This window comes from Bradyrhizobium sp. CCBAU 11430 (assembly GCF_028128855.1).
GTDB lineage: Bacteria > Pseudomonadota > Alphaproteobacteria > Rhizobiales > Xanthobacteraceae > Bradyrhizobium > Bradyrhizobium ottawaense.
The window spans coordinates 113,483-170,196 of sequence record NZ_LBJV01000067.1 but is presented as its reverse complement, the minus strand read 5'-3'; the positions used below and the strand labels follow the sequence as shown (position 1 = coordinate 170,196).

At 64.1% G+C, this 56,714-nt stretch carries 51 protein-coding genes (2 of these 51 running past the window's edge); 18 read left to right on the top strand and 33 right to left on the bottom strand.

Annotated elements, in window-relative coordinates; all coding sequences use genetic code 11:
* Both XI04_RS26965 and XI04_RS26960 read left to right on the top strand, forming a co-directional pair.
* Nucleotides 1–434 carry the 3' portion of a metallophosphoesterase family protein gene (locus XI04_RS26965; RefSeq protein WP_271623806.1) on the top strand. The gene continues 304 nt to the left of window position 1, outside the view, so only the last 434 of its 738 coding nucleotides appear in the window; its start codon lies off the left edge, out of view; it ends in the stop codon at nt 432–434.
* 62 nt (nt 435–496) lie between these two features.
* The gene (locus tag XI04_RS26960; RefSeq protein ID WP_038973343.1) at nt 497–1,159 is read left to right on the top strand and encodes a hypothetical protein; all 663 of its coding nucleotides are present in this window, start codon (nt 497–499) and stop codon (nt 1,157–1,159) included.
* A gap of 3 nt (nt 1,160–1,162) precedes the next feature.
* Here XI04_RS26960 and XI04_RS26955 read toward each other — a convergent pair whose 3' ends face one another.
* Entirely contained in the window at nt 1,163–1,609 is a 447-nt protein-coding gene (locus XI04_RS26955) for a hypothetical protein (protein ID WP_244439147.1), read from the bottom strand.
* Between the two features lie 405 nt (nt 1,610–2,014).
* On the opposite strand from XI04_RS26955, the gene XI04_RS26950 reads away from it, so the two are divergent.
* Nucleotides 2,015–2,341, top strand: a complete 327-nt coding sequence (locus tag XI04_RS26950) for an Ig-like domain-containing protein (RefSeq protein WP_244625840.1) — start codon at nt 2,015–2,017, stop codon at nt 2,339–2,341.
* A gap of 774 nt (nt 2,342–3,115) precedes the next feature.
* Entirely contained in the window at nt 3,116–4,315 is a 1,200-nt protein-coding gene (locus XI04_RS26945; RefSeq protein WP_028142316.1) for a hypothetical protein, read from the top strand.
* Between the two features lie 11 nt (nt 4,316–4,326).
* Here XI04_RS26945 and XI04_RS26940 read toward each other — a convergent pair whose 3' ends face one another.
* The 3 genes from XI04_RS26940 to XI04_RS26930 all read right to left on the bottom strand — a co-directional run bounded on the left by XI04_RS26940 (nt 4,327) and on the right by XI04_RS26930 (nt 5,502).
* Nucleotides 4,327–4,563 carry a hypothetical protein gene (locus tag XI04_RS26940; protein WP_240536527.1) on the bottom strand — a complete coding sequence of 79 codons (237 nt, stop codon included), beginning with the start codon at nt 4,561–4,563 and terminating at the stop codon, nt 4,327–4,329.
* A 189-nt stretch (nt 4,564–4,752) separates the two neighbouring features.
* Nucleotides 4,753–5,169: a hypothetical protein gene (locus tag XI04_RS26935; protein WP_028142314.1), complete on the bottom strand. Its 417-nt coding sequence runs from the start codon at nt 5,167–5,169 to the stop codon at nt 4,753–4,755.
* A gap of 42 nt (nt 5,170–5,211) precedes the next feature.
* On the bottom strand, nt 5,212–5,502 hold the full coding sequence (locus XI04_RS26930) for a hypothetical protein (protein WP_271608438.1): 291 nt from the start codon (nt 5,500–5,502) through the stop codon (nt 5,212–5,214).
* 972 nt (nt 5,503–6,474) lie between these two features.
* Between XI04_RS26930 and XI04_RS26925 the strand changes: the two genes are divergently transcribed.
* From XI04_RS26925 to XI04_RS26915, 3 genes are all read left to right on the top strand, one after another.
* Nucleotides 6,475–6,648: a hypothetical protein gene (locus XI04_RS26925; protein WP_162832246.1), complete on the top strand. Its 174-nt coding sequence runs from the start codon at nt 6,475–6,477 to the stop codon at nt 6,646–6,648.
* A gap of 702 nt (nt 6,649–7,350) precedes the next feature.
* Nucleotides 7,351–8,937, top strand: a complete 1,587-nt coding sequence (locus XI04_RS26920) for an EAL domain-containing protein (protein ID WP_038973353.1) — start codon at nt 7,351–7,353, stop codon at nt 8,935–8,937.
* Between the two features lie 138 nt (nt 8,938–9,075).
* On the top strand, nt 9,076–9,441 hold the full coding sequence (locus XI04_RS26915; protein WP_018317055.1) for an antibiotic resistance protein VanZ: 366 nt from the start codon (nt 9,076–9,078) through the stop codon (nt 9,439–9,441).
* 145 nt (nt 9,442–9,586) lie between these two features.
* On the opposite strand, the gene XI04_RS26910 is transcribed toward XI04_RS26915, so the two are convergent.
* The 13 genes from XI04_RS26910 to XI04_RS26850 all read right to left on the bottom strand — a co-directional run bounded on the left by XI04_RS26910 (nt 9,587) and on the right by XI04_RS26850 (nt 22,367).
* Complete coding sequence (locus XI04_RS26910) at nt 9,587–10,033, bottom strand: CHRD domain-containing protein (protein WP_038949582.1); 447 nt, start codon at nt 10,031–10,033, stop codon at nt 9,587–9,589.
* Between the two features lie 155 nt (nt 10,034–10,188).
* On the bottom strand, nt 10,189–10,470 hold the full coding sequence (locus tag XI04_RS26905) for a hypothetical protein (RefSeq protein ID WP_028142309.1): 282 nt from the start codon (nt 10,468–10,470) through the stop codon (nt 10,189–10,191).
* Between the two features lie 108 nt (nt 10,471–10,578).
* The gene (locus tag XI04_RS26900; protein WP_028142308.1) at nt 10,579–11,025 is read right to left on the bottom strand and encodes a hypothetical protein; all 447 of its coding nucleotides are present in this window, start codon (nt 11,023–11,025) and stop codon (nt 10,579–10,581) included.
* Nucleotides 11,026–11,166: 141 nt separating this feature from the next.
* Nucleotides 11,167–12,888, bottom strand: a complete 1,722-nt coding sequence (locus XI04_RS26895; RefSeq protein WP_271623805.1) for a chemotaxis protein — start codon at nt 12,886–12,888, stop codon at nt 11,167–11,169.
* 5 nt (nt 12,889–12,893) lie between these two features.
* The gene (locus XI04_RS26890) at nt 12,894–13,985 is read right to left on the bottom strand and encodes a protein-glutamate methylesterase/protein-glutamine glutaminase (protein ID WP_038973733.1); all 1,092 of its coding nucleotides are present in this window, start codon (nt 13,983–13,985) and stop codon (nt 12,894–12,896) included.
* Between the two features lie 16 nt (nt 13,986–14,001).
* Entirely contained in the window at nt 14,002–14,856 is an 855-nt protein-coding gene (locus XI04_RS26885) for a CheR family methyltransferase (protein ID WP_028142306.1), read from the bottom strand.
* A 136-nt stretch (nt 14,857–14,992) separates the two neighbouring features.
* Entirely contained in the window at nt 14,993–16,798 is a 1,806-nt protein-coding gene (locus XI04_RS26880; protein WP_212476424.1) for a methyl-accepting chemotaxis protein, read from the bottom strand.
* A gap of 61 nt (nt 16,799–16,859) precedes the next feature.
* Nucleotides 16,860–17,348, bottom strand: a complete 489-nt coding sequence (locus tag XI04_RS26875; RefSeq protein WP_038949575.1) for a chemotaxis protein CheW — start codon at nt 17,346–17,348, stop codon at nt 16,860–16,862.
* A 62-nt stretch (nt 17,349–17,410) separates the two neighbouring features.
* Nucleotides 17,411–19,108 (bottom strand): methyl-accepting chemotaxis protein, encoded by a 1,698-nt coding sequence (locus tag XI04_RS26870; protein ID WP_271608440.1) that lies wholly within the window; start codon nt 19,106–19,108, stop codon nt 17,411–17,413.
* A gap of 37 nt (nt 19,109–19,145) precedes the next feature.
* Nucleotides 19,146–19,607, bottom strand: a complete 462-nt coding sequence (locus XI04_RS26865; RefSeq protein ID WP_038949573.1) for a chemotaxis protein CheW — start codon at nt 19,605–19,607, stop codon at nt 19,146–19,148.
* Nucleotides 19,607–21,682, bottom strand: coding sequence for a chemotaxis protein CheA (locus tag XI04_RS26860; RefSeq protein WP_271623804.1), 2,076 nt, complete (start codon nt 21,680–21,682; stop codon nt 19,607–19,609). Before XI04_RS26860 ends, XI04_RS26865 begins: the two co-directional genes overlap by 1 nt.
* On the bottom strand, nt 21,679–22,044 hold the full coding sequence (locus XI04_RS26855) for a response regulator (RefSeq protein ID WP_018317043.1): 366 nt from the start codon (nt 22,042–22,044) through the stop codon (nt 21,679–21,681). Before XI04_RS26855 ends, XI04_RS26860 begins: the two co-directional genes overlap by 4 nt.
* Nucleotides 22,044–22,367: an STAS domain-containing protein gene (locus tag XI04_RS26850; RefSeq protein ID WP_018317042.1), complete on the bottom strand. Its 324-nt coding sequence runs from the start codon at nt 22,365–22,367 to the stop codon at nt 22,044–22,046. Before XI04_RS26850 ends, XI04_RS26855 begins: the two co-directional genes overlap by 1 nt.
* Before the next feature lie 271 nt (nt 22,368–22,638).
* Here XI04_RS26850 and XI04_RS26845 point away from each other — a divergent pair, with 271 nt between their 5' ends.
* From XI04_RS26845 to XI04_RS26835, 3 genes are all read left to right on the top strand, one after another.
* A complete protein-coding gene (locus tag XI04_RS26845) occupies nt 22,639–23,760 on the top strand; it encodes an HD domain-containing phosphohydrolase (RefSeq protein ID WP_028142300.1) in 1,122 nt (373 codons plus the stop codon).
* A gap of 187 nt (nt 23,761–23,947) precedes the next feature.
* Entirely contained in the window at nt 23,948–24,616 is a 669-nt protein-coding gene (locus tag XI04_RS26840; RefSeq protein ID WP_038972013.1) for a hypothetical protein, read from the top strand.
* A gap of 18 nt (nt 24,617–24,634) precedes the next feature.
* Nucleotides 24,635–26,785 (top strand): adenylate/guanylate cyclase domain-containing protein, encoded by a 2,151-nt coding sequence (locus XI04_RS26835; protein ID WP_028142298.1) that lies wholly within the window; start codon nt 24,635–24,637, stop codon nt 26,783–26,785.
* 8 nt (nt 26,786–26,793) lie between these two features.
* Here XI04_RS26835 and pobA read toward each other — a convergent pair whose 3' ends face one another.
* A complete protein-coding gene (gene pobA / locus XI04_RS26830; RefSeq protein ID WP_038972016.1) occupies nt 26,794–27,966 on the bottom strand; it encodes a 4-hydroxybenzoate 3-monooxygenase in 1,173 nt (390 codons plus the stop codon).
* Between the two features lie 49 nt (nt 27,967–28,015).
* On the opposite strand from pobA, the gene XI04_RS26825 reads away from it, so the two are divergent.
* Nucleotides 28,016–28,921, top strand: coding sequence for a helix-turn-helix domain-containing protein (locus XI04_RS26825; protein ID WP_271623803.1), 906 nt, complete (start codon nt 28,016–28,018; stop codon nt 28,919–28,921).
* Between the two features lie 352 nt (nt 28,922–29,273).
* Nucleotides 29,274–29,885 carry a LabA-like NYN domain-containing protein gene (locus XI04_RS26820; protein WP_038949569.1) on the top strand — a complete coding sequence of 204 codons (612 nt, stop codon included), beginning with the start codon at nt 29,274–29,276 and terminating at the stop codon, nt 29,883–29,885.
* A gap of 24 nt (nt 29,886–29,909) precedes the next feature.
* Here XI04_RS26820 and pcaG read toward each other — a convergent pair whose 3' ends face one another.
* On the bottom strand, nt 29,910–30,536 hold the full coding sequence (pcaG, locus tag XI04_RS26815; protein WP_038972018.1) for a protocatechuate 3,4-dioxygenase subunit alpha: 627 nt from the start codon (nt 30,534–30,536) through the stop codon (nt 29,910–29,912).
* 3 nt (nt 30,537–30,539) lie between these two features.
* Nucleotides 30,540–31,328, bottom strand: a complete 789-nt coding sequence (gene pcaH / locus XI04_RS26810) for a protocatechuate 3,4-dioxygenase subunit beta (RefSeq protein WP_271608442.1) — start codon at nt 31,326–31,328, stop codon at nt 30,540–30,542.
* Between the two features lie 100 nt (nt 31,329–31,428).
* On the opposite strand from pcaH, the gene XI04_RS26805 reads away from it, so the two are divergent.
* The 3 genes from XI04_RS26805 to XI04_RS26795 all read left to right on the top strand — a co-directional run bounded on the left by XI04_RS26805 (nt 31,429) and on the right by XI04_RS26795 (nt 35,290).
* Nucleotides 31,429–32,349: a LysR family transcriptional regulator gene (locus XI04_RS26805; protein WP_271608443.1), complete on the top strand. Its 921-nt coding sequence runs from the start codon at nt 31,429–31,431 to the stop codon at nt 32,347–32,349.
* Nucleotides 32,350–32,428: 79 nt separating this feature from the next.
* Nucleotides 32,429–33,733: a nicotinate phosphoribosyltransferase gene (gene pncB / locus XI04_RS26800; protein WP_271594514.1), complete on the top strand. Its 1,305-nt coding sequence runs from the start codon at nt 32,429–32,431 to the stop codon at nt 33,731–33,733.
* Nucleotides 33,734–33,982: 249 nt separating this feature from the next.
* Complete coding sequence (locus XI04_RS26795) at nt 33,983–35,290, top strand: GGDEF domain-containing protein (RefSeq protein WP_095424388.1); 1,308 nt, start codon at nt 33,983–33,985, stop codon at nt 35,288–35,290.
* Nucleotides 35,291–35,302: 12 nt separating this feature from the next.
* Here XI04_RS26795 and XI04_RS26790 read toward each other — a convergent pair whose 3' ends face one another.
* Nucleotides 35,303–35,923 (bottom strand): TetR/AcrR family transcriptional regulator, encoded by a 621-nt coding sequence (locus XI04_RS26790; protein ID WP_271623827.1) that lies wholly within the window; start codon nt 35,921–35,923, stop codon nt 35,303–35,305.
* 649 nt (nt 35,924–36,572) lie between these two features.
* Here XI04_RS26790 and XI04_RS26785 point away from each other — a divergent pair.
* Complete coding sequence (locus tag XI04_RS26785; protein ID WP_271608444.1) at nt 36,573–39,977, top strand: acyl-[ACP]--phospholipid O-acyltransferase; 3,405 nt, start codon at nt 36,573–36,575, stop codon at nt 39,975–39,977.
* A 5-nt stretch (nt 39,978–39,982) separates the two neighbouring features.
* Entirely contained in the window at nt 39,983–40,654 is a 672-nt protein-coding gene (locus XI04_RS26780) for an esterase/lipase family protein (protein ID WP_271608445.1), read from the top strand.
* Here the strand turns inward: XI04_RS26780 and XI04_RS26775 are convergent.
* From XI04_RS26775 to tcuA, 5 genes are all read right to left on the bottom strand, one after another.
* Nucleotides 40,647–41,213 carry a disulfide bond formation protein B gene (locus XI04_RS26775; protein WP_028142285.1) on the bottom strand — a complete coding sequence of 189 codons (567 nt, stop codon included), beginning with the start codon at nt 41,211–41,213 and terminating at the stop codon, nt 40,647–40,649. The two genes, XI04_RS26780 and XI04_RS26775, sit on opposite strands and share 8 nt — an antisense overlap.
* 10 nt (nt 41,214–41,223) lie before the next feature.
* Nucleotides 41,224–41,382 carry a DUF5993 family protein gene (locus XI04_RS26770; protein ID WP_271594510.1) on the bottom strand — a complete coding sequence of 53 codons (159 nt, stop codon included), beginning with the start codon at nt 41,380–41,382 and terminating at the stop codon, nt 41,224–41,226.
* A gap of 70 nt (nt 41,383–41,452) precedes the next feature.
* Nucleotides 41,453–42,559, bottom strand: a complete 1,107-nt coding sequence (tcuB, locus tag XI04_RS26765) for a tricarballylate utilization 4Fe-4S protein TcuB (RefSeq protein ID WP_095424392.1) — start codon at nt 42,557–42,559, stop codon at nt 41,453–41,455.
* Between the two features lie 4 nt (nt 42,560–42,563).
* Nucleotides 42,564–43,592: an esterase gene (locus XI04_RS26760; RefSeq protein ID WP_212476407.1), complete on the bottom strand. Its 1,029-nt coding sequence runs from the start codon at nt 43,590–43,592 to the stop codon at nt 42,564–42,566.
* A 25-nt stretch (nt 43,593–43,617) separates the two neighbouring features.
* The gene (gene tcuA / locus XI04_RS26755) at nt 43,618–45,009 is read right to left on the bottom strand and encodes an FAD-dependent tricarballylate dehydrogenase TcuA (protein WP_271608446.1); all 1,392 of its coding nucleotides are present in this window, start codon (nt 45,007–45,009) and stop codon (nt 43,618–43,620) included.
* Between the two features lie 155 nt (nt 45,010–45,164).
* On the opposite strand from tcuA, the gene XI04_RS26750 reads away from it, so the two are divergent.
* The gene (locus XI04_RS26750; RefSeq protein WP_271594507.1) at nt 45,165–45,848 is read left to right on the top strand and encodes a GntR family transcriptional regulator; all 684 of its coding nucleotides are present in this window, start codon (nt 45,165–45,167) and stop codon (nt 45,846–45,848) included.
* Nucleotides 45,849–45,859: 11 nt separating this feature from the next.
* On the opposite strand, the gene ybaK is transcribed toward XI04_RS26750, so the two are convergent.
* The 7 genes from ybaK to XI04_RS26715 all read right to left on the bottom strand — a co-directional run.
* Nucleotides 45,860–46,333, bottom strand: a complete 474-nt coding sequence (gene ybaK / locus XI04_RS26745) for a Cys-tRNA(Pro) deacylase (RefSeq protein WP_212251144.1) — start codon at nt 46,331–46,333, stop codon at nt 45,860–45,862.
* A 249-nt stretch (nt 46,334–46,582) separates the two neighbouring features.
* Entirely contained in the window at nt 46,583–49,351 is a 2,769-nt protein-coding gene (gene fdhF, locus XI04_RS26740) for a formate dehydrogenase subunit alpha (protein WP_028142278.1), read from the bottom strand.
* Nucleotides 49,348–51,054 (bottom strand): NADH-ubiquinone oxidoreductase-F iron-sulfur binding region domain-containing protein, encoded by a 1,707-nt coding sequence (locus tag XI04_RS26735; protein WP_271608447.1) that lies wholly within the window; start codon nt 51,052–51,054, stop codon nt 49,348–49,350. The genes fdhF and XI04_RS26735 overlap by 4 nt, the downstream gene beginning before the upstream one ends.
* Nucleotides 51,055–51,340: 286 nt before the next feature.
* A complete protein-coding gene (locus tag XI04_RS26730; RefSeq protein WP_028142276.1) occupies nt 51,341–51,622 on the bottom strand; it encodes a hypothetical protein in 282 nt (93 codons plus the stop codon).
* A gap of 85 nt (nt 51,623–51,707) precedes the next feature.
* A complete protein-coding gene (locus XI04_RS26725) occupies nt 51,708–53,360 on the bottom strand; it encodes an OFA family MFS transporter (RefSeq protein WP_028142275.1) in 1,653 nt (550 codons plus the stop codon).
* Nucleotides 53,361–53,705: 345 nt separating this feature from the next.
* On the bottom strand, nt 53,706–55,730 hold the full coding sequence (locus XI04_RS26720; protein WP_271608449.1) for a sensor histidine kinase: 2,025 nt from the start codon (nt 55,728–55,730) through the stop codon (nt 53,706–53,708).
* On the bottom strand, nt 55,723–56,714 hold the 3' portion of the coding sequence (locus XI04_RS26715; RefSeq protein ID WP_152103448.1) for a sigma-54-dependent transcriptional regulator. Its footprint extends 442 nt past the window's final position; 992 of the gene's 1,434 nt are visible here — the last part of the coding sequence; its start codon lies beyond the right edge, outside the window; it ends in the stop codon at nt 55,723–55,725. Before XI04_RS26715 ends, XI04_RS26720 begins: the two co-directional genes overlap by 8 nt.

The window sequence follows — 56,714 nt, the reverse complement described above, 5'->3', positions numbered from 1 at the left end:
CGGCCCGCCTGCAGGAGTGGCGCCACTATGGCGGCCTCCTGACGCTGGTCTCCTACGGCATCACGCCGACCATGAATCCGTCCGCGGAGCAGCAGGTCGAGCTGATCGAAGGACTGAGGCGCGCACTACCGCCCGGGCACCTGGCGTTCCTGCAGCAATTGCCCTCGTCCTTCACCTGCGGCGACTTCTTCTTCGTCCATGCCGGCGTCAAGCCTGGCGTCCCGCTCGAGCGCCAGAAGGATGAGGACCTGCTCTGGATCCGCGAGGAATTCCTGGCGTCCGAGGAGCGCTTCGGCAAATATATCGTCCACGGTCACACGCCGGTCAGCGTGCCCGATATTCGCCCGAACCGCATCAACATCGACACCGGCGCCTATGCGACCGGAAACTTGACGCTGCTGACGATCCAAGGTGATAGTCTGCTCGCAATTTAAGAGCCCTGCTCTCGTTTCAATCCCGTGCTCGCTTCGCCCTCACAGGCCTCGTCGATTTCATCATGAACCGCATGTTCCTGCTTCGCGTCATCGGCATCTGCACCGCGATCGTGCTGGCGCTTCATGCCGGCATGGAATTCTACGGCGATCTCGTCCGACCGAACTTTCGCGCGAGTGATTTGTTCTCGGGCGAGATTCCGCCCGAGAAGGCCAAGCTGGCCGCCGGCGGTGTCTTGGCATCGGTTTCGCTGGATGGGGACCTGCTCGCGAACTACGCGGCGGCACTGGCCGCTGACGTTCTTCACCGTCCTTCAACCGATGCGGCCGGGCGGGCCAGCGAGAACAAGGCCGCCCAAAGCGCCGTCGTCGCTGCCTTGAAAGTATCACCAATCAGGCCCGCGCTCTGGCTCACGCTCGGCACGCTGCAGGCGCAAGCTGGCGAAGCGGCGACGCCGGCTGTGAAGATGTCCTACTTGACCGGATCGGTGCCGATCGACGTCGCCTTCGCTCGCGTCCGGACCGTGACCTCGGGCGCGGCTGCAACGGACGAGGAGATCAAGCTGCTGGCGCAATCCGACATCCGCGCAGCGCTTGCCAATCGCTCGCGTTACGAGCCGCTGCTGATCGCGGCCTATGTGCAGGCAACTCCGCAAGGCAAGGCGCTGCTGCTCGACACCACGAAAGTGACCGATCCCAAATTCAACGAGATCTTGCGGCGGTACTGAATTTCAGCGCACCGATTTCGGGTTGACCGGCACGAAGTCCTGATCGCGACGCGGTTGGTCGGATCGCCCCTGATAGACGAACATGCCCTTCTTGGTCGTGACGATATCGCCTCGCTGCAGGCTATCGTCGCGGAGAAGGCGTTCGGTCGCGACAAGGTCCGGATCTTCCGGAATCGGCTTGTAGAGCTCGGGATGCTCCCGCCGCTCGCGCGAAGCTTCCTTGGCTCGGCGCCGTGCGTCCTCGATCCGCTGCCGCCATTCGTCGCGCGTCACTTCCGGCTCGCTTGGTGGAAGATAGTCGTTGATGGATGGCTCCGGCTCAGTCTGAGCACGACATGAGAGCGGGTAGGCAGAGAGGGCGAATCCGACAGCGGCGGCCACGGCCGCCTGAACCGGCGCGCGCCCGGATATCCAGCGATCCGATGTGGACTTGCGGCGAATGTATCGCACTCCGATGACTCCCAAGCGGGCCGAGCAGCATCCAGCGGCCCCCTCAACTTCAGCTCATGCGGCTGCCAATTGCAAGATTTTAGGAACGCTGCGCCGTCCCATCAAAAGTCGAAAACAACCCCATGCACAGTAGCCGGCGCCAACCATTTCAATCAGTTACGCCTTTCCCGAAATCCGATTTGATCCGTCGGGCAAAACAGAGGTAGGATGGCAGGATCTGGAGAGAGCCGACCGGATGATCGCGCTTTCCGAGATCCACGTGTGATGAGCGGCTCAAAGGCAAACAGCTGCGTTCCAAGACCACGTTAAATCGTCGCCGTTAGATTTCGGCATAAGCTGGTGGAGTTGCCGAGAATGCGTACAAGGCCGGTATTGCTGTCAGGTGTTGTCCTCGCGGCGTCCGCCATGTCTGGCCTCGCGGCGCAGGCGAGCCCCATCTGCATCAAGGAACGGACGCCGTTCGCGTTGTCGCACGATACGGTGAAATGGACGATGTCGATCGCGCCTGGCGCGGAGTGCATCCAGGGCCTGCGCTGGTCGTACATGCAGATCTTCAAGGTATCGGTCGTGAGCGGGCCATCACGGGGACAATTGGCGGTGGTTGGGTCCGGCTTCCGCTATTCGGCAGAAGCCGGGGCGCCCGGCAGCGACAAGTTCACGCTGCTGATCTCGGGCAAGAACCGTCAGGTTGCGGGGACATCGACACTGGAGGTCGAGGTCAATCCGCAATAACCGGCCCTGCGTCTTGGCGGTGTTCAGCGCGACTAACGGCGGCTCGAGCCACTGCCCCGGGTTCTATTCCCGTGATAGGGTCGGGCGTATCCGCCGCCCCTCGTCACAGGGGGCTCGATCCGGCTCGGGATGTTACGCGTCGCGTTGGGCGGCGCGGGCTGCGACGGATTGACAATGGTCACGTTGCGGTTGGGCGTCGAAGGATCGTTGACGCCCTGGGCCCAGGCAGCGGCGGGCACAAGCAACGCAATTGCGATCAGAACTGGTCGTTTCATACGATATCTCCCGAGCATGAACGTCAGGGAGGCGATCACCGTTCCTTCACGGTTCGTTGGGTGAACCTTAGCGGGGGACGGCAACCAGCTTGCCGTCTCGCCAGACACCCTGGGCCGACTTTCCAGCAGGCAGCCTGCCTGAAAGGTTCCGAACGGCGGTCGGCCGCGAGGCAGCCTGATTGGTCTGCGCCTTTTTCGTGGGGGTCGTGATGATGCTCGAGCTCGTGGTGTTGGCCTGATCCTTGGTCCCTTGCGCAACGGCAGGCGAAACCACGAAGGTCAAAACCGTGAGGACTGCTAGAACGCCGCGCATGGTCGAGCACCAGAAAGAGAAGAGCTTGGCGAAATGTCACAGGTTCTCGCCCAAAAGCAAGCACCTTCGAACACCGCGCGAGGCCTTTGCGGACCCGCCAATCGAAGCCAAACCGGCTCAACTCGAGACGTTTGAAGCGGAAAGACCTAGCGAAATAGCCCTATCCGGGCTACTTGATCGGCCTTGATGACCGACTCCGGTGAAACTGCAGCCAACGCTCCCTCGGCGCAACAGATCAAAGCCGGGTTTATCCGTCTCCTGTCGAGCCGCATCCGCGCCGTATCCGACGATCCCCGGCAGATGCGGGAGATTGTCTATGAGCTGGCGCGCGTCAAGCTTATGGAGCAATTTACGCATGCCGACGCGCGGGAATCGCGCGAGTTTCAGCAAGTCCTCGAACGTGCCATCAAGGAGGTCGAGCGTTCCTTCGAGCGTAGCGCCGCGTCTGAGCCGCAAAAAATTGCGGCAACCGCAGCTCCGGTTCCCCCGTCCGTCCAGACCCCCGCTCCCCCGCCTATTCCGATATCGTCACCCGTTTCCGCTTCGCCGCCTGCTGCGAAGGACGCGGAAGCCGCGCGCCGTCCCGTGGCTTCGCAGCCCAAGCGGAGCGGCGCCTTCACTTTCCTGGTTCGACTGGCCGGCATTCTCCTGCTCATGGCCGGCGCCAGCAGCGCGGTGATCTATTGGCCGCGTTTGAGGACGCAAGTGGCCGCACTGTCACAGTTGGTGCTGCCATCCGAGCGCGCGCCGGGCAGCCCCGAGCCCCGGCCGGCCCCCGTCCCGACCCCGTCGGAGAGCGCGAGTGTCGAACGATCGCCCGACAGCGCAAAGGAGCCGGCGCCACCTGCACACCCCTCCATGCCTTTGCCGACGACCTTCGGCGTCTACGCGCTGAACGAGGGGCAACTCCAGGAACTGAAGCCGGTCCCCGGGAAGATTCCAGACCGCCGCGTTGCGATCTCGGCGGCCATCAACACGCCGAGTGCAACGACCCTGACAAGCGGAGATGTCAACTTCATCGTGTTCAGGCCGGACGGAAGCATTGAGGCAAGCGTGACCGAGGTTCGAGTCGTCGCGAAGGTGTCCCGGTCAATGGGCGTCGATGCCTCCGGCAAGGCCGCCATAGTCAGCGCGGGCGATTCCTGGGTCATTCGCAGCATGTCCTACCCCTACAAAGTGGGGCCGGTCGAGGATCAGCAGAGGATGCTGTTGCTGCAACCGGAGCAGGACGGCTTCACGCTTTCGCCGGGCCGCTACATCGTCGTCGTCAAAGGCATCGGCTACGATTTCACCGTGGCCGGGACGATCACCGATCCCAACCAATGCGTCGAACGCATCAACGCGGCGAACGGCGCGTTCTATTCTCCCTGCCCGCCGCCGCGTTAGATCGACGGCCGCTACTTACTAGGCTTGCCGTCCTTGGCCGCCTCCGCCGGCACGTCGTCGACCTTACCGTTGTTCGCGACGCATTTTTGGAAGTATGCGCGCTGATCCTTGGCCGTTCCCTTGGCACTCCCGGCCGCCGGGTTGCCGATTTGCCTGGGCGGAAAGGCCTTGGCCACCGCCGCTTCGCATGCGCGCGCCACTTCGGCAGTGATGGCCGACGCCGTCGCCGGCGCAGCCAACGTCAACACGCATGCCAATCCAACCAACCTTCGCATATTCCTGACCGGCACCTTGCTGCTCCCTCGAAGCGTGAATGCTTGCCGGGACCATAGCAAAAAGGATCGACGCGCCAAACGGCAAAGCGGCGCCGAATTGTCACGCGGTCTGCCCTGGGCGTCTCGAAGGATGGCCGAGCGCGCGCAGCAAGAACTCCAATACTAGCTGTTGAGCTGCGGCGGCTTGAAATTCGGAAAACGCGTGAGCATTGCGGTCTTGACGAACTTCAAATGAGCAATGGTGCTTGCCAGCTCCTTGAGCCGCCGCTGGCCATTGGAGATGTCCGCCGCGAAGAGATCCTGGTGATGATTGTCGAGCGCCTCCCGCTCGAGGTACTCGTCGGTGCCGTTTCCAAAGGTGACGGATGCTCGCGCCAGCGCGTCATCGACACGTCGACTAAGGCCGACCTGCTCCCTCTCCGCATCTCGTAGCGCGGTGTCGATGGCGACCATAACGGCGTCGACCCTCGCGCGGTCTGTCTCCGCATCACGCTCGGCGGAGCGGGCTTTGAAGCCCTTGTCCTCACGGCGGGAGCCGAGGAGGTTGTGCGCGCGTGCTCTCAGGAACAGCTGAAACATGTGGGCCATCCCCATTTTCGAGATCTAAGCTGCTACCATCGGTCAGGCATAGTTAACAAAGCCTAAATCCTGCGTCCGCCCCGCCTGGCTTTGTGCGATCCAGGCCCGCCAGGCTCCTTCGTGCTTGGAATAGAGCTCGAGCCACCGAACGTCGTCAACCGCGGCCGCTCCCGTGCCTGCGCGGGCTTCGGCCACGATTTGCACCGTTTCCTTCGGTGCAAGATCCAGCGCCTCGAATTCCGCCGTCTCCTCCAGCGACAGGCCTATCAGAACACGATGCCCCTGCGCGTCAACAAAATATCTGCGCGGCGCGTTGTGCCGTTGATCAATCATTTGAATGACCCTCGCTCATGATCCAAGGACCTGGAAGATCTCTCAGATGCCGGCCATAGCTACAAACAAACGCAATCAAAATAAGAGCGCAAGTCGTCGCGCCCAGCAACGCAATCAGCCACGTCATCTACGCCTACCCGCGCGCCCTCCGGAAATAGAGGACCCGAACTCGCAATGAACTGATCCGTCTTAGGTTGCCTTTCCTGGGCCCTCAAGGACGGCGACAGATTAACCTAACCGCACATGGTTATTTCGACTTCGCCACGCCCATGGGGCAGCACGCGCGCGGCCCTGCGGTTATGATGGCCGCTGGGTGCGACCGGCTTCCATCGAGGCGGGGGTATAGGGTGCGTAAAGACGATATCGTGCCGATCGCTTCCGCGAGCGCCACGCCCGTACGCCATAGCCGCAGCCAAAGCCCGCGGCGAAAATCGAAATCAAAACCAAGGCAGCTAACATTGGAATGTTCCCACGTTTGCCGGAACGTTCCTCCCGCGCTCATTTTCATCTTTTCGTTGTGTCGACTTCAAGATCGTCACCGCTGAAACTTTTGTCAGACGAAGATGAAGTTTGTGCAACGTGATGCTTGAAGATTGGTCGGCACGCGAGGGCACAGAGCGCGGAGAAGAGGCTCAGTTCTTTTTACCAGAACTCGACAGGCCGACACCATGAACCCTCGTTCATTTGGCGCTTCAAACGTTGGACCGGCGCGGCTGAAAGCGACCGTCGGAAGGCGCGCATCGGATTCGCCAGCGAAACACCGTGGTTATACGGAGCGTCGCGCGTCGATTTCATCGCGGTAAGGTTGAGCAGTTAGCTTAATCCGCGTTGTTTGTTGCGAAGTCTCACCGATCGCATATCCATCTTCGCACCGGGCTCCCCCAAGCCCGGCCCCACCCAAGCAAAGCCGTCGAGCGAACATGGGTCGCTTGGCGGCTTTGTCGTTGTGTCGACAAGAGGATGATTTCGGTTATGGCGCGCAAGCCCTGGTCGTTCAAAGAAGACCGCCGGCTCATGGAGCTGGCCAAGTCTTCGGCTTCGCTGGAAGAGGCGGCGAAGGTTCTCGGACGCTCGCCTGATGCGATCAAGCGCATGGCATTGCGGCTTGGTCTTTCGCTGAAGCCTAAGACCGGGAAGAAGGGCTAGTCTTGGAAACAGTTCGTCGAGGACCCGTCCAGCTTTTCACAATGCAGGACGGAACCAAAGCAATCACTGGGTGTTATCCAGACTTCGCAGTGAGGTCTGGCAGTGGTCCATTTTGCCATTTCCGCAATGTTGATTTGGCTGGCGATTAACATCGCTTTTGTGGTGCTTCGGCTGCGGGTCGCCAGTGATCCCGCCGCGCCCCCACACCGACAGGTCAGGCAGAGCTTATCCAGAGGCCGTCTCCGCCCGCCCCCGATGAGCGCGACCAAGCGTCCTGCCTTCAGTCCGCCCGGCCTATTCAGACCTAGTTGCGCGTCTTCTTCTGGGAACCCATCCCGGGGCTGGTGCCGTAGTTGGGTGTCCCCGTCCCCTTGAAAGCACCACCCATGCTGTCCGAACCGGAATTCGTCGCCGTGCCGCTGCGGGTAGTGGGCTGATTGCCCGATGGCTGGTCTTTGGTTCCCTGCGCCCAAGCCACGGAGATTCCGACGACCAACGACAGGAGGAGGCTTAACGTCCTGATCATACTGCTCAACTTTCAATGCTCGGGCCGCGCGACCATCAGTCAGGCAACCACTCGGTAGCCCTTCCGGACCGGTCCGCCCGTTAAACCCTATCTTAGCCCCCGCTGGCTAGAATCAATTCCCAAAATCAATTCCCAAGATCAGTCACGAAGCCTCTCCTGATTTCCGCCTGGACCGGATGAGATTACAGCGGCCGAACCTCTCGTTTGCGGCGCTCGTTATTGCGAGCACGATGGCGTTCGGGCTGGCGGGCCATTTTGCGGCAGACGGCGTCATTCGCCACCAGCAGGCGCACCAACTGAACGAGCTGACCGAGGTCGTTCTGCGCCGCTCCGAATTTGCGGTCGATTTCGCCGCGGCCAGCCTCGACGAACTCGCCAACCGTGATCTTGCCAGCTGCGCACCGGCAGCGCTGCAAGCCATCCGGCTCCACGTCTATCAGCGCTCGGCGATCAAGGACGTCCGTCTCGTCAACCCGGACGGATCGGTGATCTGCTCGGCCTATTCCGAGACGCTGGAGTTCGACAAGGGATGGGCGGATCGCCGCGACATGCTGCCCTCGCACGACAAGACGCTCTCGCTGTTCCGCGTGGAGCAGTTCGGCGGCGACGCATTGGGCGTGCTCAGGGACGTCAATCGCAGCTCCGCGCTGGTCGCCATCGTCGGCATCAACGCCGGCCTGTTCGATCTCATGCCCGCCGAGCTGCGCGCACACAGCGAGGTGATCCTCGCCTTGAGCAATGGCGAGAAGCTCGGCGAATTCCGGCTCGACGCCGACAGGCCCCTGTCAGAGCCGATCAGCTTCGACAGGCATTCCACGCGCTTCCCGCTTCACGCCACGATCCGGCTCGAGCACGCCGTGCTTTCGAGCTGGAACAGCGAGGCCTATTGGCCGGCGCTCGCGGTGGCCCTTGGGCTTGGCGCACTGTTCGGCATCCTGCTGGCACGCAGCCGCCGGATGGAAGGACCGGTCGCCGATCTCGATCGCGGCCTCGCGGCCGGCGAATTCAAACCATACTACCAACCCATCTTCGACCTCAGGACGGGCCGGATCACGGGCTGCGAGATTCTGGCGCGCTGGGTTCGTCGGGACGGCTCGGTGGTGCCGCCGATGAACTTCATTCCGCTGGCCGAATCCAGCGGGCGCATCCAGGTGATGACCTGGCAGATCCTGAAATCGGCACTCGCCGACCTGCAGGGCGTGCTGAAGGCGGACAAGACCTTCAAGATGTCCGTGAATGTCGTGCCCAAGCACCTGCTGAGTGCCGGCTTCGTCGAGACGCTGCGTCGCACGGTCCTGGCGGCGAGAATCTCCGCACGCCAGATCGTGGTTGAAGTCACCGAACGCGACGAGCTCGACGATCTCGCGCACGCCGCGACCGTCGTGGCCGAATTGCGCGACCACGGCTTCCGCGTCGCAATCGACGACGTCGGCGTGGGTCACAGCGGTCTGTCGCGGCTGAAGGGGCTCGGCGCCAACACGATCAAGATCGACAAGTTCTTCGTCGACACCATCACCGTGGATGCATCGACCACGACGATCGTCGAGATGTTGGTCGCGCTGGCCAAGGACTTCCGCATGACGGTCGTAGCAGAAGGAATCGAGACCGAGGAGCAGCGCCGCGCCCTGATCGCCTCCGGCGTCGAGGAAGGACAGGGCTATCTCGTCGCCGCACCGCTGCCCTATGCGAAATTCAGCGAGTTGGTCGATTCACGCCGCCACTCCGCATCCGCAGCGCCGGCCGGCGGCGTCCTGGTGGCCTGACCATCTTCGCTGCACGGCCTCCCGGCCGGCGATGGCGGCCAGGTTTTGGGCAGTCCTTGCCCCGGAAGAACGACGAGGCGCTTTAACGATATTCTCGTCTTTCGAAGCGGAATGGCCCTCGAGCCGCTATGGTGGGCCATGCGTCGAAATCACCTCATCGCAGCCGCGGGAATCTGCCTTGCCCTCATCGCCTATGCCACCTTGGCAAGGCTGGCGGGGCGGCCGGCGCTGATGGGGCATCACGAGGCCTACTGGATCGTCGTCATCGAGCGCTTCAGCGCCTATGGCCTGTTGGGCTTCCTGCTGGCCTTCCTGTTGCCCGGCCGGCTCGCTTTGGCCTGCTCGCTCGTCATCGCAGTCGCAATGGGACTGGAAGTCCTGCAAACGCTGACCCCCGATCGTGATCCGGGTTTCCTGGACGTGCTGCAGAAGGCGGCAGGAGGCACCGTCGGCGTCATCCTCGCCCAGACGATCCTGGCCTTCTTACCTCGGCCGCCAGCCTGAGGCCCACGGCGCTGACAAATTCGTCAGCGCCAAAGCATGATCCGGAAAAGTGCGCAGCGGTTTTCCGAAAGATCATGCTTAAGCAACAACCTAAAGCGTGATGACGATCCATCCTAATCGCATCGCGCTTTAGGGCGACATCCCCCTACTTCATCATCTGCCCGCGCAATTCGCCGCCTGGGTTCGCGGCCGTATGAATGTTCGCGTACCATTTGCCGGCCAACAGGTCCGCCGCCTGGGCATCCGTGAGCGTGGCGCTGCCCTGGATAGGACTTTGGACCGTCTTGAAGGGCAAAGCGATGCCGGCGTTCTTGCCCGCATCACTGGGGCCATGAAAATGGGCGCCCATCGCCGGACCAGTCAGATTGGCAAACGTAATCGTATAGGTCAGAACTTTGGTCTGGGTGTCGAACGCGGCCTCGGCCTTGCCCGAACCGGACGAGCCGTTCGGAGGCACTTCATTGCTGCCCTTGAGGTCGGCCTGCAGCTTGACGACCTCCGCACGTGACGGCGCGGTTGTGACGATCAGCAGCCCACCGAGCATCACCGTTCCCAACAGCGTCACGCCGACCCGATACTTGGCTTTCCTCATGGCATTCTCCTACAGGCTCTACGGCCCGATGCGGTTGAAACCCCGGCCCCGGCTTGAAATTCCGGAGACGAGTCTATGCCTGATTCGCCAAAGGCTATCGGAGATACCACCGGGGTCGCTGTCGCCGCCGGTCCGAGGATATCGCGCGAAGCGGGCTACGCTGCCCCGCGCTCGCGGAACCCGGTCGGGGCCAGGAGTTCGGCCATCTGCCTGTGCGTGCTCTGGAGCGCGGCGATGGCGCCGTCCAGATCGAAATCCGCCTCGCGAACGGACGCGAAGAACCTGGCCGTCAGCGCGAGGTCAAGCTTGACGCGCGTTGCGCCGTCGCGGCTCTTGCGACGGTCGAGCGACAGATGGATGGCCCGCATTCTGGCTTCTGCCGGCGTACAGCCGCTGAGTGTCGCCAGTTCGTCGTATGTCATCCAGATCTGAGGCATGTTCTCGTCCGTCCCTGATTGCCGCCTCATCCTAGATCTCTGCGCCTAAATGCACCGTTGCCGCGCCGCGGTCGCAGCCCGCTTCGCTGCGATAGCGTCAACGCAAGACTAAGATGCGGGAGGCCTGGAAGGCGCGGGAAATTGGCGCGGCCGCGAACGGCTGTCGAGGCCCTTGGGCAATTTGTCATTGAGCTTCACGACGGCGCCTCGAGCCTCCGTCGCCGGCGCATCCTCCTGGCTGTAGATCAGCGTCACCTCGAACATCACGTCGGGCGCTTCCCTGGCCGTTCCGGAGCAGGTCGCCATCGCACCGCTGCACACGCCGGCGAGGCGGACCTCGACCTCGTCCAGACCGAACACGGTCGGCGGCCCCTCGGCATAGCGCCGCGTGGTCAGGACGGCCGTGAAGCGCTGGTCGTCACCGAACTGATAGGAGCCGCCATAGGTAAAGAAGCTGTCGCTGCCGGAAATCCGTCCGTCCGCCAGATGCACGATGCCCGTACCCTGGCCGCGCGGGGTCCTGAACCAGGCCGCATATTTGCCGTCTCTCATCATGGAAATGTCCGCCGTAGAATTCACTGGTATTTGCAACCAACTCTGGGGCGCGACAATGACCGACGCGGCGAGTATTCCGCGACGGTTAACGCCCTGCAAAGCCAACCCGTCAAATTGACGCCGCAGCACGCGGCGACGCAATCAAAACAATTCTATGCCGTCATCCGCAGTCTCGACCGCCTCGACCCGGCGCGTGGCGGCGATCGATGCCAGTCCCAGCGCTTGCAGGAACTCGCGATGAACGTCCCGCTCACGCTCCATCGTGTAGCGCGCGAAGAGATCGTCGAGGATCGCCTGATCCTGCAGCTCAGGCTGTAACCGCTGCGCGCTCGCAGTCTCGAGCCGCGCGGCGACCGCAGGCAAGGCTGCGGAGCTTTCGCCGAGCCTGGTCATCAGACCCTGGGCCGAATTCATCAGCCTCTCGAACTCCGCGCCTTCGTCGACGAGCCGGCTCATCAGCTTGCCGAGCCGTTCATTGCCGGCCTCGACCTCGCGCAGCGCCTGAAGGATTTGCGGCTCGAGCTTGGCAAGCTGGGTGGGATCACCCTGCACGCGGAGCTCCTTCAGCTCATTGGCCGAGCGCTCGATACCATCGAGCACGGGCCTCAGGCGCCCCGCCCCCGCGGAGACCTGGTCGGCGGTCGCCTTGAGCTCGTTGGCGATGACGACGAAGGCGCTGCCGCGGCTGCCGAGATGGCTCGCCTTGAGGCCGGCATTCATTCCGATCAGCGTGATGTCGACGGTCGCTTCGGCAAGCCCGGCGATCGCCTGGCGAAATTTCGTCAGCGTGCCCTCGACGATCGCGAGCGCCTCGTCGACCGAGCGGCCGGCACTCTCGCAGGTGGCGATCAGGGTCGATGCGTGTGCCAGCGTCTGCTTGATGCGCGTCAGGAACGACGACGAGCCGCCCTCCTCGCCGCCGAACAGCGTGCGGCCGTGGCCGACGACGCTGCCAGCATCGTGCAGGATGGCCGTCAGTGCGCCGACGATCTGACCGACGTCACCGCCGAACTCGCGCTGGGCATCCCTGAGCTGGGCCGCCTGCAACCGGCAAATCGCACCCACGCCGTCATCGCTCGGTACCGTTTCAGGAACGAGGCTCGAGGCGGATTCCGACGCAAGGCCGAGGCCATGGGACACGTGCTCGAGACGCTGACGCGTGCTGTCGCCCGCCTGCAGCGAGATGATCGCGCTGCCGACCGCCTCGGCGATCTTCCTGGTGCTGGCACTGGCGCGGTCGGCCAAATGGCTGCTCTTGCTGCGCTGGTCGCGTAACCCCGAATAGGCCGCGCCGAGCTCGGCGCTCTCCGACACCAATTGGGCCCGATACCGGCTCTCGAACTCCTTCTGCCGGCCGGAGGCGGTGGCAACCGCTTCGGACAGGCGCTGCTGGTCCCGCGCGCAGCCTTCGATCGAGCGCTGCACGGCCCTGCCGAGATCGTAGGCTTCCTGGGTGAAGGCGAGAAAGCCCTCGCGGTCTCCATCGAGCGAGGCCGCCTCGATCCGCGCGCTGCGCGCGATGATGGTGATCATCCCGATGTGCTTGAACAGCGGCTTGAGTAGCGAGGACGCCTCTGCCGTGCTCTTGCCGATCGTCTCCAGCAGCGCGCTCTCCGCCGGCAGCGCCTGCGCCAACTCGCTCAGCCGCGCCGCGATCTCCTGCAGCGCCGTTGCGGCGCCCTCGATCTCGGCGCCGGAAAGCTCACCTGAGAGCGTAGCTAAGCGCTGGTTCAGCTCCTTGAAGATGAGGTGGCCGCGTCCGAGTTCCTGACCGACGCGCGCAAAGACGTCCTCGATGCGCGAGGAGACGTCCTCGATCGCGGTGGTTGCCTCGGTGAGTGTGTTGGCCGGAACGGGCGACATGGCCATCAACCTGCCACCGCGGCGTGCCCGGCCTGATACCAGAGCATGATCTCCCGCGGGATGTGATGCAGCGAAACGACCTTTTCGACGCCGCCATGGGCGATGGCTTCCTTGGGCATGCCGAACACCACGCAGCTCTCTTCGTCCTGCGCCCGCGTTGAGGCGCCGAGCTTGCGCATCTCCAGCATCCCGCGCGCGCCGTCGTCGCCCATCCCGGTCATGATGACGCCGAGCGCGTTGGCGCCGGCATGCTGGGCCGCCGAGCGGAACAACACGTCGACTGAGGGGCGATGCCGCGACACCGGCGGGCCGTCCTTGATCGCGATCTGGTAGCGCAGACCGATGCGCTGGAGCAGCATGTGGCGGGCGCCGGGCGCGATATAGGCACAGCCCGGCAACACCGGCTCACCGTCCTCGGCTTCCTTGACCTTGATCTGGCAGACGCCGTCGAGACGCTTGGCAAAGGCCGCGGTGAAGCCTGCCGGCATGTGCTGGACGATGAGAAGCGGCGGACAGTGCGCCGGCAGCATCTCGAGGACATCGTTGAGCGCCTCGGTCCCGCCGGTCGACGCACCGATACAGACGATGCGCTCCGTCGTCGGCCGGACCCTGCCCTGCACCGGCGGCGGGATGATGGCGTCGGCGGTCAGCTTCTTCTCGATGGACCGGCGTTCCGCACGCGGGCGCACCCGCGCGCGCGCAGCCGACTTCACCGCCTCGCGCAGCCGTGTCGAGCATTCGAGCAGCGCCTGCCGCGTATCGATCTTCGGCTTCGGCACGATGTCGACCGCGCCCGCCTCGAACGCCTCGAACATCACGTTCGAGCCCTCTTCGGTCAGCGAGGAGCAGATGATCACCGGGATCGGGCGCTGCGCCATGATCTTGCGCAGGAACGTCATGCCGTCCATGCGCGGCATTTCCAGGTCGAGGATCATCACGTCGGGGATCTCGTTCTGGAGGCGCTTCGCCGCCACGAAAGGATCGGAGGCCGCTCCCATCACCTCGATATCGGGATCGTCGTTGAGAATCGTCTGCAGGATTTGGCGCACCGACGCCGAATCGTCCACGATCAGTACGCGAACCTTCTCCCTCGGCATCTTGGTTGCGCTCCGGCTAGACCTGGAAAATGGTTGGCTGAACCTGCTTCAGCCCGGGCACGGCACTGTGAATCATCGATTCCGAATGTCCGACCAGCAAATAGCCGCCCGGACGCAAATGGCTGCACAATTGCTCGACCACCTTGCGCTGGGTCTCGCGCTCGAAATAGATCAGGACGTTGCGGCAGAAGATGATGTCGACATCGCGATCGACCGGATAGGACTTGTCCATGAGGTTCATCCTCATGAAATGTGTCGCGCGCCGCAGCTCGGGTACGACCCGCACCTCACCGCGCGACTTGTCCCGCGACGTCGAAAAATATCGTTTCACGAATTGCTCCGGCACCGGGCCGAGCACGTCGCGCGTGTAGATCGCCGTCTTGGCGAGGCGCAGCACCGCGGTCGAGATGTCGGTCCCTAGAATGCGGTACTGGAAGCGCGATCCGTTCCGCGTCATGTCGTCCAGCACCATCGCGGTGGTGTAGGCCTCCATGCCGGTGGAGCTCGCCGAGCTCCAGATCTTCAGGTTCGCGTTCTTGCGTCCATGCGACTTGAGCAGGCCGGGAATCGCGACGTCGCGCATGAAGGTGAAGTGCTGCGGCTCGCGGAAGAAGTCGGTCTTGTTGGTCGTCACCACATCGATGAGATGGGTGAGCTCGGTATCGAAATGATCGGCCTCAAACAGGTTCTCGACATATTCGTTGAGACCGGTGAAGTTGAGCGCGCGCACGCGCTTGTGCAGCCGCCCCTCCAGCATCAACCGCTTGCCCTGCGGCAGCTTGATGCCGACCTGGCCCTCGATCAGTTCGGCGATGGTGCGGAAGTGGCGGTCCGATAGATGCACGGCCGTATCCTGTACGGCGGGCATCATGGCCGCCGGCCCCGGTCCGCGACGGCCACCTGCACTGAATGTCGGGCCGTACGGGCCATCTCGAATCCTACGCGTTTAAACAACCGCTGAAAGAAGACCGGTCCACCGTCCCAGGGCAGACCGGCCCGCAAAACTCCTAGCGCTGGAAATCGGCGTCCCGATCGTCCTCGCCGTCATGCATGTCGAAGGCAAAACCGCCGCCACCGGCAACCTTCACGGCGCGGGCCGGCCTGGCCTGCACGACCTTTTTCGCCGGCCGCTCGGCAGCCGCCATGTTGGCCGCCTTGGCGCGCAGCTGGCTCACAGCCCGGTCGATCGGCGCCGGTGCCTGGCTCTTCACGCCGTGCTCGATGCGGAAATAGGCGATGGTGGACTGAAGCTGTTCGGCCTGCGAAGCGAGTTCCTCCGAGGTCGACGACACCTGCTCGGACGCGCTGGCGTTCTGCTGGCCGACCTTGTCGAGCTGCTGGATCGCCTGGTTGATCTGAGCCGATCCGACGTCCTGCTCGCGACAGGCCGCGGTGATCTCCTCAACGAGCTCGGCGGTCCTCTTGATGTCAGGGACCAGCTTGGAGAGCATGGAGCCCGCCTCCTGCGCCACCTTGACGGTGTCGGCCGAGAGCGTGCCGATCTCGGCCGCGGCGGCCTGGCTGCGCTCGGCGAGCTTGCGCACTTCGGAGGCGACCACCGCAAAGCCCTTGCCGTGCTCGCCGGCGCGCGCGGCCTCGACCGCGGCGTTGAGCGCGAGCAGATCGGTCTGCCGTGCGATCTCCTGCACGATCGTGATCTTCTCGGCGATGGTCTGCATCGCGTTGACGGCGCGGCCAACGGCAGCGCCGCTGGCCTCCGCGTCCTTGGCGGATTGCGCGGCGATCTTCTCGGTCTGGTTGGCGTTGTCGGCGTTCTGCTTCACGTTCGAGGCCATCTCCTCCATCGAGGAGGACGCTTCCTCGGCGGACGAGGCCTGCTCGGTCGCGCCCTGCGACAGCTGCTCGGCGCTCGCCGAGAGCTCCTGGCTGCCGGCCGAGACGTTCTGCGCCGCGGTCAGGGCTTCAGACACGATCTGGCGAAGCTTCTCCACCATGCGCTCGAGCGCAAGGCCCAGCGTGTCCTTGTCCGACAGCGGCTTGGCTTCGATCGTGAGGTTGCCCTGCGCGATCTCGTTGGCGACGGCCGCGGTGGCGTTCAGATTGGCGGTCATCGCGTTCAGGGATTTCACGAGATCGCCGATCTCGTCGTTGCCGGAAGCATCGATCTTGTGGCTGAGATCGCCAATCGCGACGGCATCCGCCAGCCCGACGGCCTTGGCGAGGGACCGGCTGATATTGAGCGAGATCCAGACTGCGCCGATCGCGGCAACGATGAGCGAGACGATGACGAGGACGATCAGAACCAACTGGGCGCGACGGCTGTCTTCGTTGGACTGCACGGCCTGCTCGGCCATCTGCCTCTTCGTATTGGCGACATAGGCTCCCATCGCCTCCGTCGCATCTGCAACCACCTTGCGCCCGTCACCCATCGAGCGCTCGGTTGCCTTGGTCTTATCGGTCTTTGCCAGCCTGATCGTCTCTTCCTGATAGACGTTCATTCGGGCGTAGGCGCTGGCGAAGTTGTCGAGCAGCTTCCTGCCGCCTTCGCTGGCGAGGGCATGGACCTCGTCCCTGATCTTCATGGCCTCATCGCGGAGCTTGGCCGCGTTCACCGCGAATTCCTCGGCCTCGCCTGGCGTTCCCAGAATTGCGTTCTTTTCCGCCCTGACCTGCTGCCAGATGATCTTCTCGACCTCGGCTGCTTTCTCCATCCGCTTGGCGCGAAGCACCATGGAATCTGCGGTCGCGGCCATGTCGGACAACTTCATGTAGCTCACGGCGCCTGCTACCATGAACAGAAGAATGACGACGCCAAACGCGCTGGCGAGCTTGGCTTTGACGGTGAATCTCATTTTCAGTCTCGTTGGTTCGAATTGGGGTGATTACGCGTGACCACGCTTCACTCTTGCAAACTCAGGCGGCGCGAGGCGCATCTGTAGCCGTGTCGCGGCCTTCCGGAACTTCGTCATTGGCCATCAGCTTGGCGAGATCGAAAATCACGACGAACTTCTCGCCCTTGCGGCCGATGCCGGCGGCATAGTCCGATTGCCATTTCCCGCCGACCTCTGGCACGGGCTCGATCGCCTGCTCGTCGATGTCGGTGACCTCGAACACGCAATCGGCGACGAAGCCGACGCCGACCAGGCGGTCCTTCATCGGCACGTCGAGGATGATGATGCGGGTCGCTTCGGTGGCGGCCACGCTGGGCAGGCCGAGCTTGTTCCTGAGATCGACGATCGGATAGCCGCTGCCGCGCACGTCGATCATGCCGAGCAGAAAGTTCGGCGCGTGCGGGAGCCGCGAGATCGGCCGCATGTCGAGAATCTCCCGGACGTTGCGGATGCTGATGCCGAACGTCTCGCCGGCGAGCCCGAGCGTCAGATATTGCGAGGTTGCGGCCATGATGCAGTCCAGGATTCCAGATTGGGAATGGGCACGGTCCGGCATAAGGCCGGACCGGTTGATCAGCGTTGGAACTCGGCGTCGCGATCGTCTTCGCCGTCATTCATGTCGAAGGCGAAGCCACCGCCACCGGCGACTTTCATCGCACGTGCCGGCTTGCGGGCAGGCACCGGCTTCTTCATGCCGCGATCGGCGGCCGCCATGTGAGCAGCCTTGGCCCGGAGCTGACCGACGGCGCGGTCGATCGGCTCGGCTGCCGCTTTCTCTCGGCGCGCAGCTTGCTCGATCCGGAAGAACGAGATGGTGGACTGCAGCTGCTCGGCTTGCGAGGCGAGCTCTTCCGAGGTCGACGACACCTGCTCGGAGGCGCTGGCGTTCTGCTGGCCGACCTTGTCGAGCTGCTGGATCGCCTGGTTGATCTGGGCCGAGCCGACGTCCTGCTCGCGGCAGGCCGCGGTGATCTCCTGCACCAGCTCAGCGGTCTTCTTGATGTCGGGCACGAGCTTGGACAGCATCTGGCCGGCTTCCTGGGCGACCTTCACGCTCTCCGTGGACAGCGTCCCGATGTCGGCTGCGGCGGCCTGGCTGCGCTCGGCAAGCTTACGCACTTCGGAGGCGACCACCGCAAAGCCCTTGCCGTGCTCGCCTGCGCGCGCGGCTTCCACGGCCGCGTTGAGCGCGAGCAGGTCGGTCTGGCGTGCGATCTCCTGCACGATCGTGATCTTCTCGGCGATGGTCTGCATCGCCTCGACGGCACGGCCCACGGCGACACCGCTGGCTTCGGCGTCCTTGGCCGACTGCCCCGCAATCTTCTCGGTCTGGTTGGCGTTGTCGGCATTCTGCTTCACGTTCGAGGCCATCTCCTCCATCGAGGAGGAGGCTTCCTCGGCGGACGAAGCCTGCTCGGTCGCGCCTTGCGAGAGCTGCTCGGCGCTCGCGGACAGCTCCTGGCTTCCGGCGGAGACGTTCTGCGCCGCAGTGATTGCCTCGGCGACGATCTGCCGGAGCTTTTCGACCATCCCATTCAGCGACTTGATGAGATCTCCGATCTCGTCGTTGCTCGCCGAAGGAATGGTCTGGCTGAGATCGCCCTCAGCGACCGCACCTGCAAGGCCAACGGCCCTTCGGAGCGAACGGCTGATCGAGATGGAAATCCAGAGCGCAGCCCCGATCGCGACCGCCAGCGAGATGCCGATCAGCGTCATCAGCAGGAATTGGGCCTGGTGCCCCTCTGCCTTGGACTGGACGGCCTGCTCTGCCATCTGCTTCTTCGTATTGGCGACATAGGCGCCCATGGATTCCATCGCGTCTGCGACGACCTTGCGGCCGTCACCCATCGAGCGCTCCATGGCCTTCGTCTTGTCGGTCTTCGCCAGCCGGATCGTTTCTTCCTGGTAGGTATTCATCTTCGCGTATGTGGCTGCGAAGCTGTCGAGCAGCTTCCTGCCGCCCTCGCTCGCCAGCGCGTAGACTTCGTCCCTGGTCTTCATCGCTTCCTCGCGAAGCCTGGCGGCCTCGGCGGCAAACTGGTCGGCCTGAGCCTCCGTGCCGAGCACCGAGTTCTTCTCGGCGCGCAGCTGAAGCAGGATGTCCTTTTCGATCTGCGTCGCCTTTTCCATGCGGTTTGCGCGCAGAACCATGCTGTCGGCGGTCGCCATCATGTCGCCGAGCTTCATGTAAGCCACGCCGCCCGCGATCCCGGACAGGACGATGATCACGCCGAACGCACTGGCAAGCTTTGCCTTGACGGTAAATCTCATTTCCAGCCCCTACCCCGGTCTCGCCCGAGACCTCATCTCAATTTAGAATGCGTTCCATGTTCGGAACGATGACGAACTCTTCACGCCACTTGGCAATGAAGCGAATGAACTCCGGCTTCCAGTGCATGCCGACGCGCGGTGTTTGCTGCACGTCGGTCTGGGAGATCTCCGTGACCTCGTAGACCTTGTCGGCGGTGACGCCGACCAGGACCGGCTCGCCGTCGAGCTCGAGCTCGATGACCACGATGCGCGTATCGGCGGAATCATCGAGCTGCGGCATGCCGAAGCGGATGCGCAGGTCGGCGAGCGGAATGACGTTGCCGCGCACGTTGATCACGCTAGGAACGAAGGCGCGCGCGCCTGCCACCTTGGTCACGGGGACGGGATCGATGATCTCGCGCACGAGGCCGGCGTCGAGCGCGAACTTCTCCTCGCCAAGGCCGATCATCACGACTTGCATCGCGTCAGCCTGCCGTTCGCCAGCCAAACCATCGTTCATCACGCCGCCTCGCTGATATGCTGCTTCTCGACCTTCGACTGCGCCAACGCGACGAGCTGCGCGACGTCGAGGATCAATGCCGCCGTGCCATCGCCCAGGATGGTCGCGCCCGAGAACATCGTGACATCCGAATGCAGCTTTGAGAGCGACTTGATCACGGTCTGGTGGTTGCCGATGATCTGGTCGGCGACGAGGCCGACGTGAGTCTCACCGGTCGAGATGATGATCGTCTTCTGATGACGGTCGGGCGTGCCCGATGCCGTCATGATCTCGCGCAGCCGGAGGAAGGGCACGAGATTGCCGCGCACGTTGAGGAAATTTCGACCGCGGGAGCGCTCGTCCTCGGCGGTCAGCTCGATGCATTCCTCGACCGCGGACAGCGGAATGATGTAACGGCCTTCGCCGACGCGGATCAGAAGACCTTCGATGATTGCCAGCGTCAGCGGCAGGCGCAGCGTCACCGTGGTGCCCTGGCCTGGCCGGGTCGACAGGTCGATCGAGCCCCGCATGTTCTCGATGGTACGCTTGACCACGTCCATGCCGACGCCACGGCCCGACAGCGCCGAGATGGTCTGCGCGGTCGAGAAGCCGGGATGGAACAGGAACTGATGGATCTCATGATCGGTGAGCACGGCGCCAGTCGCAATCAGCCCCTGCTCTTCGGCTTTGGCACGGACGCGCGCGGTGTTGAGGCCGCCGCCATTGTCATTCACAGTGACGAGCACCTGTGCGCCGGAATGGACGGCCGCGAGCTCGATCCGGCCCTGCTCGGTCTTGCCATTGGCGGCGCGCGTGGCGGTGTCTTCGATACCGTGGTCGACGGCATTGCGGATCAGATGCACCAGCGGATCTGCCAGGCACTCGATCATGGTCTTGTCGAGCTCGGTATCTTCTCCCGAGGTGACGAATTCGACGGGCTTGGACAGATCGCGCGACAGATCATGCACGAGGCGGCGGAAACGGCCGAACAGCGAGCCGATCGGCACCATGCGCGCACCCATCGTGGTATCGCGCAGTGAGGAGGCCAGGCGCTCGATCTCCTCGGCGATCATCTTGATCGAGAGGTCGGAGCCGGAAGCGGCGAGCTGGGTCAGCCGCGCCTGGGCGATGACGAGCTCGCCAACGCGGTCCATCAGCTCGTCGAGGCGCTCGGCCTGGACGCGAACGGTGGCGATGCCGCGATCGTCGCGCTTGGCCTCGAGCTTCGGTTCAGGCTTTGATTCCGATTTCGGCTCCGCCTTTGCGACGAGCTGCTCGGCGACCGGCGCGGCAGCAGCCTCGACCGGCGGCGCAGGCATTTCGACTACCGGAGCCAGCTCCTCGTCGAGCAGCTGGAACAGCGGTGCCGGCGCAGGCGCTTCGACATGCTCCAGGGGCGACAGCGTCAGCTTCATCTCGTCCTGGACGAACATGAAGACGTCGTCGATCGCATCCTTGTCGCAGGCCGCGTGCAGCTTGACGTCCCACTTCAGATAGCAGTCTTCCGGCTCCATCTCGTCGAGGAACGGGACGCCGTCGGTGACAGGCACGACGAAGCAGGGGCCGAGCTTGCAGAGGTCTTCCAGCAGGTCGAGCGGATTCGAGCCGTTGCGCAGGATATGGGTTTCGAATTCCAGATAGAGGTGCCAGCCGGCCTGGTTGCTCCCGGCGGGAGCCAGCGGCGGGGCTTCGGCAATCTCCATCACCGCTGCACCCGGCTGGTCGGCCGAGACGAAGCGCTTGAGGTCGTCGAGGATGGCCTCGCCGATGATGTCGTCGGTCGACTGGGGATCTTCGATCAACGCGCGGATGTAGTCCTTGGCGGCGAGCGCGACCGAGATCAGCTCCTGGGTCGGCTTGATCTCGCCCTTGCGGACGCGGTCGAAGGCGGTCTCGAATTCGTGGGTGAAAGAGGCGACCTTGTCGAAGCCGAACATGGCGCCCGAGCCCTTGATCGTATGCAGGGCGCGGAAGGCGGAATCGACCAGTTCGCGGTCGTCGGGACGCTGGCCGAGATCGAGCAGGGCCCCTTCAAGAACTTCGAAGAGCTCGCTGGCTTCCTGACGAAAGACCTCGGTCGGGTCCATTGCGCTCATGCGCGCACCAGCTTGCCGACCACGGCGAGCAACTGCTCAGGCTTGAACGGTTTGGTGATCCAGCCGGTGGCGCCGGCGCTCTTGGCTTCCTGCTTCACCGTGTCGTTGGATTCGGTCGTCAGGAACACGATGGGCATGCCGACCGCGCTCGGCAGCTTGCGCAGCGCCCGGATCAGCTCCAGCCCGTTCATGACGGGCATGTTGAGGTCGGTGATCACGAGATCGAGCTTGCCGGCCTGCGCCTTGGCGAGCCCTTGCGCACCATCGCCGGCCTCGATCACGCTGTGACCGGCCGGCTCGAGCACCACCTTGATCATTTGCCGGATGCTGGGGGAATCGTCGACGGTCAGAATCGTGGCCATTAGGTGCCATCTTTCTTTTGCGGGAAATGCTGATCGATCATCGCCTCGCTGGTGAAGCCGGCGCGGCGAAGGGTGTTGCGAAGAGACTGTGAGAATGAGGTCAGCACCACCGGGCGGCCCTGGGCCTGCCCCGTCTTGGCTGTCGACAGCAGAAGCTGGATCGAGGTCACGTCGGCCTTGTCGACGCTCGAACAGTCGATCTCGAGCCGCTCCTGGCGGCCGAACGCCTCGCGAATGAGCTCATAGACATTGCGAATGGCCGCGATGCTGCAATCGGCGGGCAACCGCAACGACCACTTCGGCTCCGTGGGATTGAGCGCCATCGCTGCCCCGCCTTTGCTAAAATTCCACTACTCGTTTGACGCGAATCCGGTGAGCAAACCCCTAACACGGGCATCCGTACAACTACGGGTCACATTCTCGCGGAATTCGCGCAACTGTATGCAGGCGTGCACAGCCTCCTGAAATCTTTCATGCGCGGCGCGCATATCCGCGGCGCGGTTGCTCCCGTACGGCGCATTTGCTTCGCGTTAAATTCGCTCGGGTTATGGCGTGGGTTCGTGTCTTTGCCAGCGAAGAGAGCCCCGGCCGCCGATGCTGACCCAAGCACTTCTGGTTGACGACAGCCGCTCCGTCCTCAACTTCCTGAAACGTCACATCGAGGCTGAAGGCCTGGTCGAGGCCACCACCTTCCTCGATCCCGTGGAAGCGCTGACCTGCGCGCGCGAACGCGGCTTCGATCTCGTGCTGGTCGACTACGAGATGCCGCACATGGACGGCATCAGCTTCATCCGCACCTTCCGTGCCCTGCCCGGCTGTGCCGACATCCCGATCGCGATGATCACGTCGCGACAGACCGATGACGTCAAGATGGAAGCGCTGCAGGCCGGTGCAACCGATTTCCTGCCCAAGCAGCCGCAGAGCGTCGAGATGACGGTGCGCCTGCGGAATTTGATTCAGCTTGGTGCAGCCGTACGCAAGCTCAACGACCGTGCGGCGCATCTGGCCAGCGAAGTCGCAGCCGCGACACGAAAGCTCGGCGAACGCGAGGAGGAGATCATCCTGCGGCTCGCGCTCGCGGTCGAATACCGTGACAACGACACCGGCGAGCACACGCTGCGGGTTGCCAGGTACAGCCGCATCATCGCCGAGCAGCTCGGACTGCCGCCCCGGCTTTGCCGCGACATTTATCTGGCTGCGCCCCTGCATGACGTCGGCAAGGTCGCCATTCCCGACAACATTCTGCTCAAGCCCGGCAGGCTGACCGACGACGAGATGGCGGTGATCCGCACCCATGCAACCATCGGCGAGCGGATCCTGGCGGACTCCGGTTGCGAGCTGATCCAGCTCGGTGCGCAAATTGCCGCAGGCCATCACGAACGCTGGGACGGTGCGGGCTATCCAAACGGTCTGAAGGCAGACGAGATTCCGGTCGCCGCGCGCGTGGTCGCGGTGGCCGACGTCTTCGACGCGCTGACGACACGACGACCATATAAAGAGCCGATGCCGATCGAGGTGGCCCGCGGCTATTTGGTCGAGAACAAGGGGCGGCAGTTCGATCCGGCCTGCGTCGAGGCCTTCTTGTCGCGCTGGGACGAGGTGGTCGAGATCGCCGGTGAGCGGGCGACGCCGTTTCACAAGGCCGAGGCTCCGCTCACTCCGATCATGGCGTCTCCGGCCGAGGGCCGTTCGCCCGAGGCTGTCACGGCCACCTGATTTCGCCGTCCGGCCAACAGCTTGGCCCCCTCCTTTGTCGGCGATGGCCGGCTTGAACCACTTCCTGCTAGAGTGCACCAATAATCAAAGAGTGATTCTGGTCACACTTGCCTGGGCGCCTCCGATGCTAAAAATCGGACCGGGACGGGGACCAGCAAATTATCGGTCGAATTGAATGAGAATAGTCATGAGAAGCCTGATCGGCGCTGTTGTCGGCGCGTTCTGTACTGCGGCCCCAGCCTTGGCAGAGACGCCGGCCGCGATCGTCGAGGATGTGCAAGGCAAGGTCGATGGCGTCGAGTTCATGGACTATGTCGCCGCGGGCAAGATCATCAAGCTCGGGCCCAAGGCCAGCATTACGCTCAGCTATCTCAAATCCTGCCTGCGCGAGACCATCAGCGAGGGCGTCGTGCTGGTCGGCGCCGAGCAGAGCACCGTGCAGCTCGGCGACGTGCAGCGCGCCAAGGTGCCCTGTGACACCAAGGCGGCGCAGCTCTCCGAACGCGAGGCGAACCAGAGTGCGGCGACCACGTTCCGGACCATGCGGTCCGACGCCAAGAGCGCTCCGTCCAAGCTGCCGACGATCTATGGCGTCGCGCCCCTGATCCAGGCCAAGAGCGGCAGCACGCTGGTGATCGAGCGCACCGACGGCAAGGAACCCACGATCAGCGTGCCGCTCAAGAACGACATCATGATCCGCGGCAAATTCTATGACTTTGCCAAGGCCGGGAAATCGCTGACCCCGGGCGGCAGCTATCTCGCGAGCCTCGGGGCCAAGCGTTACACCTTCCAGGTCGATGCCAGCGCTACCTCGGCGCCGACCCCGATCATCGGCCGCCTGCTGCGGCTCGAATAAGCAGCCTGCGACCGGGCGATGCGGCGGATCGGGGGACGGGACATCGTTGCGGCGACCCTGATTGCGCTCCTCACGGGCGCGATCTTCACGTCGCCGCCGCTTCAGACCCTGCAAGGCCTTTCGCTCGACATCCTCACGGCGATGCGCGGGAGGCTTCTCGGCGACAGCCGCAACACCGCGACATCGCCGGTCGTCGTCGTGGCGATCGACAGTGAAACCTACGACACACCACCGTTCAAGGGATCGCCGACGCAGACCTGGACGCGCGAGATCGGCCGGGTGCTCGGCAGCATCACCGAGGGCGGCGCCAAGGTGATCGGCTTCGACGTCATCTTTCCGAGCTCAATCGAGCAATCGGAGATTCCTTTTGGCGACACCGCCGTTGGCGGCCGCATGAAGGGATTCGATCGGGATTACCTGATCGCGCTTCGGCAAATCTCCGACAGCGGCAAATTGGTGCTCGGCGAAATCCTGAGCAATGACCATCCGGAAGTGCCCTATCGCGCCCAGCAAGTCGCCGTGCGCAACACCGTGCGGGCGCTCAATGTCCACACCGACCACGACGACGTCATCCGACGGATGCCGCTGAGCTTTGCCATCGAGGGGCGGCCGGTCCCCGCGATGGCGGTCGAGCTCGCTGCGCGCGCGGCGGGCGCAAAGCCCGAGATTGCGTCCTCTGGCGCGACCGAATTGTCCGGCTACGCGATCCCGAGTGCCGTGCCGAATACAATGGCGCTCAACTTCCGGGGGCTGGGACGCGACATCCCGACCTACTCTTTCGTCGATCTGCGCGCCTGCGTCGAAAAGGGTGACCGCGACTTTTTTCGCCGCGCTTTCGACGGCAAGGTCGTGCTGCTTGGTACGGTCCTGAATTTCGAGGACCGCAAGCTCACCTCGATGCGCCTGGCCGGCGGGTATGACGGCACGCCGGCGGCACGATGTGCCCTGCCCGCGCCGGCAAGCACCGTGCAAAAGTCCCGGAGCGACATCGCCGGTGTGTTCGTGCACGCCACCGCGGTCCGAAATCTGATCGAGCGCGATGCCGTGACCGAGCTCGGCTTCCCGATGCGTACCATTCTCACGATCGCGTTCGCGGCGATCATCGCCTGCGCAGCCTGCCTGCTCGCACCGAGTGGCGCGCTGCTCACGTGGTCCGCCCTCACCCTCGTTTATGCAGCCGTAGCCGTCAGCGCGTTCGTCCATGCCTTGGCGCTGCCGCTGACGGAGCCGGCACTCGCCAGCCTTGCCGCGCTCGCGATCATGATCGGCTACCGATTCATGCTGGCCGATCGCGACGAGCGCTTCCTGCGCAAGAGCTTTGCCTTCTATCTCGCGCCCGAGGTCATCGAGACCATGGTCACCTCCGGCAAGATGCCGGCGCTCGGTGGCGAGATGCGCAACGTCACCATGTTCTTCTCCGACCTCAGCGGTTTCTCGTCCATTGCCGAGACCATGACGCCGGGAGCACTGGTGACGCTGATGAACGAATATCTGTCCGCCATGACGGATATCATCGAAGGTCATGGCGGTTACGTCGACAAATACATCGGCGATTCCATCGTCGCGATGTTCGGTGCACCGGCCGACGATCCCGCACACGCCGCCAACGCCGTTCGCGCCGCGCTGAAGTGCCATGAGAAGCTGTCGGAGCTCAATGCGAGCAATCCCGCCTTCGCCGGTCACGGCCTGTCGCATCGCATCGGGCTGAACAGCGGCGAAGCCGTGGTCGGCAATATCGGCTCGCGCCGCCGCTTCAATTACACCGTGATGAGCGACACCGTGAACGTCGCCTCGCGGCTCGAGGGCGCCAACAAATATTACGGCACCGCGATCATGGCCTCGGAGACGACGATGACGCAGAGCGGCGACGCCTTCGCCTGGCGCGAGCTGGACGCGATCAGGGTGCTGGGCCGCGGCGAGGCCATCAAGGTGTTCGAGCCGCTGGCGGAGAGGGACGTGGAGAGTGCCGAACAGGCGAAGGTGACCGCAGCTTATGCGGAAGGACTGGCGTGCTGGCGTGCAAGGGAGTTTGCGAAGGCGGCCGATGCGTTCGGGCAGACGGCAAAGACCGATCCGGCGTCGGCGCTGTTTGCAAAACGCGCCCAGGCATTCACCGCCAATCCGCCGCCTGCGGATTGGACTCCGGTGAATACGCTGGAAGGGAAGTAGCGGCCGCCTTAAAACGGCAGGCCCACGTAATTCTCAGCGAGCAGGCGCTGCGCCGTCTCGGATGAGAGAAGATAATCCAGCTCGGTCTGCTGAAGCCGATCCTCGTATTCGAGCCGGTCGGGAAAGCGATGCAGCAGCATCGTCATCCACCAGGAGAAGCGCTGCGCCTTCCAGATCCGCGCGAGTGCCTTGGCGGAATAGCCTGCAAGGCCGGAATCATCACCGCTCTGATAATGCGCGAGCAAGGCGTGGTAGAGATAATAGATGTCGGACGCCGCGCTGTTCAGCCCGCGCGCCCCTGTCGGTGGCACGATGTGAGCGGCATCGCCGGCGAGGAACAGCCGGCCATAGCTCATCGGCTCGGCGACGAAGCTGCGCAGAGGCGCGATGCTCTTCTCGATCGACGGCCCCGTGATCAACTTGCCGGCGACCTCACCCGGCAGGCGGCGCTTCAGCTCGGCCCAGAACGCATCGTCGCTCCAATCCTCGACCTTGTCGGTCAGCGGCACCTGGATGTAATAGCGGCTCAGCACCTGCGAGCGCAGCGAACAGAGCGCAAAGCCGCGCTCGTGCTTCACGTAGATCAGCTCGGGCGACACCGGCTTGGTGCGCGACAGTACCCCCAGCCAGCCGAACGGATAGACCTTCTCATATTCGCGCAGCACATCCCTCGGGATCGACTTGCGGCTGACGCCGTGAAAGCCGTCGGCTCCGACGATATAGTCGCAATCGACACGGACAGTCTCGCCGTTCGCTCGATAGGTCACGTAGGGCCGGTCCGACGTCAAATCATGCGGCGTCACGTCCTGCGCATTGTGCACGACCTTGCCGCCGAGGCGGTCCCGCGCCTCATAGAGATCGCGCGTCAGCTCGGTCTGGCCGTAGACCAGCACCGAACTGCCGCCGGAATGCTTGTGCAGATCGATCTTGGACAGCACGCCGTCATGGGCGATCTCGAAACCGGTGTGGATCTCGCCCTCGCGGTCCATCCGCTCGCCGCACTGCGCCTCGCGCATCAACTCGGCGAAGCCGTGCTCGAGCACGCCGGCGCGGATGCGGGCGAGCACATGGTCGCGGCTGTATTTCTCCAGCACGACCGCGTCGATGCCCTTCAGGTGCAGCAGCTGGGACAACAACAGCCCGGACGGCCCGCCGCCGATGATACAGACCTGAACCTTCATTCTTGCGTCCTCCGTCGGCACTTTTTTGCAGATTTGGCGGCGCAGACCGATGGAGGGTTTCGCCATTGTCTTGTACTATTCGAACATGAGAAGCGCGCTCCCTGCCCCGGCGATCCGGGTCTACAATTTGTTCGGCGAGTCCGGCGATCTGCCTGACGTCGTGCATTGCGAGACCATCGCGTCCCGCTCGGTGCTGCACGACTGGACCCTGGCCGTGCACCGCCATGCCCGGCTGCACCAGGTGCTGCTGATCGAGCGCGGCGGCGGCGAGGCGACGCTCGATGGGCGGGTGGTGCCCTTGAAGCCGGCGCAGATCGTCAACGTGCCGGTCGGTCATGTCCACGGCTTCCGCTTCGTGCCTGATACGCAAGGGTGGGTGCTGACCATCGCCGCGGAAATTCTGGACGAGGCGCTGCTCGCCGCCGAGGGCCTGCGCGGTGCGCTGGCGCGCTCGGCCGTGGTGCGCGGAACGCCGCAGATCCGCGCCACCATGAAGCAGATCTTCGCCGAACATGCCGCGCGCGATTTCGGCCGCGCGCATGTGCTGCGGGCGTTGTCGTCGGCCATGATCGGGCTGGTGGCCCGCGCACTCACGAGCGAGAGCGGCGGCAACGGCACGGTCGAGTCCAGCCTGTTCCGCCGCTTCGAGGCGCTGCTGGAGCAGCATCACCTGGAACGCTGGAGCGTCGCGGACTATGCCGAGGCGCTGGCGGTGACGCCGACACATCTCAACCGGATCACGCGGGCGGCGACCGGTGATACCGCCTCGCACCTCATCCTCAACCGGCTGATCCGCGGGGCGCGACGCAACCTCGTCTATACCAATTTGCCGATCTCGACGATTGCCTACACGCTCGGCTTCGAGGATCCCGCCTATTTCAGCCGGGTCTATGCCGCGGCCACGGGGGTGTCACCGCGCGCCTTTCGCACCCAGCTGCATGGTGATGAAATTTGACACGTCGGACGAAAGACCGAGCGCGCCCATATTTGAAGGCGACATTGCCGCAATGGCCCTTGTTGCCGGCGCAGCCACTTACCTTCGTATATCGGGTCCTATCCTTTGCATAGAAGCCCCTTACCTCAGTACAATTGAGCAGGGCCTGCTCGCGCCTTAGCGTGGCTGCATTCGGCGCCCTGGCGCTGGTGGCATGGAACCTCCCTTACCTTGGCGCAAGACGGCCACCCCTGTCCGGTCGTCTGCGCCGCTTTTTCAGTAAGTCATCGGCGCCTTCAGTATTTTCCGGCCGACATACCGTACCCTGACAGCTGATCGGCCAGCTTTCGTGTGGACTGGAGATTTGAGCACAATGTCTTCGATTGAGAAGATCGCACTCTTTATCGACGGCTCCAATCTACATGCCACCTCCAAGGCGCTCGGCTTCGACATCGATTACAGGCGTCTGCTCGGCGAATTCCAAAGCCGGGGTGTGCTGTTGCGGGCGTTCTACTACACGACCCTCATCGAGAATCAGGAGTATTCGTCGATCCGCCCGTTGATCGATTGGCTCGGCTATAACGGATACACCGTCGTCACCAAGCTTACCAAGGAGTTCGTCGACGCCACCACGGGCCGCCGCAAGGTGAAGGGCAGCATGGATGTCGATCTCGCCGTAAGTGCGATGGAACTCGCCAAGCACGTCGATCAGATCGTGCTGTTCTCGGGCGACGGGGATTTTCGTTCGCTGGTGGAAGCCCTGCAACGCCGCGGCGTCCGCGTGACGGTCGTCTCCACACTCTCCACTCAGCCACCCATGGTCGCCGACGACCTGCGCCGTCAGGCCGACATATTCATCGACCTGGCAGAACTGAGACAAAGGGTCGGGCGCGATCCGGCCGATCGGCCGGGATCGCGCGAAATGCGTCAGTCGCCGCAATTCCTCGCCCGCGGAGCGATCAATCGCGGCGATCCGGTGGAGTGATCCTGCCGGACGGCGGCCGGATCCTCACACGTCGAAGAACACTGTCTCCTCCGGCCCCTGCAGATGGATCGTGAAGGAATACACGACCTTGCCGGCGCGCTCGCTGCGCTTTGCGATCAGCGTCGAACGCCGGGCCGTCTGTTCGATCAGGTTGAGCACGGGGTCGGCGGCGTTGGCAGCCTCTTCATCCGAGAAATAGAGCCGCGTGTTGAGGCCGATGTTGATGCCGCGCGCGACGATCCAGACATTGATGTGCGGCGCGCATTTCCGGCCCGCCTTGTCGACGATCGCGCCCGGCTTGATGGTCTCGAAGGTGACGAGACCGCTCTCGAAGTCGGAGCCGGCGCGGCCCCAGCCGCGAAACTCCTGCTCCAGCGCGCCGGCCGTACGGTCGGCCGGATGGTTGTAGCGGCCGGCCGCATTGGCCTGCCAGATCTCCAGCAGCACGTCGCGCAGCGGCGTACCGGTGCCATCGAGCACCTTGCCTTCCAGCGTGATGCGCTCGCCTTCCGTATTCGGCGTCGTCAGGACATTCGAGAAGTTCTTCTCGAAGATGTCGAAGCCGGCCATCGCCGGGATCAAGCCGATATGGACGTAGGGCCCCGCCGTCTGCGAGGCGGTTTCCTTGAGATAGTTGAGCGGCTGCGGCATGGCTCAGTTCCCCGCGGTGCGGTTTTCAAAATAGGTGGAGCGCCGGCCGCGCAGGACGATGTCGAAGCGGTAGGCCAGCGAGTCGAACGGCGTCGAGGCGTTGAGGTCAAGCGGCGCCACGAGACGGTCGAGCGCATCCTTGTCCGGGATCGTCGTCAGGATCGGACAAACCGGGATCAGGGGATCGCCCTCGAAATACATCTGCGTGATCAGCCGCTGCGCAAAGCCCGAACCGAACACGGAGAAATGGATGTGGGCGGGACGCCAGCTGTTGACGTAGTTGCGCCAGGGATAGGGGCCCGGCTTCACGGTGCGGAAATAGTAGTAGCCGGTGTCCTCGGTCAGCGCGCGGCCGCAGCCGCCGAAATTCGGGTCGATCGGCGCCAGATAGGTGTCCTTCTTGTGCCGGTAGCGGCCGCCGGCATTGGCCTGCCAGAACTCGACCAGCGTGTTCGGAACGCCCCGGCCGGTCTCGTCCAGCACGCGGCCGTGGACGATGATGCGCTCGCCGACGGGATCGCCGTCCTTGGCGTAGTTGCGGATCAGATCATTGTCGAGCGGGCCGAGGTCGTTGTGGCCGAACACCGGCCCGGTAATCTCGGAGACCGAGTTCTCCAGCGACAGCAGCGACTGGCGCGGCGAGCGCAGCACCGAGGATTTGTAGCCCGGCGCATGCGCCGGCGGATGAATCGAACGATCCCGCTGGAAGAAGCCCCCGTCGCCGAGCGGCGGCGTCAAGGGCTCGGGGCGGTTGAGGCGGGGATCCCGCAAGACTGGCGCCTGGGCATTCATCGTGTCTCTCCCTGGGGCGCCCGGGTCCGGACGCGCGGCTTATCGGGAGATCATGGGCCGGTCTATTCCACAGATAAATAGATCGATTATAATATATTGCATGAAGGAAATCGATCATTTGGCGCTCGACGGCCACGCCCTCGAACTGTTCCTCGCCGTGCTGGAGGAAGGCTCGGTCACGGCGGCCGCCACCCGGCTCGGCCTGACCCAGTCCGCCGTCAGCCACGCCCTGAACAAGCTGCGGCGGATCGCGAGCGATCCGCTGTTCGCCAAATCCGGCCGTGGCATCGTCGCAACAGCGCATGCGCAAGCGTTGGCCGCAAAGGCGCGCGCACTGATCGACGAGATGCGGAGCTTTGCCGGCGGCGTCAGCTTCGAGCCGCCACGCGCGCAGCTCTCGCTGACGATCGCGGCCAATGACTTCCAGCGCGATCTGCTGCTGCCCCGGTTCTTCGACCATGTCGCCGGCCAGGTGAAGAGCCTGAACCTGCGCGTGATCCCCTCGCAGTCGCCCTCGCCCGCGATGCTGCGCGAGAACCGCTGCGATCTCCTGATCACGCCGCTGCCGCCGTCCGGCATCGACATCGTGCAGAAGCGCCTGCTCCAGGACCATTACGTCTGTTACTTCGATGGGAAGGCACGCACCGCGCCGGCTAGCCGCAGCGCCTATCTCGCCGCGCGCCACATCACCGTCGTCTATACCGACAATGAGCGGCTCGACTTCGACCGCCGGCTGGCGGCCAACGGTCTTCACCGCGACATCGCGATCTCGGTGCCGAGCTTTTCCGGCGTGCCGTCCTTCTTGCGCGGCTCGCAGATGCTGGCGAGCATGCCGAGCCTGCTCGCATCCGGCGTGATGCGCGGCTTCGCGCAAACGCGCATACCGCTGGCGTCCCGCACGCGGACGCTGGCCGACCTGCCGATGTTCATGGTCTGGCACCAGCGCTATCAGAAAGATCCGGCTCATCGTTGGGTCAGGAGCCAGCTCGAGACGGTCGCAGCGACGGCTGCCAAGGCCTGATCGCCGTTACCGCCTTTCGGAAGACCACCCCTCGCCAAACCCACTGGTTGCGCGCGGGCCGCCGCGCTAAAATCCCCCCATGACAGTGACCGATATTGCGAGCCGGACCTACAATCACAGCTGGCGGCTGGACCCCATCATCCGCAGCCTGCTTGATACCGACTTCTACAAGCTATTGATGTTGCAAATGATTCGGGAGTCCTACCCGAACCAGCAGGTGACCTTCTCGGTCATCAACCGCTCGCGCCATGTCCGGCTCGCCGAGATCATCGACGAGGGCGAGCTGCGGGCCCAGCTCGACCATGCCCGCACCATCCGCTTCACCAAGAAGGAGGTGATCTGGCTGGCCGGTAACACCTTCTACGGCAAGACCCACATGTTTTCGGCGGACTTCATCCGCTGGCTGGCTGAATTCCGCCTCCCCGAGTATGAGCTGCGCAAGGTCGAGGGCCAGTACGAATTGCATTTCCACGGACCGTGGACCCACACCACGATGTGGGAGATCCCGGCGCTCGCGATTCTCAACGAGCTGCGCTCGCGCGCTGCGATGAAGGGCCGCGGCCGCTTCGAGCTCGACGTGCTCTATGCCCGCGCCAAGGCCAAGCTGTGGACGAAGGTGGAGCGGCTGCGCAAGCTGGAGAATCTGCGTCTGTCCGACTTCGGCACACGTCGCCGTCACGGCTTCCTCTGGCAGCGCTGGTGCGTGGAGGCGGTGAAGGAAGGCCTCGGTCCGTCCTTCATCGGAACCTCCAATGTGCTGCTCGCGATGGATAATGATCTCGAAGCCATCGGCACCAACGCGCATGAGCTGCCGATGGTCGCCGCGGCACTTGCCAGGGACGACGAGGAGTTGCGCTGGGCGCCCTATCGCATTCTCGACCAGTGGCGCCAGACTTATGGCGGCAATTTGCTGATCGCGCTGCCCGACGCCTTCGGCACCAAGGCCTTCCTGCGCGACGCGCCGGAATGGGTCGCGGACTGGACCGGCTTCCGCCCCGACAGCGCGCCGCCGATCCAGGCCGGCGAGGAGATCGTCGCCTGGTGGGAAAAGAAGGGGCGCAATCCCAAGGACAAGCTGCTCGTCTTTTCGGATGCCATGGATGTCGGCTCGATCGAGGAGACCTATCACCACTTCGCCGGCCGGGTGCGGCTCTCCTTCGGCTGGGGCACCAACCTCACCAACGACTTCGTCGGCTGCCCGCCGGACGGCTCGTTCAATCTCGATCCGATCTCGCTGGTCTGCAAGGTGTCGTCGGTCGATGGCCAACCGGCCGTCAAGCTCTCCGACAATCCGGAAAAGGCGACCGGCATGCCCTCGGAAATCGAGCGTTATCTGCGCGTGTTCGGCGACGCCGGCCGCGTCCGCAAGCCGGTGCTGGTCTAACGGCGCCATCGAGACTCTCTCGATCGGGTAAACTGCGCACGACGAATGCGAGGCATTGCTTCGTCGATGCCCCGCTTTGTCCGATTTACCGGCATTTGAAGCGATCTGCGCATATCGGCTTCACAGCGCTTTCACCCTGCGATGCAGTCTCCCCCGCCTTTCAGGCCGAGTTAAGCAACCATATCCTCTACTTCGCGTTGCAGGCGCAGCGCTCCGCTGGGGGTCATTGCGCGATTTGGGGAACGCAGGGTGTTTCGCAGAACAGCGACGTCGACGAAGGGACACAGCTTCCTTCATGTCATCAAGCTCGTCTCGCCTTTCGTGATGGTCGTCGTGCTCCAGGCGGCGATCGCGGGATTCAGTCTCGAGGTGATGTCGTCGGTCCGCGCCTATGTCGCGGGCGAAGCGATGTGGTCGCGCTCGCAGAAGAACGCCGTCTATTTCCTCAATCTCTATTTGCATTCGGGCGATGCCAGCCAGTTCACGCAATACCAAGCCTCGCTTGCCGTTCCCATCGGTGACGAGTTCGCGCGCTGGGCGCTCGAGCGCGATCCGATCGACGTCGAGGCCGCCCGCATCGGCTTCCTGCAAGGCGGCAACCATCCCGATGACGTCGCGGGATTGATCTGGCTGTTTCGCTACTTTAATCGCGTCAGCTTCCTTCAGGAAGCGATCCGCGAGTGGGCCGCCACCGACCCCATGCTGCTCGAACTAAGCGTCTTCGGCGAAGTCATCCGGTCCGAGTTGGAGAACGGTCCTGTTCGAGACGCAAGCCGGCTGCAATTCCTGTCGTCGCGGCTCTCCGAGCTCAACACCCAGTTCACGGTGCATGCCAACCGGTTCTCCACCGTGCTTGGCGAAGGCTCCCGCGCCATCAAGCTGACGCTGACCGGCCTCAACATCGTCACCGCCGTGACGCTGATCCTGCTCCTGATCTGGCACACCAGGCGATTGGTACTGCAGCGGCAGGCCTTCGAAGACGCCCTGCATGCCGAGAAGGAACGCCTGGCGTGGCAGGCATCGCACGACTGGCTGACCGGCCTGTCCAACCGCCGCGCCTTCGAGGCGCGCCTGCAAAGCGAGCTGGACGTTGCCGCGGCGGGATCGCTGGGCCTGATCCTGCTCGACCTCGACCAATTCAAGAACGTCAACGACAGCTGCGGGCACCTTGCCGGCGACAGCCTGCTTTGCCAGGTCTCCCGCCTCCTGCAACAGGATCGGCATCCGCGTGACCTTGTGGCCCGGCTGGGCGGCGACGAATTCGGCCTGATCCTGCCACAGTGCTCGCCTGCGAACGCGGTCGACATTGCCGAACGGCTGCGGCGATCGCTCGAGCTGTTCAGCTTCGCCTGGGACGATCGCTACTTTGCGGTGACCGCCAGCATCGGCGTCACCTGCATCGCCGACGCCAGCACCACGCTCGAAGGCGCGATGCGGCGCGCGGACGCCGCCTGCTATCGCGCCAAGGAAAAGGGACGCAACCGCGTTCAGGTCGACGGCGGAAGACCTGATGTCATCGTCGTTGCAGCCCGACCGCGCGAGGTCGCGCGCGCCTGACGCTCTCCGTCGTCACCGCGGCGACACGATCCCGAGACCCACCAGATGCGCATCGATGAATTGTTCGACCTGCTGACGCAGCATCTGCGGCGGCACGGCCACCATGCGCTCCTCGAGACCGAGCGAGATGATGCCATGCACGGCAGAAAACAAGGTGCGCGACAACAGCGCGATCTTCACGTCATCCGCATCCGGTAGCAGCCGCACCAGGGGCGGATGCATCAGCGCAAAAGCGTCCATCACCATCTGCAGGATGTCGTCGGGATAAGGACGGTCGTCCTCCATCCGATGCTCGAACAGCGAGCGCAGCAGATTGGCGTGCTCCGCGAAGAATTCCAGATAGGTCTCGGCGAGCCCGTAGAGCTGGCGCACGGGGTCATCGGCCGGAACCCCGCGAAGCCGGGCCGTGAGGGCCTGAACGGTCTCCCGATTGACGGTCAGGATGACCCCGTCGAAGTCGCCGAACTCGTTGTAGACGCTGCCGACAGAGCAGCCGGCGGCCTCGGCAACGTCCCGAACCTTCAACGATCTCAATCCTTTAGTTGCGATAATCCCCCGGGCAATCTCCAGGATCTGGAGCCGTCGCCGATCTTTTTTCTGATCCCGCAGCGATTCTTCTTGAACATTGTTCATTTTCGAGCTACTCATGTGAACATTGTTCAAACTAACCTGGAGACGACCAAAATGCAAACCCTCGCTGTTGATATCGCCGCCACCTTCGTCGACGACGCCACCGCCCTGGTGACTGGCCTTGGCCGCGCCCTGCTGCGGTTCGCCATGACGCCGATCGATCGCATCGCAAATGCCTGCGACATTGCCGGCGTGCTTGCCGAACGCCGCGCGACCTTCCGGATGTGGCGGGCCAGCCGCACGCGCGCCCGTCAAGAGGGCCGCCGATTCAGCCTGCTCCGCCGCCTCTCGCCCTTTCGTCACCTCGCCCATCTCACCTGAGGCGCACGCGACCTGCACACGCGGGTCGGCTCGAATGCAAGAACTGGTTGCAAGGAAGGACTTACCATGTCCCGATGTTCGCGGCCGATCTCGCCAGACTTCAGTGACGCGGTTCAGCTTTTCCTCATCGCTCGGCGCATACCCCGTGAGGGCGCCCAGATATTTTGCGAACCTAACGACACCGCCTGGAGACCAACAGGATCAGAGGGATCGAGGGGACAAGGCAGGCGGCGATCAGTGCCCGCAATCGTTCGTCCCCTCCCCTTCCGGTCGTGACGCTTCAAAGACAACGTAACGAACCTCATTCTGCCTTTCCAAAACAGGACTAGTCATGATCAGGGAATTGATGTCGTCACGCCGCTTTGCCCCACTGTTCTGGGCGCAATTCTTCTCGGCGCTCAATGACAACGTGCTCAAGAACGCGCTCGTCATCATCCTGCTTTACAGTGCCGCAACCGGCCACGGCGATGCGCTGGTGACGGTGGCAGGCGCCGTCTTCATCTTCCCCTATTTCATCCTGTCCGGGCTCGGCGGCCAGCTCGCCGACAAATACGTCAAATCCGTCGTCGCAAGGCGGCTCAAATTCGCCGAGATCTTCGCCGCGGCCTTTGCCGCCGCCGGCTTCTTTCTGCACTCGGTGCCGCTGCTGTTCGCGGCGCTCGCCCTGTTCGGCATCATCGCCGCGCTGTTCGGACCCGTGAAATATTCCATGCTGCCGGATCAGCTCGAGCTCGGCGAGCTCGCGACCGGCAACGCGCTCGTCGAAGGCGCGACCTTCATGGCGATCCTGCTCGGCACCGTCGCCGGCGGCCAGTTCGTGGCGGGATCCGCGCATATGGGCTGGGTCGCATCCGCCGTGGTCGTGCTGGCCTTGTTGTCATGGGCCTTCGCCTCACGCATTCCGCAGACGACGCCCTCTGCGCCTGACCTGCCCGTCGATGCCAATCCCTGGACCTCGACGGTGGGCCTTCTCAAGACCCTGCATGCCGACCATCGGCTGTGGGACGGCACGGTGATCGTCTCCTGGTTCTGGCTGGTCGGCGCGATCGTGCTGTCGCTGCTGCCGGCGCTGGTCAAGGATGTCGTTGGCGGCACCGAGGGCGTGGTGACGCTGTGCCTTGCGATCTTCGCGATCGGCATCGCCATCGGCTCGCTGTTTGCCGCGAGCCTCAGCCACGTTCGCCCGAATCTCGCGCTGGTGCCGATCGGCGCCATCATCATGGGGTTTGCCGGCCTCGATCTCGCCTGGGCCATCGGCGTGACCGCCAAGGGCCAGGACATCACCGCGGCCGGTTTCGCGACCTCGTTCGCAGGCCTGCGTATGCTCGTCGACTTCGTCGCCTTCGCATTCGGCGGCGGCCTGTTCGTCGTTCCCTCCTTCGCCGCGGTCCAGGCCTGGTCGGCACCATCCGAGCGCGCCCGCATCATCGCCGCCGGCAACGTACTGCAGGCCGCCTTCATGGTGGTCGGCTCGCTGTTCGTCGCGCTGCTGCAGGCGGCCGGCCTCCACATCGGCTGGATCTTCTTCGGGCTCGGCGTCGCGAGCTTCGGCGCGGTGTGGTTCGTGCTGACGAAATGGGGCAAGGAAGGCGTGCGCGATTTCGGCGGGCTGCTGTTCCGCGCACTGTTCCGCACTGAGGTTCGCGGCCTCGAGAACCTGCCGCCTGCCGGCACGCGCATGCTGATCGCGCCCAACCATGTCAGCCTGATCGATGGCCCGCTGCTCCACGCCGTGCTGCCGATCGACGCGAGCTTCGCGGTGGATACCGGCATCGCCAAGGCCTGGTGGGCCAAGCCGTTCCTGCGCGTCGTCAAGCACTACACCATGGATCCGAGCAAGCCGCTGGCTGCGCGCGACCTGATCAAGCTGGTCGCCGCCGGCGAGCCGGTGGTGATCTTTCCGGAAGGACGTATCACTGTCTCGGGCTCGCTGATGAAGGTCTATGACGGCACCGCGATGATCGCGGACAAGGCCGATGCGGTGGTCGTGCCGGTTCGCATCGAAGGCGCGCAGCGCTCGCATCTCAGCTACCTCAACTCTAGCCAGATCAAGCGCTCGTGGTTTCCGCGGGTGACGGTCACTATCCTGCCGCCCGTCAAGCTTCCGGTCGATCCGGCGCTGAAGGGCAAGGCACGCCGCAATGCCGCCGGCGCCGCGCTTCAGGACGTGATGATCGATGCTCTCGTCAAGAACGCCATGCTCGATCACTCGCTGTTCGAGGCGCTCGGACATGCCTATCGCGATCGCGACACCGGTAAGGTCATTATCGAGGACGCGCTCGGCATCAAGCTGACCTATCGCAAGCTGATCCTTGGCGCTCAGGTCTTGAGCCGGAAGCTGGAGACCGGTACCGCCGTGGGCGAGAATGTCGGCGTGTTGCTGCCGAATTCGGCGGGCGTCGCCGTCGTCTTCATGGCGCTGCAGAACATCGGCCGGGTCCCGGCGATGCTCAACTTCTCGGCCGGCCCGGTCAACGTCCTCGCCGCCATGAAGGCCGCAGAGGTCAAGACCGTGCTGACATCGAAGGCCTTCATCGAGAAGGGCAAGCTCGACAAGCTGATGGCTGCGATCTCCGCGGAAGCCCGGGTCGTCTATCTCGAGGACGTCCGCGCCTCGATCGGGACGGCCGACAAGATCAAGGGCCTGCTCGCCGGCACCGCGCCGCGCGTCGCCCGCCAGGCAACCGACCCCGCCGTCGTGCTGTTCACGTCGGGTTCAGAAGGAACGCCCAAGGGCGTGGTGCTGTCCCACCGCAACATCCTCGCCAACGCGGCGCAGGCGCTGGCGCGGGTCGATGCCAACGCCAATGACAAGGTGTTCAACGTGCTGCCGGTGTTCCACTCGTTCGGGCTGACCGGCGGGATGATGATGCCGATGCTCGCGGGCATTCCGATCTACATGTACCCCTCGCCGCTGCACTACCGGATCGTGCCCGAGCTGATCTACCAGACCGGCGCCACCATCCTGTTCGGCACCGATACGTTCCTCACCGGCTATGCCCGCTCGGCGCATGCCTACGACTTCCGCACCCTGCGCCTCGTGATCGCCGGCGCCGAGGCCGTCAAGGACCGGACGCGGCAGGTGTTCATGGAACGCTATGGCATCCGCATCCTCGAAGGCTACGGCGTCACCGAGACGGCGCCGGTGCTGGCGATGAACACGCCGATGGCCAACCGCCCCGGTACCGTCGGCCGCCTCTCGCCGCTGATGGAAAGCCGTCTCGACCCGGTCCCCGGCATCGAGGAAGGTGGACGGCTCTCGGTGCGCGGGCCGAACGTGATGCTCGGTTACTTGCGGGCCGAGAATCCCGGCGTGCTCGAAGTACTTCCCGAAGGCTGGCACGACACCGGCGACATCGTCGCGATCGACGCGGCCGGCTTCATCACCATCAAGGGACGCGCCAAGCGCTTTGCCAAGATTGCCGGCGAAATGGTGTCGCTGTCGGCAGTCGAGAGCATCGCCGCGACGTTGTGGCCGCAAGCCGCATCGGTCGCCGTCTCAATCCCCGACCCCCGCAAGGGCGAGCGCATCGTGCTGCTGACGACGGAGAAGAACGCCGAGCGCAGCGCAATGCAGGGCCAGGCCAAGACGATCGGCGCGTCCGAGCTGACCGTTCCCGCGGCGATCATGGTGGTCGACAAGGTGCCGCTGCTCGGCACCGGCAAGACCGACTACGTCACCGCAACCACGATGGCCCGCGAGCAGGCGTCCTCGCCGGAGCGCGAGGTAGCGTAAGACAGATGCGCGAGGCGCCTCAATCAGGCGACGCGCGATGCCCGGGAGTGGTTCTGCTTCACGGCATCGCGCGAACCTCGGCATCCCTGAGGAAGCTGGAACGGGCACTCCAGGCGAGCGGCTTTGCGACGCTCAACATCGACTATCCCAGCCGCAAGAAGGCGATCGCGGCCCTTGCAGACGACATTCACCCCGCGATCTCCGGTTTCGCCGAACGCGACGCGCCGCTGCATTTCGTCGCGCATTCGATGGGCGGCCTCGTCGCGCGCGCCTATATCCCAAAACACCGGCCGGCCCGGCTTGGCCGCGTCGTGACGCTGGGCACGCCGAACAGCGGCAGCGAGGTCGCCGATCTCCTCAGCGGATCCCGCCTCTACCGCACGTTCTACGGCCCGGCTGGACTTGAACTTACGACTGCGATCCGCGCCCTGCCCACCGTGGACTACCCCGCTGGCGTGATCGCCGGAAACCGCTTCATCGATCCCGTCGCCGGCCTCCTTGTTCTGCCGAAACCGAATGACGGGCGGGTGTCGGTGCAGAGCGCGATGCTGGCTGGCATGACCGACCATGTCGTCGCGAAGGCGTCTCATACCGGGCTTCCGCGTCACGCCGCCGCAATCGAGCAGACCATCGCCTTCCTGCGCGATGGGCGTTTCCGCACCGCGCCGCTCACCTGAGCAAGAGATACCGAACCGGGTTGTCATCGCACTGTCCCGCTCCACATTCGAGCACGGTGGACAGCAGATTTGCGGCAACCAGCAACGCAAAGATCGCGAAGACCGCGTTCGACGCCGGCCCGCTCGGGGGCGCATTCCCGTCTCGCTTGCCGGTCACATCCTTCAAGACGAAGACGAGCGCGACATAGCATATGACGCCGACGGCCGCGATCAGCGCCCAGGTGTAGAAATGCAAGCCCAACAGCGCCGAGCCGTATCCAGGATCGCCAGGCGCCAGATGCAGCGACACCTGCCGCATCGAGATGAAGCCGGTGACGAGGCTGGCCACGAGGATCATCGCGTAGTGGGATGGACGTTCACCGAGGCGCATGTTGAACAGGAATCCCATGCCAATCGCGATGAACCCGGCCCGCTGCAGCAAGCACAGCGGACAGGGTAGCTCACCGAGCGCAAGCTGATAGAAGAATGCGACGGTCAAGATCAGCGAGATCCCGAGCAACCCAAGCATGTTCAGGATCGCGCCGACCGGCTGTTGCTCGCTCGTCTCTACAGGATTCATCTCGACACCATCAGAACGAGAATTTCAGCGGGTCGGTCGCGTGGTGGAAGAACCATGCGACGGTGACGAGGATCGTTGCACTCCAGAGCGCATAGCTCAGCCCCGCGCGCGAGCGCCAGACGCTGGCGCAGCCTGCGAGCGCCAGCAGAAAAGGCAGGAACATGTACATGAGCACGGGCTCCCCAAGCGATTCGCGCAGCGCGCGAACGGCCAAGAGATACGTCAGCCCTGCACGCCCCTCAAGAGCCGGCTTCGCCGCGACGCTCCTGCGCGTAACGCACCAGCGCCGCGAAGCGGTAGATGCCGTGCACGAACTTGCCATAGGGCATGGTGACGAACAGTGCGAACACGGCGCCGAGGTGCAACGCGAGCAGCGGCCCCATGGCGGCCGTCTCGCGCAAGATGAGCAGCAGCATGCCGGTGAGGCCGGTCAGGAACAGCATGGCGATGAAGCCGACATCCATGCCGTAGCGGTTCTCGTCGAGCAGCGCCGGATCGCGTCGCATCCTGGCCGTGAACAGACCGACCGGGCCGATGATCAGACCGATGCCGCCGAGCGCGCCCAGCACCACGGGCAGGTCCCACCATGGATACGGCGCCTCGCGGCCGAGCAGATAGTGATACAGCGTGGCCACCGACGTCGCCGCAAAGCACAGCAGGAAGCCGTAGAAGGTCAGGTGGTGATACAGCTTGCGCCGGTCGGTCGGCTTGTCGTCCTCGTTGTAGCAGCCGACACCGCCGCCATGGAGATAGCGCAGCTCGCCCGCATCGCGGATCGCCTGGAAGATCGAGCCCCCATCGGCGCGGCCGCGGATCGGTCCACCGATGTCGCGCCAGAAAGCGCGCACGCTCATCACGAGCGCGAGGATCGCATAGAGGAACGCGACGCTGAACAGCGCTGCCATCGTGTTGTGCGGCATCAGTCTGTAGAACGCGCCGGGACCGCTGTGCACGCCGAAAAGCACGCTGCCGTCGTTCAGGGCGGCGAAGCCGAGGATGAAGGCCGCCATGCTGAGCGCAGCGACGATGCTGATGACCAGACCGTTGCGGGCGAAAGCGCCGGACAGCGCGCCCGGCCAGGCATAGGCGGCATAGGACCCGGCCCGCGCGATCGCGAGCGTTCTGGGAACGTTGACGTTGAACTCATGCGGCGGCGAGAACTGGCAATCGACGTAGCAGGCGCCGCAGGAATGGCAGAGATTGGCGAGATAGTTGAGGTCGCCGTCGGAGAAGGCGCGGCGCATTTCCATGGCGGGAAATACCGCGCACAGCCCCTCGCAATAGCGGCAGGAATTGCAGACCGTCATCAGACGGTCGGCCTCGTCCAGGATTCTGGTTCCGTGCATGGCTTTACTTCGTTAGGCCCTTTGTCTCGAGCCATTTCTGAATCAGGCCCGCGACCTCGAGGTTGTTCTTGTCCATCATCACCATATGCGAATTGCCCTTGATGCCCGCCTGCGGGAGATCGACGATGTCGACGCTACCGCCGGCAGCCTTGATGGCGTCGGCAAAGGCGATGCCGTTGGCGCGGATCTTGGGCCAGCGTGAATCGCGCTCGATATAATCGCCATAGATGATGAGCGTCGGGATGTTCTCCAGCACATCCGCCTTGGCGGGATCGCCAATGCCGGCCGGCTCGATCGCGATCAGCGCCTTGACCTTGTCAGGCCGAGCTTGTGCGACCTTGAAGCCGAAGCTGCCGGCCTGGCTGTGGAACAAGATCACGGACGGGCCGACGCGATCGATCTCGGCGATATAGGCAGCGACGATCGCATCATCCGTCGTGGTCCAGCGCGGCACGTTCTGCTTGACGAAATTCTCGTAGCCCTCGACGGGAAACTGGTTGCCCGGTAACAGCTTTCGCTTGGCGGGATCGGCATCGTAGGAGTTTGGCCCTTCGCCGATGCGGAAACGTTCGAACGGATTGGCGGTGGTGAGGAAGACCGGCTCGCTCTTGAATATGTCGGGGTATTGCGCCCAGCCAGCGCGCCCGCGCTCCACCGCGTCGGAATTATAGACCGCCCACCCCTTGCGCAGGAAATAGTTCAGCCAGCCTTCGCGTCCGTCGGGCGTGGTCTCGTAGGTGACGCCGGTCAGTCCGCCGCCATGCCACATCAACAGCGGATAGGCACCCTTCTCGTTCGCGGGCAGGAAATACTGCACGTACATCTGCTCGACCTGATACGTGCCGTTGGGATCGACCTTGGCCGGCACGCCGCCGGGCGTGAACACGACCTCTTTCACCGGCTTGCCGGAGATTTCGACGAGACGCCCGCCGACGTGGAACGAACCCATGTCGCGCAGGGTGATCGGCTCGGCGGCGTAGGCGTGCCCGACGGTCAGCAGCGCCGTGATCGAAGCAATGGCAATGCGCGACATGGTTCCTCCCGTTTCTTTTCTTCGTCTAGTTCTTGGCATGCCGTGCCGCTTCCCGTCCCGCGATCCGCCCGAACACGCTGCCGATGGTCATGCCCATGCCGGCGGCATAGCCCTTGCCGAGCACGTTACCGGCCATGATCTCGCCGGCCGCGAACATGTTAGCGGACGGCTTGCCGTCAGCCATCAACATCCGCGCCTCCTTGGTCACGCGGGTGCCGAGATAGGTGAAGGTGATGCCGGGCCGCACCGGATAAGCGAGATAAGGCGGCGTCTCGATCTTGCGCGCCCAGTGCGTCTTGGGCGGCGTGATGCCCTCGGTCACACAGTCATCCAAGATCGTGTGGTCGAAAGTCCCGGACCGCACCGCCGCGTTGAATTCGGCGATGGTCTTTTCCAGCGCCGCCGGGTCGAGCTCCAGCTTGCCGGCGAGTTCGGCCACCGTCTGTCCGGTGATCGGCGGAAACAGCGTCGGCATGAAGCTGGTGACCACGGTGGAGTCGAAGATGATGTAGGCGATCTGGTCGGGCTGCGCCGCGACCAGCCGGCCCCAGATGGCGTAGCGCTTCGGCCAGATATCCTCGCCCTCGTCGTAGAAGCGCTGCGCGTGCTTGTTCACGACGATGCCGAACACGACGGAGTCGTGGCGGGTGATGATGCCGCCGTCGAATTTCGGCGCGCGGGCGTCGATCGCGACCGCATGACACTGGGTGGGGTCGCCGACCTCCTGCACGCCCCTGTCGAGCAGCATCTTGAGGATCGAGCCGCGATTATAGGGCGTGCCGCGGATCAGAAAATTGTCGGCAGCCTCGCCCCAATATTGCTTGAGCCATTCGATGTTGGCCTCGAACCCGCCGGCCGCGGCGACCAGCGAGGTCGCCCGGATCTCGGTCTCGCCCCTGATCGGCCGCTTGAGGCGTGCAGCCAGGAACATGCCATCCTCGATCACGAGGTCGGTGACCTCGGCATCGTATTCGACGTCAACACCGAGCCGCTCGGCAGTGAGATAGAGCGCATTCAGCATCGCGCGGCCGCCGCCGAGGAAGAACGAATTGGTACGGCCGAGGCTCAGCGTGCCGCCGAGCGAGGGTTGCCAGCGCACGCCCTGCTCCACGATCCAGTTCAGGATATCCTTGGACTCTCGGATCATGTGGCGCGCGAGCACTTCATCCGTTTGCCCGCCGGTGACACGCAGCAGGTCTTCCCAGAATTCCTCTTCGGTATAGGGGCCGGTCAGGATTTCGGTTGCCGCATCATGAGCGCAACGCATGTTGCGGGTGTGGCGGGTATTGCCGCCGCGATAGAATTTCGGCGCGCCTTCGAGCACCAGCACCGAGGCACCGCCGCGCCGCGCCGCGATCGCCGCGCACAGCGCCGCGTTGCCGCCGCCGATCACCAGCACGTCGTATTTGCTGCTCATGCCGTCCGCCCGATGCGACGAAGTTGAGACATTCTATCCGCCGGCGGCCGCGGTCAACCGGCACCACCATTGCGTACTTTTGTATACAAAGATATACAGAGACCCCGCAAGCGTCATCTCTGCATGGGCAGGATGCGGCCTTGCTTCGAGGGAACATGGCGAGGCGTCCGGCAAAGACAGGCGGATCGATCGCGCGCGGCGGCGGCGTTGCCCTTGGCGAAGCTGTTTTCCGCTCGCTGTGCGAGGCGCTCCAGGCCGGCAGCTACCGCGCCGGCGACCGCCTGCGCGAGGAAGAGGTCGCGCAGCGGCTCAAGGTCAGCCGCACCCCGGTGCGCGAAGCGCTCGGCCGGCTCGCCGCGCGCGGTTTCGTCGAGCCCGCCGGCGGCCGCGGGCTGATCGTGCGCAATCTCGACATCTCGGAAGTGCTCGAGCTCTACGCCATGCGCGAGATCATGGAAGGTGCCGCGGCGCGCCTCGCCGCCGAACACGCTTCGGCGCCCGAGGTCGATGCGCTCCACGACATCGAGCAGGCTTTTGTCGAAACTCCCGCAGCAGACGCGGCCGAGATGGCAAGACTCAATCGCAGCTTCCACGAGGCCATCTGCCGGGCGGCGCGCAACCGCTATCTCGACAACGCTTCGCGGGAATTGCAGGACTGGATCGCCCTGCTCGGCCCGACCACCTTCACCGTAACCGGCCGCCCCTCGTCCAGCCACGGCGAGCACCAGGCCATCATCGACGCCATCGCCGCCCGCAACGGCGACAAGGCCGAGCAGCTTGCGCGCGCGCACATCCGCGAGGCGCTGCGCTGCCGGCTGAAGCTGTTGCAGAAGCAGTAAGCGCGTGACGCTCAGGCCACGACGTCGACAACGACCGCCTTCAACGCGTCCCGCACATCGGCCGGCCTCAGCCGCACCTGCAAGCCGCGCTGGCCGCCGTTGAGATAGACCTGATCATGCCCGAGCGCGCTCTGTTCGATCACGGTGCGCACGGGCTTACGCTGGCCGAACGGGCTGATGCCGCCAACCTTGTAGCCGGTGACGCGCTCAGCCTCGGGCGGCTTCATCATCTGCGCCGACTTGCCGCCCGCGGCAGCGGCCAGCTTCTTCATCGAGACCTCCTGGTCGGACGGCACGATCACGCAGACCGGCTTGCCATCGACCAGCGCCATCAGCGTCTTCAGGACGCGCGCGGGGTCCTCAGCCAGCGCAGCGGCCGCCTGCAGCCCGATGCTCTCGGCGTCAGGATCGTAGTCGTAGGCATGGACGGTGAAGGCAATACCGGCGGCCGTGAGCGCGCGTGTGGCTGGGGTGGCTTTGGACATGGGTCACATCTACCACCGTCATTGCGAGGAGCGAAGCGGTGGGGGGTGTAATTGCCGCCACACATCCGCTGTCGTCCCCGCGCACGCGGGGACCCATAACCCCAGGGAGGAGTTTGGCGAAGGCTCGACGTTTGGTACTAAGACCGTCCGCAATCGAGAAATCACGCGGTATGGGTCCTCGCATTCGCGAGGACGACAGCGGAATTTGGAGGCGCTATGCCTCCAAACCCCGCTGGGAGGAGGTCTTCCCTACTCCGCCGCGTCCCGCATCTCCGCGCGTTCGGCTCTGGCCGCGCAGAACTTGAATTCCGGGATCTTGCCGAACGGATCGAGCGCCGGGTTGGTCAACAGGTTCGCCGCCGCCTCTGCGTAGCAGAACGGCATGAACACCATGTTCTCCGGCACGTCGCGGTCGGAGCGGACCTTGACCTCGACGGCGCCGCGGCGAGTCTCCAGGCGAATGAAATCGCCCGGCACCAGCTTCTTCTTGTGCATGTCCTTCGGCGACATGAACGCGACCGCCTCGGGCTCGATCTGGTCCAGCACCTGCGCGCGGCGGGTCATCGAGCCGGTGTGCCAGTGCTCCAGCACGCGGCCGGTCGACAGCACCATCGGATATTCGGCGTCGGGGATCTCGTCGGGCGGGATGACCTTGGCCGGCACGATCTTGCCGCGGCCGCTCGCGGTCGGGAAGCCCGTGGTGAAGATGATCTCGTTGCCGGGCTGGTCCGGACCGTCGACCGGATAGGTCACCGCGCCTTCGCGCACCAGCCGCTCCCAGGTGATGTTCTTCAGCGACGGCATCAGCTCTGCCATCTCGGTGAAGACGTCGCCGGGACCGGCATAATTCCACGGCAGGCCCATGCGCTTGCCGATCTCCTGAATGATCCAGAGATCCTGTCGCGCATCGCCCGGCGGCTTGATCACCTGGCGCGCGAGTTGCACGCGGCGATCGGTGTTGGTGAAAGAGCCCTCCTTCTCGGCGAAGGCCGAGGCCGGCAGGATCACGTCGGCGTGGAACGCGGTCTCGGTCACGAAGAGGTCCTGCACCACGAGATGGTCGAGCATGGCGAGCGCGTGGCGCGCGTGCTGGAGATCGGGGTCCGACATCGCGGGGTTTTCGCCCTCGATATACATGCCCTTGATCTCGCCGGCATGGATCGCGTTCATGATCTCGACCACCGTGAGGCCGCGCACGGGATCGAGATCCTGCTGCCACAGCTTCTCGAAGGCCCCGCGCAAGTCGTCGCGGCCGACCGGCTGGTAATCCGGCAGGAACATCGGGATCAGGCCGGCATCGGAGGCGCCCTGCACGTTGTTCTGGCCGCGCAGCGGATGCAGGCCGGTGCCGGGGCGGCCAACCTGGCCGGTGATCAGCGCGAGCGCGATCAGGCAGCGCGCATTGTCGGTGCCGTGGACGTGCTGGCTGATGCCCATGCCCCAGAAGATGATCGACGATTTTGCCCGCGCATAGGCGCGCGCAACCTCGCGCAGCGTTTGCGCCGGGACGCCGCAGATCGCCTCCATCTTCTCCGGCGTGAATTCCTTGATCTTCTCCTTGAGGTCCTCAAAACCCTCGGTGTAGCCGGCGATGTACTGGTCGTCGGTCAGGCCTTCAGTGATGATCGTGTTGATCATCGCGTTCAGCATGGCGACGTCGGAGCCGGGCTTGAACTGCAGATGCTTGGTCGCATGGCGCGACAGCGTCTGCCGGCGCGGGTCCATCACGAACAGCTTGGCGCCGTTCTGCTTGACCGCGTTCTTGATGAAGGTCGCGGCGACCGGATGGTTTACGGTCGGGTTGGCGCCGATCACGATGATGACCTCGGCGTCCATCGCCGCGGAAAACGGCGCCGACACGGCGCCCGAGCTGAGACCTTCGAACAGCGCCGCCACCGACGAGGCGTGGCACAGCCGGGTGCAGTGGTCGACATTGTTGGAGCCGAAACCGGTGCGCACCAGCTTCTGGAACAGATAGGCCTCTTCGTTCGAGCCCTTGGCCGAGCCGAAGCCGGCGAGCGCCTTCACGCCGTTCGTGTCGCGGATCTTGACGAGACCCTTGGCCGCGATGTCGAGCGCCTCTTCCCAGCTCGCTTCGCGGAAATGCGTGAACGGATTGGCGGGATCGACCTGGTCGTTGGCATCCTTCTTCGCATTGGGCAGCCGCACCAGCGGCTTGGTCAGGCGGTGCGGATGGTGGATGTAGTCGAAGCCGAAGCGGCCCTTCACACAGAGGCGGTTGTGATTGGCAGGGCCATCGCGGCCCTCGGCATAGATCACCTTCTCGTCCTTGACCTCGTAGGTCACCTGGCAGCCGACGCCGCAGAACGGGCAGAGCGAATCCACCTTCTTGTCCGCGTAAGTCACGCGGGTCTGCTTCTCGTCGAGCATCACGGCCGGCATCAATGCGCCGGTCGGGCAGGCCTGAACGCATTCGCCGCAGGCGACGCAGGTGGACTCGCCCATGGGATCGTCGAAGTCGAACACGATCTTCGAGCCATGGTTGCGATAAGCCATGCCGATGACGTCGTTGACCTGGACCTCGCGGCAGGCGCGCACGCACAGGCCGCACTGGATGCAGGCGTCGAGGTTGACGCGCATCGCCGGATGGCTGGCGTCGGTTGCCCAGCGCTCGGCGGCCGGGAAGCGGCTCTCGGTGACGCCTGTCGTCTCGGCCCAGTGCCAGAACTTCGAATCCGGATCGTGCGAAGTCTCGCGCGCCGGCTGGTCGGCGACCAGCAGCTCCATCACCATCTTCTGCGCCGACACCGCGCGCGCGGATTCGGACTTCACCTTCATGCCGACCGACGGCGTACGCTTGCAGGACGCGGCCAGCACGCGCTCGCCCTCGATCTCGACCATGCAGGCACGGCAATTGCCGTCAGGCCGATAATCGGGCGCGGGTGAATAGCACAGATGCGGGATCTCGCGGCCCTGGCGTTTTGCGACTTGCCAGATCGTCTCGCCGGGATTGGCTTCGACCTGCTTGCCGTCGAGCTCAAACGTAATCTTGGTCATTCGGCCGCTTCCTTGAACTCGTCAGGGAAATATTTGATCACGGTGGTCAGCGGATTCGATGCCGCCTGTCCAAGCCCGCAAATCGAGGCATCGCGCATCGCCTGGCTCAATTCTTCCAGAAGTGCGCGGTTCCACACCGGCTTCTGCATCAGCAGCGCCGCCTTCTGGGTTCCGACGCGGCACGGCGTGCACTGGCCGCAGCTCTCGTCCTCGAAGAACTTCATCAGGTTCAGCGCCGCCGCACGCACGCTGTCCTTCTGCGACAGGATCACGATCGCGGCCGAGCCGATGAAGCAGCCGTATTTTTCCAGCGTGCCGAAATCGAGCGGGATGTCGTCCATCGACGCCGGCAGGATGCCGCCGGACGCGCCGCCCGGCAGGTACGCATAGAATTGATGGCCATCGGCCATGCCGCCGCAATATTCGTCGATCAGCTCGCGCACGGTGATGCCCGCGGGTGCGAGCTTCATGCCGGGATTTTTCACGCGGCCCGAGACCGAGAAGCTGCGCAGGCCGTGACGCTCGTGGCGACCATGGCCCTTCCACCAGTCGGCGCCCTTCTCGACGATGTCGCGCACCCACCACAGCGTCTCGATGTTGTTGATCAGCGTCGGCAGGCCGAACAGGCCGACCTGGAACGGATAAGGCGGCTTGTGCCTGGGCAGGCCGCGCTTGCCCTCGATGCTCTCCAGCAGCGAGGATTCCTCGCCGCAGATGTAGGCGCCGGCGCCGCGGCGCATGTGCAGCGTCGGGCCGCCCGGAGGAAGCTTTGCGATCTCGCGCTCCAGGATCTCGCGTGAGGCCGGATATTCGTCGCGCAGGTAGATATAGACATCGGAGGCCTGCACCACATGCGCGCCGATCAGCATGCCCTCGATGAAGCGATGCGGGTCGCTTTCGAGATAGACGCGGTCCTTGAACGTGCCGGGCTCGCCCTCGTCGCCGTTGATCGCCATCAGCCGCGGGCCGGGTTCACCGAGCACCGCGCGCCATTTGCGTCCCGTCGGGAAGCCAGCGCCGCCGAGGCCACGCAGCGAAGCGTCGTCGAGCGCCTTCAGCAGATCGTCCTTGGACAACTCGCCCGAGCGCAAACGGTTGAGCAGCTTGTAGCCGCCATCAGCGACATAGGCGTCGTAGTCGACATATTGGGGCAGATGCGCGTGGGTGTCACCGACCTTCGCGGCCGCCATCACATTGGCGACGGTCGCATGATCGACGAAGTTGTGGCCGACTTCCGCGGCCGGCGCGGTGTCGCAGCGGCCGACGCAGGGCGCGCGGACGACGCGGATACCAGGACCCGATGAGCTCTGCAAATCCTCGAGCAGCTTCTCGGCCCCGAGCATCGCGCAGGTGATAGAATCGCAGACGCGGATCGTCAGCGGGGCGATATCCGGCTCGCCTTCCTTCACCACGTCGAAATGCGCGTAGAACGTCGCGGTCTCGAACACCTCGGCGAAGGCGAGCTTCATCTCGTCGGCGAGCGCGGCCAGATGCGCGGCCGAGATCTGATGATATCTGTCCTGGATCAGGTGCAGATATTCGATCAGGAGATCACGCCGCCGCGGCCTGTCGCCGAGCAGCTGCTCGATCTCGTGCGCGGCGGTGGGATCGACCTGCCGCCCCTTGGGCGTGGCCTTGGCTCGCTTGCGTCCCTCACCGGGATGCTCGAACGGGCGGACCTTGTGCACGTCGTCGTGGCTCATCGATTCGTCTCGATCTCGTCTTTTAGAACGGCTCCAGTCTTAGCCCCTGGCATGCCAGATGCCAAGCAAATTATCATGCTCGCGGAAGCGGTTAAGCGCAGCCCAAGAGCAGCCCTGGGATCGCTGCCCGGACACGACCTTGCGTTGGTCCAACGCGCCAATCGATAGAACGAAGCCTGAATTGGTCTGGAGATCAATAAAGGCTTCCCATGCTGCGATAGCGAAATCGTATCGAGCTCCCGCTCCGGGACCACGGGTAACCCCTCAACGCCCCGATGCTGACGGGTCAGCTTTTGCCCATGCACTCCTCGATATAGAACCAGCGCTCGTCGCCCGCGAGGCCCTTGGCCTTCACGTCCTTGCGGCACTCCCTGAGCTTCGACTTGTTGGCGCTCCACTTGGCCTTCATGTCCTTGAGCTTCTGCGCGGTCAGCTTGATCTTGCCGGGCTTGGCCTCGGTCGCGGCGGGCGGCGTTGCAGCCGGTGGCGCGGCAGTCCGTGCGGATGCGGATTGCAGGGCGCCGGCGACGAGCAGCACGGCGGCTGCACAAACGAGCTTACGAACCATCGAATTCCCCCAGGGGTAGTTTTGAAACAATCGAAATGAGCGGCGGGAGCGCGCATGGTGCGCTCCCGCCGCGATGAACGTGCGATCAGAAGATCTTGACCGCGCTCTCCAGCGTCTTCCAGACGCCCCAAGCGAGCGGCACGCCAACAAAGGCCCAGAACAGCGCCGCATTGGCATCCAGACCGCCCTTGCCGATGCCGAACGAGCCGTGCTGGACCGACGCCTCGCTCTTCGCACTGGCCGCCTGCAGGCGGGCCACCTCCTCGTGGCTCATGTTCCATTTCGGATCGACCGGCTTGATCAGGTAGTTGCAGATCAAACCGGCGATCAGCATGGCACACAGGATGTACATCGTCGTGTTGTAGAGCTGATCACGCGGCACACCGGCCGCGAGCTGGAACTCGCGGATGTAGTTGACCACGACCGGACCGATGATGCCGGCAGTCGACCATGCCGTCAGCAACCGGCCATGGATGGCGCCGACGAACTGGGTTCCGAACATGTCGGCAAGATAGGCCGGCACCGTCGCGAAGCCGCCGCCGTACATCGACAGGATGATGCCGAACCCGAGCACGAACAGCAGTTTCGAGCCCATCGCCGCGAAGGTGGGCGCCAGCGCGTAGAGCACGATGCCGAGGATGAAAAACGTGTAGTAGGTGTTCTTGCGCCCCATGAGGTCCGACATCGACGCCCAGAAGAACCGGCCGCCGATATTGAACAGCGACAGCAGGCCGGCGAAGCCGGCGGCGATCGCCGCGATCGATGCCTTCTGTTCGACCGAAAGCTGGCTGAACGTCAGCTCCGGATGCCCGATCAACTTGCCGGCGAAAATTTCCTGCAGCATGGGCGAGGCCATGCCGATCACACCGATACCCGCCGAGACATTCAAGCAGAGCACCCACCAGATCAGCCAGAATTGCGGCGTCTTGTGCGCGTTGTTGAGGTGCACATGGTGCTCGGTGATCATCGACTTCTTCTCGCTCGGCGGCGTCCAGCCATCGGGCTGCCAGCCGGGCGGCGTCACCCGATACGAAAAGGCACCGATCGTCATGAAGATGAAATAGATCACGCCCATCACGACGAAGGTCTGCCAGACGCCGACATCCGTTGCAGTCTTGAAGTAGTTGATCAGCAGATTGGCGAGCGGCGCACCGATCATCGCACCACCGCCAAAACCCATGATGGCCATGCCCGTCGCCATGCCGCGGCGATCGGGGAACCATTTGATCAGCGTCGACACCGGCGAGATATAGCCGAGGCCGAGCCCGACGCCGCCGATGACGCCGGCTCCGAGCCACATGATCCAGAGTTGATGGACGTAGACGCCGAAGGCGCCGATCAAGAGGCCGCCGCCCCAGCAAAGCGCGGCAACGAAACCTGCCTTGCGCGGGCCGGCACGCTCGAGCCAGCCGCCCCAAATCGCGGCAGAGACGCCGAGCAGGACGAAGAACAGCGTGTACATCCAGCCGAGGCTTGCGACCTTCCAGTCGCACGTCGTGGTGAACAGCTCCTGCCACAACGAGATGTCGGGGCAAGCCTTGCTCTGCGTGATGCCGATCGAGCGCGACAGCGGCAGCCAGAACACCGAGAAGCCGTAGGCCATGCCGATGCAGAGATGGATGCACAGCGCGGCCGGCGGCACCAGCCAGCGATTGAACCCGGCCTTCGCGATCGTGCGTTCACGATCGAGGAAGCCGGAAGCACCAACCGGTGCAAGAACGGTATCGGCAGTCGTCATAAGCATTCCCTCCCAAGCGCGGCCTTGCCGGCATATCGGTTTGCGACCGGTCGTGTGCGTGCTTGGCAGCCGCGCATGACAGGTCGGACTTCATTCATGCCGAAGTGGAATCGTCTGGTGCGCATCCGTCTTGCGCGCCCAGCAAGCAACTGATCGCGGGCGATGTCCCTTCGCCTCGCAAGCAGCGTTGCCGGGACGGCTATCGCGCCCTCATCCCCCTCAACACCCTGTCTTGAGAGGAGCAACGCGCGTGCCAGAAGTCGCATCGTGACGATTCAACGACTTCCCGCAGCGCAACGTGCCGTGCCGGACAGAATGTCCCGAATCCAAGGACAAAATGTCCAATCAGGTCGCTTCGGGCAGCCACATCGTGAAGGTGCTCCCGGAACCGAGGTGGCTTTCGGCCGTGATCTGTCCGCCCTGACGCTTGATCAGCGTCTGGCTGATGGAGAGGCCCAGTCCGGTGCCTTGCCGCCGTTTCGTGGTGTAGAAGGGGTCGAAAATCTTTGCGATTACGTCTGCGCTCATGCCGATGCCGGTATCAGTGACCTCGATGGCGACGCCTTGATGGCCGTCGCGCTCGGCATCGAAGGAGCGGAGCGTCAGGGTTCCGCCGTCCGGCATGGCGTGGATCGCGTTGACGATGAGATTGACCAGGACCTGCTGCAGCTCGTTCCGGTTCATCAGCACGAGCCGGCTGGCGCGGTCGTCCCTGACCACGGCGATCTCGGTCTTGTTCAGAAGATGCTGCACCAGCGGCAGACAGTCGGAGATGACGCTTGTCGGCGCATGGCGCTCGACATAGCCGGCATATTCCTCCGGCCTTGCAAACTGCAGCAGCTTGGTCACGATCTGGCTGATGCGGTGAATCTGCTCGTCGAGCAGGCGAAACTCGACCTTCGCCTTGTCGGCATCGGCCCCGAATACGCTGCGGATGACGTCGAGATTGCCCTGCATCACCGCGATCGGATTGTTGATTTCGTGCGCAACGCCGGCGGTGATCTCGCCGATCGCAGCCAGCTTCTCGGACATGATGAGCTGCTTGGTGGTTGCCTCGAGCTTGAGATTGGCGTGCTCGAGGTCCCGGGTGCGCTCCAGCACGCGGACGTTCAGTTCCTCATTCCATTCCCGGAGCTGCCGGTCGCGTTCCTGGATCTGGTCGAGCAGGCTGTCGAGATGAACCGCGACGCGGCCGATCTCGTCACCCAACACCGGCATCTTGGTGCGGGCGGAGAGGTTCCCGCGCTCCACCTCGCCGATCGTCGCCGTGACGCGCTCCAGCGGCATGAAGATGGAGGTCGCCCAGCGCAGGAAGATCGGTACGGTCGCGGCGGTGATCGCGATGAACGCTGCGATGATGATCACCAACGTCTGGTATTTGGCTTCGCTGAACGGCTTCTCCAGAAAGCCGACATAGAGCATGCCGACCCGCTTGCCATAACTGTCGACCAGCGGCTCGTAAGCGGAGATGTACCAGTCATTGACCACGAAAGCACTGTCGAGCCAGGTGTGCCCCTCGCCCAGCACGGCCGAGCGCACCGCCGCCGACACGCGCGTGCCGAGCGCGCGCCGTCCCTCGAACAGACGGACATTGGTCGATATCCGCACGTCGTCCAGGAACAGCGTCGCGGTGCCCTGGCTGCCCTCCGGCAGGCTCGCAGCGCGGTAGACGAGATCGTTGATCGTGTCGATGAATTCGAGATTCTGGTTGAGCAGCGTGCCGCCGACCAGCGCAGCGGCGCCTCCGTCAGGCAGCATCGCCCGGCTCGCCGCGTGCACGACCATGCCGCGCGTCTCCGTGCTGCGGTCGGTCGGCACCGCATTCGGGGTCGGCACGAGATCCAATCGCGCGCGCTCGGCCAGGGCCGGCGAAATTGCGGCCAGCTCGTCAGTGCCGAAAATATCGACGCCGGTCGCAGGGACCTGACCCGACAGCGCCGACATGATGATCGGCCAGTCGCCTCTCGGTTGATGCTGCAGCGGGGGCGATGAGGCCAGAACGTCGCCGCGATCGTTGGTCAGATACAGGAAATCGAGACCGATCTCCTTGCGGGTCTCGTCGAGCAGGTCCCGCAGCGAGCCGCGCGCATCCGGCGCCAGCACCTCCTGGAAGCGGGCCGACAGGCCGAGCGCCCGGATCTGGACGCCGGTCTTTTCCAGGATGCGGGCGAGATATTGATGGGCGATGGTGAGATCGCCGTTCACCTTGGAGATCAGGGCCGCGTCGAATTTCGCGTTCCAGCGATAGATCGCAACGCCGAGCAGGAGCGGCAGGATGACCAGCATCGGCAGCAGAGCGATCGCGAGCAACCGGAATCGGACGGAGCGTCCCCGCACGAGCTCACCGCTGCGGCGGGCACCATCAGACATCCCATAACGCGCATTTGCGGTCGATGGTCTTGCGCGAGATACCGAGACGCCGCGCCGCCTCCTCGCGATTGCCGTTGGCCTCCTTCAGCACACCGAGAATGTGACGGCGCTCGAGCTCGGCGAGACTGTCGGCAGGTGCCGACTGACCGTCGTTGCGGGGACCGGCGAAATCGTCGGGGAAGGCGCCGAGGATCAGCGTGCGTTCGATCAAATTGCGCAGCTCGCGCACATTGCCCGGCCAGTCATAGCTTGCGAGCGCCGCCCGCACCGAGGCGTCGATCTGCACCGGCGGCATGCCGAGCTGAGCCGACAGCTTGCTCATGAAGATGGCGGCAAGCTCCTGCACGTCATCGCCGCGATCCTTCAGGAGCGGCAGGTGAATCTGCATCACGTTGAGCCGGTAGAACAGATCGGCTCGGAAACGGCCCTTCTCGACCTCTTTCTGAAGCTCGGCATTGGTTGCGAAGATGAAACGCAGGTCGACCGGAACTTCACGCTCGGAGCCCACCGGACGGACGCGGCGGTCTTCGAGCACGCGAAGCAGCTTGCTCTGCATCGGCAGCGGCAGCTCCCCGATCTCGTCGAGGAACAGCGTGCCGCCATGCGCGTACAGGAACAAGCCCTCACGCCCCGAATCGGCGCCGGTGAAGGCGCCCTTGATGTGTCCGAACAGCTCCGCCTCGATCATCTCGGGCGGGATCGCCGCGCAATTGACGGGCACGAAGGGCTTATCGGCGCGGTCGGACAACGAGTGGATCGAGCGTGCTGCCACTTCCTTGCCGGTGCCGGATGCGCCGGTGAGGAGAACCGAGGTCGGCAGGCGTGCGACGCGCGCGATGGTCTCACGCACGCGCAGCGTCGCTGCCGATTGTCCGATCAGATTGTCGCGCAGAAAGGTGCGGTCGGACGAGGCACGCAGGGCATAGCGCAGGACATAGTTCTCGCGCTGGAGGCGGACACGGTCGAGGCATCGTGCCACCGCGT

Excerpts from the sequence above, each read along its gene's own strand:
- XI04_RS26895 (WP_271623805.1), bottom strand. The coding sequence starts at position 12,888 with ATGTCGCCCGTTCCGGCCAACACACTCACCGAGGCAACCACCGCGATC.
- XI04_RS26850 (WP_018317042.1), bottom strand. The coding sequence starts at position 22,367 with ATGGCGCTCAATCCCACGGAGCCGAAGTGGTCGTTGCGGTTGCCCGCC.
- XI04_RS26910 (WP_038949582.1), bottom strand. The coding sequence starts at position 10,033 with ATGAGGAAAGCCAAGTATCGGGTCGGCGTGACGCTGTTGGGAACGGTG.
- XI04_RS26805 (WP_271608443.1), top strand. The coding sequence starts at position 31,429 with ATGAAGGAAATCGATCATTTGGCGCTCGACGGCCACGCCCTCGAACTG.
- XI04_RS26880 (WP_212476424.1), bottom strand. The coding sequence starts at position 16,798 with ATGAGATTCACCGTCAAAGCCAAGCTCGCCAGCGCGTTTGGCGTCGTC.
- XI04_RS26915 (WP_018317055.1), top strand. The coding sequence starts at position 9,076 with ATGCGTCGAAATCACCTCATCGCAGCCGCGGGAATCTGCCTTGCCCTC.
- XI04_RS26730 (WP_028142276.1), bottom strand. The coding sequence starts at position 51,622 with ATGGTTCGTAAGCTCGTTTGTGCAGCCGCCGTGCTGCTCGTCGCCGGC.
- XI04_RS26835 (WP_028142298.1), top strand. The coding sequence starts at position 24,635 with ATGCGGCGGATCGGGGGACGGGACATCGTTGCGGCGACCCTGATTGCG.
- XI04_RS26720 (WP_271608449.1), bottom strand. The coding sequence starts at position 55,730 with ATGTCTGATGGTGCCCGCCGCAGCGGTGAGCTCGTGCGGGGACGCTCC.
- pncB (WP_271594514.1), top strand. The coding sequence starts at position 32,429 with ATGACAGTGACCGATATTGCGAGCCGGACCTACAATCACAGCTGGCGG.
- XI04_RS26775 (WP_028142285.1), bottom strand. The coding sequence starts at position 41,213 with ATGAATCCTGTAGAGACGAGCGAGCAACAGCCGGTCGGCGCGATCCTG.
- XI04_RS26905 (WP_028142309.1), bottom strand. The coding sequence starts at position 10,470 with ATGCCTCAGATCTGGATGACATACGACGAACTGGCGACACTCAGCGGC.
- XI04_RS26930 (WP_271608438.1), bottom strand. The coding sequence starts at position 5,502 with ATGATTGATCAACGGCACAACGCGCCGCGCAGATATTTTGTTGACGCG.
- XI04_RS26725 (WP_028142275.1), bottom strand. The coding sequence starts at position 53,360 with ATGACGACTGCCGATACCGTTCTTGCACCGGTTGGTGCTTCCGGCTTC.
- XI04_RS26750 (WP_271594507.1), top strand. The coding sequence starts at position 45,165 with ATGGCGAGGCGTCCGGCAAAGACAGGCGGATCGATCGCGCGCGGCGGC.
- XI04_RS26890 (WP_038973733.1), bottom strand. The coding sequence starts at position 13,985 with ATGCCGAGGGAGAAGGTTCGCGTACTGATCGTGGACGATTCGGCGTCG.
- XI04_RS26960 (WP_038973343.1), top strand. The coding sequence starts at position 497 with ATGAACCGCATGTTCCTGCTTCGCGTCATCGGCATCTGCACCGCGATC.
- XI04_RS26920 (WP_038973353.1), top strand. The coding sequence starts at position 7,351 with ATGAGATTACAGCGGCCGAACCTCTCGTTTGCGGCGCTCGTTATTGCG.
- XI04_RS26845 (WP_028142300.1), top strand. The coding sequence starts at position 22,639 with ATGCTGACCCAAGCACTTCTGGTTGACGACAGCCGCTCCGTCCTCAAC.
- XI04_RS26760 (WP_212476407.1), bottom strand. The coding sequence starts at position 43,592 with ATGTCGCGCATTGCCATTGCTTCGATCACGGCGCTGCTGACCGTCGGG.
- pcaH (WP_271608442.1), bottom strand. The coding sequence starts at position 31,328 with ATGAATGCCCAGGCGCCAGTCTTGCGGGATCCCCGCCTCAACCGCCCC.
- XI04_RS26790 (WP_271623827.1), bottom strand. The coding sequence starts at position 35,923 with ATGAACAATGTTCAAGAAGAATCGCTGCGGGATCAGAAAAAAGATCGG.
- XI04_RS26785 (WP_271608444.1), top strand. The coding sequence starts at position 36,573 with ATGATCAGGGAATTGATGTCGTCACGCCGCTTTGCCCCACTGTTCTGG.
- XI04_RS26860 (WP_271623804.1), bottom strand. The coding sequence starts at position 21,682 with ATGAGCGCAATGGACCCGACCGAGGTCTTTCGTCAGGAAGCCAGCGAG.
- XI04_RS26885 (WP_028142306.1), bottom strand. The coding sequence starts at position 14,856 with ATGATGCCCGCCGTACAGGATACGGCCGTGCATCTATCGGACCGCCAC.
- XI04_RS26935 (WP_028142314.1), bottom strand. The coding sequence starts at position 5,169 with ATGTTTCAGCTGTTCCTGAGAGCACGCGCGCACAACCTCCTCGGCTCC.
- pobA (WP_038972016.1), bottom strand. The coding sequence starts at position 27,966 with ATGAAGGTTCAGGTCTGTATCATCGGCGGCGGGCCGTCCGGGCTGTTG.
- XI04_RS26870 (WP_271608440.1), bottom strand. The coding sequence starts at position 19,108 with ATGAGATTTACCGTCAAGGCAAAGCTTGCCAGTGCGTTCGGCGTGATC.
- XI04_RS26950 (WP_244625840.1), top strand. The coding sequence starts at position 2,015 with ATGTCTGGCCTCGCGGCGCAGGCGAGCCCCATCTGCATCAAGGAACGG.
- XI04_RS26925 (WP_162832246.1), top strand. The coding sequence starts at position 6,475 with ATGGCGCGCAAGCCCTGGTCGTTCAAAGAAGACCGCCGGCTCATGGAG.
- XI04_RS26780 (WP_271608445.1), top strand. The coding sequence starts at position 39,983 with ATGCGCGAGGCGCCTCAATCAGGCGACGCGCGATGCCCGGGAGTGGTT.
- XI04_RS26820 (WP_038949569.1), top strand. The coding sequence starts at position 29,274 with ATGTCTTCGATTGAGAAGATCGCACTCTTTATCGACGGCTCCAATCTA.
- XI04_RS26945 (WP_028142316.1), top strand. The coding sequence starts at position 3,116 with ATGACCGACTCCGGTGAAACTGCAGCCAACGCTCCCTCGGCGCAACAG.
- XI04_RS26770 (WP_271594510.1), bottom strand. The coding sequence starts at position 41,382 with ATGTACATGTTCCTGCCTTTTCTGCTGGCGCTCGCAGGCTGCGCCAGC.
- XI04_RS26840 (WP_038972013.1), top strand. The coding sequence starts at position 23,948 with ATGAGAAGCCTGATCGGCGCTGTTGTCGGCGCGTTCTGTACTGCGGCC.
- pcaG (WP_038972018.1), bottom strand. The coding sequence starts at position 30,536 with ATGCCGCAGCCGCTCAACTATCTCAAGGAAACCGCCTCGCAGACGGCG.
- XI04_RS26900 (WP_028142308.1), bottom strand. The coding sequence starts at position 11,025 with ATGATGAGAGACGGCAAATATGCGGCCTGGTTCAGGACCCCGCGCGGC.
- tcuB (WP_095424392.1), bottom strand. The coding sequence starts at position 42,559 with ATGCACGGAACCAGAATCCTGGACGAGGCCGACCGTCTGATGACGGTC.
- XI04_RS26875 (WP_038949575.1), bottom strand. The coding sequence starts at position 17,348 with ATGGCCGCAACCTCGCAATATCTGACGCTCGGGCTCGCCGGCGAGACG.
- fdhF (WP_028142278.1), bottom strand. The coding sequence starts at position 49,351 with ATGACCAAGATTACGTTTGAGCTCGACGGCAAGCAGGTCGAAGCCAAT.
- XI04_RS26735 (WP_271608447.1), bottom strand. The coding sequence starts at position 51,054 with ATGAGCCACGACGACGTGCACAAGGTCCGCCCGTTCGAGCATCCCGGT.
- XI04_RS26825 (WP_271623803.1), top strand. The coding sequence starts at position 28,016 with ATGGAGGGTTTCGCCATTGTCTTGTACTATTCGAACATGAGAAGCGCG.
- ybaK (WP_212251144.1), bottom strand. The coding sequence starts at position 46,333 with ATGTCCAAAGCCACCCCAGCCACACGCGCGCTCACGGCCGCCGGTATT.
- XI04_RS26855 (WP_018317043.1), bottom strand. The coding sequence starts at position 22,044 with ATGGCCACGATTCTGACCGTCGACGATTCCCCCAGCATCCGGCAAATG.
- tcuA (WP_271608446.1), bottom strand. The coding sequence starts at position 45,009 with ATGAGCAGCAAATACGACGTGCTGGTGATCGGCGGCGGCAACGCGGCG.
- XI04_RS26865 (WP_038949573.1), bottom strand. The coding sequence starts at position 19,607 with ATGAACGATGGTTTGGCTGGCGAACGGCAGGCTGACGCGATGCAAGTC.